This is a genomic window from Pseudomonas sp. HMSC066A08 (assembly GCF_001813025.1).
Lineage (GTDB): Bacteria > Pseudomonadota > Gammaproteobacteria > Pseudomonadales > Pseudomonadaceae > Pseudomonas > Pseudomonas aeruginosa.
Map to the genome: position 1 here is coordinate 69,682 of NZ_KV811270.1, position 53,586 is coordinate 123,267.

Genomic DNA, 53,586 nt, shown 5'->3' on the forward strand with positions numbered 1-53,586 from the left:
GCGACCGGAGTCCTCGTCGTCATCGTTTTCCGGCTTCTCGTCGTCGGCGCTGTGATCCTGGTTTTCCGGCTTCAGTTCGGCGGGGATCTCCCGCTCGGCATCCTCGTACTGCTTGATCACGTCCTTGGCGGCCTGGGTTTCCATGTGCGGCGGCGGCTCGCCGCCCTCGATCAGGCCCAGGGTGGCCTTGGCCAGCCAGGAGCGGGTGTCGGCCTCGCTTTCGCGGGCGACGAACTCGCCATCCTTGAGGCTGGCGTTATCCGGATAGTTCAGCTTGAGGGTTTCCAGGCTGGTGCTGGCCAGGTCGTCGAGGCCCAGGCGACGGTAGGCTTCGACCATGATCGCCAGGCCATCGCCGACGGCCGGGGTTTCCTGGAAGTTCTCCACCACGTAGCGACCGCGGTTGGCGGCGGCGACATAGGCCTGGCGCTTCAGGTAGTAGTGGCCGACGTGCACTTCGTAGGCCGCCAGCAGGTTGCGCAGGTACACCATGCGCGCCTTGGCGTCCGGGGCGTAGCGGCTGTTGGGGAAGCGGCTGGTGAGCTGGGCGAACTCGTTGAAGGAGTCGCGGGCGGCGCCCGGGTCGCGCTTGGTCATGTCCAGCGGCAGGAAGCGCGCCAGCAGGCCACGGTCCTGGTCGAAGGAGGACAGGCCCTTGAGGTAGTAGGCGTAGTCGACGTTGGGGTGCTGCGGATGCAGGCGGATGAAGCGTTCGGCGGCGGCGCGGGCGGCTTCGGGCTCCATGTTCTTGTAGTTGGCGTAGATCAGCTCGAGCTGGGCCTGCTCGGCGTAGCGGCCGAAGGGATAGCGCGATTCGAGGGCTTTCAGCTTGGTGACGGCGCTGTTGTAGCTCTTGTTGTTGAGGTCGTCCTGCGCCTGCTGGTACAGCTGGCTCTCGCTCAGGTTCTCGTCGACAGTCTCCTTGTTCGAGGAGCAGGCTGCGGTGAGGGCGAGGATGGCGATCAGCAGCAGGTGTTTCACTTGCATGGCGGCTTGCGTCCCTGGGACGGTCGGCTTGGCCTCGACCGTCTGTTATGATTGGCGCCCCAGGCACCCCCTGGGACAAAGACCCCGTATTTAACCACAGCGCGTAGCCGATTCCAAAAGCCGCGCTGAGCATCGTCTCCTACTCATGTCCGATATGATTCAACGCGCGGCCGAGGTGCCGTTCGAGCTGGGTGGCCAGCGTCTCGACCAGATCGCCGCCCAGCTTTTTCCCGAACACTCCCGCTCCCGTCTGGCCGGCTGGATCAAGGACGGTCGCCTGACCGTCGACGGCGCCGTGCTGCGCCCGCGCGACATCGTCCACAGCGGCGCGCAACTGGTCCTGGAGGCCGAGCAGGAAGCCCAGGGCGAGTGGCTCGCACAGGACATCGAGCTGGAAATCGTCTACGAGGACGAGCACATCCTGGTGATCGACAAGCCCGCCGGCCTGGTGGTCCATCCGGCTGCCGGCCATCAGGACGGCACCCTGCTGAATGCCTTGCTCTACCATGTCCCGGACATCGCCAATGTGCCGCGCGCCGGGATCGTCCACCGGCTGGATAAGGACACGACCGGCCTGATGGTGGTGGCCAAGACGCTGGAGGCTCATACCAAGCTGGTGGCGCAACTGCAGGCGCGGTCGGTCAGCCGCATCTACGAGGCGATCGTGATCGGCGTGATCACCTCCGGCGGCACCATCGATGCGCCGATCGGACGGCATGGCGTGCAGCGGCAGAAGATGGCGGTGGTCGACGCCGGCAAGGTGGCGGTCAGCCATTACCGCGTGCTGGAACGCTTCCGTGCGCACACCCATACCCGGGTCAAGCTGGAGACCGGGCGTACCCACCAGATCCGCGTGCACATGAGCCATATTGGCTATCCCCTGGTCGGCGATCCGGTCTACGGTGGGCGCTTCAGGATTCCCCCGGTGGCCAGCCAGACCCTGGTCCAGACTCTTCGCGAATTCCCCCGGCAGGCGCTGCACGCGCGCTTCCTCGAACTGGATCACCCGGCCACCGGCGTGCGCATGAAGTGGGAGTCGCCGCTGCCGGAAGACTTCCTCTGGCTGCTCAGCCTGTTGCGCCAGGATCGCGAGGCGTTCGTCGGATGAACGCCTGGCTGACCCCCGACTGGCCGGCGCCGGCCCGTGTGCGGGCCTGCGTGACCACGCGCAGTGGCGGGGTCAGCCAGGCACCCTTCGACAGTCTGAACCTTGGCGCCCACGTCGACGACGATCCGCGCGCCGTGGAAGAAAACCGCCGACGCCTGACCGAGCGCCTGGAATGCCGGCCGAGCTGGTTGGAACAGGTGCACGGAGTGACGGTGGTGGAGGCCGACCCGAACCGGGTGCCCAGGGCCGACGCCAGTTGGAGCGCGATGCCGGGCGTCGCCTGTACGATCATGACCGCCGACTGCCTGCCGGCATTGTTCTGCGATCGCTCGGGCACCCGCGTGGCCGCGGCCCATGCCGGCTGGCGCGGGCTGGCGGCGGGCGTGCTGGAGGCGACGGTGGACAGCCTGGGCGTGCCCGGCGACGAACTGCTGGTCTGGCTGGGGCCGGCGATCGGCCCGCAGGCCTTCGAGGTCGGCGGCGAGGTCCGCGATGCATTCATCGCTGCGCACGCCGAGGCGCGGTCGGCTTTCGTACCTAGCGCCAATCCGGGCCGCTTCATGGCCGACATCTACCGACTCGCGCGGATCCGCCTGGGCGCCCATGGTGTCACCGCCGTGCATGGCGGCGGCTGCTGTACCTTCAGCGATACCGAGCGCTTCTATTCCTACCGCCGCTCGTCGCGTACCGGCCGTTTTGCCAGCCTGGTCTGGCTCCAGGACTAGGCACGCGCAGGTTATCCGGCGCCAACTGACCGATGTCACGGCCCGGTCGCTTGAACCGCGGAAAATCGCCCTTATCTATTGAGTCATCTCGGCGGGCTTTTCTTCATCAGGGACACCCATCGTTCCGGCCCGCTCTATAGAAGGAAGGACGACCCATGCGAATAGACCGTTTGACCAGCAAGCTGCAACTGGCGCTCTCCGACGCCCAGTCCCTGGCCGTTGGCCATGACCATCCGGCCATCGAGCCGATGCACCTGCTTTCCGCCCTGCTCGAGCAGCAAGGCGGTTCGATCAAGCCCCTGCTGATGCAGGTCGGCTTCGATATCGCCGCCCTGCGCAGCGGCCTCAACAAAGAACTCGACGCGCTGCCGAAGATCCAGAGCCCGACCGGCGACGTGAACCTGTCCCAGGATCTCGCGCGCCTGCTCAACCAGGCTGACCGCCTGGCTCAGCAGAAGGGCGACCAGTTCATCTCCAGCGAGCTGGTATTGCTGGCCGCGATGGACGAGAACACCAGGCTCGGCAAGCTGCTGCTCGGCCAGGGCGTGTCGCGCAAGGCGCTGGAGAATGCCGTGGCCAACCTGCGTGGCGGCGAGGCGGTGAACGACCCGAACGTCGAGGAGTCGCGCCAGGCGCTGGACAAGTACACCGTCGACATGACCAAGCGCGCCGAGGAAGGCAAGCTCGACCCGGTGATCGGTCGCGACGACGAAATCCGCCGGACCATCCAGGTCCTGCAGCGGCGGACCAAGAACAACCCGGTGCTGATCGGCGAACCCGGCGTCGGCAAGACCGCCATCGTCGAGGGCCTGGCCCAGCGCATCATCAACGGCGAAGTACCGGACGGCCTCAAGGACAAGCGCCTGCTGGCCCTGGACATGGGAGCGCTGATCGCCGGCGCCAAGTTCCGCGGCGAGTTCGAGGAACGCCTGAAGGCGGTCCTCAACGAACTGGGCAAGCAGGAAGGTCGGGTCATCCTGTTCATCGACGAACTGCACACCATGGTCGGCGCCGGCAAGGCGGAAGGCGCCATGGACGCCGGCAACATGCTCAAGCCGGCTCTGGCGCGCGGCGAGCTGCACTGCGTCGGTGCTACTACCCTCGACGAGTATCGCCAGTACATCGAGAAGGATGCCGCGCTGGAGCGCCGCTTCCAGAAGGTGCTGGTGGACGAGCCGAGCGAGGAAGACACCATCGCCATCCTCCGTGGCCTCAAGGAACGCTATGAAGTGCACCACGGGGTGAGCATCACCGACGGCGCGATCATCGCCGCGGCCAAGCTGTCGCACCGCTACATCACCGATCGGCAACTGCCGGACAAGGCCATCGACCTGATCGACGAGGCCGCCAGCCGCATTCGCATGGAAATCGACTCCAAGCCGGAGGAGCTGGATCGTCTCGACCGTCGCCTGATCCAGCTGAAGATCGAGCGCGAGGCGCTGAAGAAGGAAGACGACGAAGCCACCAGGAAGCGCCTGGCCAAGCTGGAGGAGGATATCGTCAAGCTCGAGCGCGAATACGCCGATCTCGAGGAAATCTGGAAGTCCGAGAAGGCCGAGGTGCAGGGCTCGGCGCAGATCCAGCAGAAGATCGAGCAGGCCAAGCAGGAAATGGAGGCGGCGCGGCGCAAGGGCGACCTCGAGAGCATGGCGCGCATCCAGTACCAGACCATCCCGGACCTGGAACGCAGCCTGCAGATGGTCGACCAGCACGGCAAGACCGAGAACCAGTTGCTGCGCAACAAGGTGACCGACGAGGAAATCGCCGAGGTGGTTTCCAAGTGGACCGGTATCCCGGTGTCGAAGATGCTCGAGGGCGAGCGCGAGAAGCTGCTGCGCATGGAGCAGGAGCTGCATCGGCGAGTGATCGGCCAGGACGAGGCGGTAGTCGCCGTGTCCAACGCCGTGCGCCGTTCGCGTGCCGGCCTCGCCGATCCGAACCGGCCGAGCGGCTCGTTCCTCTTCCTCGGCCCGACCGGGGTGGGCAAGACCGAGTTGTGCAAGGCGCTGGCCGAGTTCCTCTTCGATACCGAGGAGGCGCTGGTGCGGATCGATATGTCCGAGTTCATGGAGAAACACTCGGTGGCTCGCCTGATCGGCGCGCCTCCGGGCTACGTCGGCTTCGAGGAAGGCGGCTACCTGACCGAGGCGATCCGCCGCAAGCCTTACTCGGTGGTGCTGCTGGACGAGGTGGAGAAGGCCCATCCGGACGTATTCAACATTCTCCTCCAGGTGCTCGAGGACGGACGCCTGACCGACAGTCATGGGCGTACGGTGGACTTCCGCAACACCGTGGTGGTGATGACCTCCAACCTCGGTTCGGCGCAGATCCAGGAGCTGGCTGGCGACCGCGAGGCGCAACGTGCCGCAGTGATGGACGCGGTCAACGCGCACTTCCGTCCGGAATTCATCAACCGGATCGACGAAGTGGTGGTATTCGAGCCGCTGGCTCGCGAGCAGATCGCCGGCATCGCCGAGATCCAGCTCGGGCGCCTGCGCAAGCGCCTGGCCGAGCGCGAGCTGAGCCTGGAGCTGAGCCAGGAGGCGCTGGACAAGCTGATCGCCGTCGGCTTCGACCCGGTCTATGGCGCACGCCCGCTGAAGCGGGCCATCCAGCGCTGGATCGAGAACCCGCTGGCGCAACTGATCCTGGCCGGCAAATTCGCGCCGGGTGCCAGTATCTCGGCAAAGGTGGAAGGCGACGAGATCGTCTTCGCCTGACCTCTTCCGGGATGGACAGGGAAAGCCCCGCTTCGGCGGGGCTTTTTCATGGGCGGCTGGTGACGGCGAAGGGAGGAGGCGGGTTGTTTTCCCGCTCATGGAAAAAGAAGAAAAACTTTTTGGATCAGAGGGTTGACATACCGTCGCGCATCCGTAAAATGGCGCGCCTCTGAGACGCGAATCCAGCAACAGCGGAAGCGTCCAGGGTTGGAAGACAGACGTTCCGCGATAGCTCAGTCGGTAGAGCAAATGACTGTTAATCATTGGGTCCCTGGTTCGAGTCCAGGTCGCGGAGCCAACTTCCAATCGGGGTATAGCGCAGTCCGGTAGCGCGCCTGCTTTGGGAGCAGGATGTCGGGAGTTCGAATCTCTCTACCCCGACCACCTCACACATGGGTCGTTAGCTCAGTCGGTAGAGCAGTTGGCTTTTAACCAATTGGTCGTAGGTTCGAATCCTACACGACCCACCATTTTCAGAGGGGCGAGTTGCACAGGCCTAGGAAGGGGTGTTGCACCTTTTACTTGTCCAGCAGCCGTCTGGGCCGAACATTAGGCCCGCATTGACGTGATGTCAATATGGAATAGCCCGCCTATTTAGGTGGGCTTTTCTGTTTCTAAGGCCCTGAAACCATTCTGCAGGCGTAGCAATGTGCCCTCGACGTAATCAGCGATTACAGAGGGTACTGCGGTTTCGGCCTTGAAATTGCGGGGCTTTGCCAGCATGCCGGCACTGGAATCCAGGCGCTCTCGGTAATTCCAGATTTTTCCTACAGGCCTAGCGAACTGCTGGGAGGCGCGGCTACCTTTCGTCCGGTAGCCGGCCCCTCAGTACCGGTATCGCTAGGCGAGACTGCTTCGGGCAGTAGATCCCCATCCACCAGGTCCGCTTGTTGCAGCGGGAGGCGCGGATGCCGAGGCGGCACGGTTCGATAAGTGTTGAGCCATCAGAGTGAACAGCATGCTTTGGTCGAAGGTGTCAGGTGGCTGTGGTAGCGCTTCTTCCCGCACGCTTGGACCTCCCTGAATGCCTGTCCCCGGTGTGTGCTCCCTTGGTTCTGAAGGTTCTGTCCTGGCCTCCGGCGGCGGTACTTCACCCATTCGAGCGAGAGGTTGCCCGCATGGCTTCGGTTTGGCAGAGGCTTGCGGGGAGCCGCTGTAATCCACCTTCCTGACGTTCTCCAGCGCTCCTTGGGCCAGGCTCCTAGCATGCAGCACGGCACGCATGTGGTCGTAGTCGGCCTCGATGTAGCTCATCGTGGTCTGGATATTCGAGTGGTTGAGCAGGCACTTCGTGAGATGGATGTTCCGCTCGGGTGCCTTCATCAAGTCGGTGGCCAGGGTGTGCCGGAAACGGTGCGGGGTCATCCGCACCCCAACCTTCTCGGTCAACTTCCGGTACATGGCTTCGACCTGGTCGGAGTTCATCACCTTGCTCTTGTAGTGCGGTGAGAACCGGTTGACGTTGAACAACTGGTCGTCATCGGCGAATCCGGCTCTATCGGCCTCCTGCAGGAGCCGCGATAGGTGAGGCACAAGCCCCTCCGTTATTGGCACTACGAATTCTTTATGAGTTTTCTCTGTCTCGCCGCGGATGAGGATCAGTTGATTATCCCAGTCGATGTCGCGCTTGCGGATGCACAGCAACGCGTTCAACCGGATGCCGGTGTAGTAGAAGACCTCAAACGTGCAAAGCCAGAACCAGGCGGGAGTGATGCGTGCGCGATCGCCGGTGCAGCGCTCGGCGCCGACCTGCATGTTGAGCCAATTGCGGGCGCGCAGGATGGCTTCGGCTGCGACGGTTTTGCTTGCTCGCCTGGGGGGGATGACGGTGGTCTTTCTGAACGGGTTGACTTGGGAGTGCGTCACCAGCTCGTGCTCGATGGCATAGCCCCAGATCGTTCGCAGATGATTCGAATACGTGTTCCAGCTCCGCTTCGACAGGCCTTGTTCCAAGACCTTGCGCCGCCATCCCAGCACAGACCTGTGGTCCACCTCCTGTACGGTTGCCCTAGGGCCGAAGTGCTTGAGCAGCGCCTTGGTCGCGGCGCGGTAGATCTTCGTGCTGGCTTCCCGGAGATCGTGCGCGAAGATGTACTCCTCGGTGAGCTGCTGCGGCGTCATTCCATACCTCCTTCGGCATCGGTGATGACCGTGAGGCTTGGGTTGTCCAGAGGCTGCTCAGGGAACAGCAATTTGGGATCCTGGAGCAGGTAGGCCTTGAGCTCTTTCGTCTTGCGAGGACCAGAAACCTTGATGGTCCAGATATTCAGGTTCTTACTGGTCTTTCGGTGAAGACCCTGTTTCTCGAACGCGCGCTGCACCAGCTTCCAGCCGGTCGTATCCTTGGCCAGGGCCACCTTTTCGAGCTCTGGATGCTCCTGGACATAACGCTTGAAGATTCCTGGCGTGACCAGCATGGCGGTCCCGTCGACGGTATGCACCAAGGCTTTGGTGTCGTTGATGAACAGGCGACGGGTCGCGATACCAGATTTCATCCAGCCAACGAATCCCTGTCCCAGATCAGTGCTTCTGCTAGGCATAAATACATCTTCAACTGCTTCAGGAGCGCAATCTGTTAGCTCCTTGTTCCCTAGTGGCTGCTGTAGGTTCTCCTCCCCGCGAGTGTTCGTAGGAGAAGCAGCCGGTGAGTCGTGGCTAGTGTCTAGCTCTTCTGGTGGCGAATTGATATTACCAAGAAGCGCGTACAAATCGTCTGTTTCTTCCTGATCCTCAGTTGAGGGCTTCGCAATCGCCCGCGTCTCGTTTGCCGGTTTCGCAACGCTCGGCTCAGGTTGATGGAGCGTCATCTTCGTTTCTGGTGCTTGCTGCTGTTCAGCCGGCTCGTTGGGAATTTCACAGGTCGTTTCCGGCTTTTCCGTTGAGGCGGTTCCATCTTCAACGACCAGTGATCCGCTGTAGGGTGAGGGGCGCTCGGCAGCATCTGTCCAGATCAAGGCTGGAGCAATCTTGAGCAGCGTGAACTTGTTTCTCCATCCAGCACCGTTGTCTACCGTGGCCGTCCAGATGGCTTTGTCCTCGGCGTTGGTCTGGATGACGGCCTGATCCTGGAGCATGTTGAAGAACGGCGAGTTGGAGGAGGGCACCCCTTCGATACCCTGGGCCAGCAAGTAGGCTCTCAGTTGATCGGCTGCAGGCTTGCTCACCAGCCAGAGTGCGTCCTGGGTCAGCCATCCATCGGACGGACCGCCAGGTTGATTCAGCTTGAACTTGTCCTTCACCAGGAAGCGAAGGCCGTCTGCCAACTGCCGCTGCAGCGACTGCTTCGGTGCAGCCAGCGCTCGATCCGGATTGCCTCCCAGCTCCTGTGCAACTGAGGCCTGGTCTGCCTTCACGATGATCTCGCCGAGGATCCCGGCGTGCTCGTACTGCCCAGCGAACAGGTAGATCAATTGAGCCCACAGCTCTGGAAAGCGACTGAGCCAATCGAGTGCCGTGCGCGGTAGCAGTTGGTGGATGAGGAGTGCTGAGGCAGCGCCGTGGAGCTGGTATTCGCGGGACTTCACGTACTTGAAGCGGTATGGCTGGTTGATCGGTCCGTTCCAAGGGTGCCAGGTGCTGCCGTCCTGCAGCTCCACCTGCAGGTCTACGACGATCTTGCCTAGGTCGTGAGCCAGGGCACCATAAGCCGCGGCGGCTGACCAGGCTTCAGCCTGGGCTGACTGTGACTCCGGCGCTGCGCCGATCGGGAGCAGGTAGGTCTGCCGTACCTTGAGTGCGTAGGCCACGATCTCCAGGCCGTGATCGATCATCCCGCCTGGATGGGCATGGTGATGGTTTTCCGAAGCAGGGAGCTGCTGGACCAGCTCTGCATAGTTGGCCAGTGGCCGCCGGTAGATCTCCTCGAATTGCTGCTTGGATAGCGAGGCACGTTGCCAGATGTTCTCCAGTAGCTGCCGGCGCCGAGGCGTGCCGAGCAGTTCCATGCTGCTCAGAGGAGGGATGAATCCCCCTGGGGCAGCTTTGGTTGGTGGGGTGGGGGACGGCTTCCTGGATATCCAGGAAAGGAGTTGAAACATGGGAAGCTCCATGACGATTCATGGAGCGGGCTTTTCCGCCAGATCAGGGCTGGCAACAACGATAAAACAACGGTAGCGGGGAAGGGTATTTTGTTGGCAATGTGCCATCCTCATGCAGGGTCTCGCTATCTTTTCGGCATTCATCATTGAGCTACATGGCGATTTCGAGTGCATCTCAATCCGAGACCCTATGTTGACTGGCAGCAAGCGGCCAGAAGCAGCCGCTCAAGCGAATCTAAGAAAGCAGGGAAAACTCACGCCCCATCCATTGTGTTGCAATCCGGCTCAGTGACTCCTACGCGGAGGATGCCCCATTGTCTACCCTCCAGCCTGCAAGCTAATTTGCAATCACGCCAGCATGCTGGCAGATACAGTCATCGGGAACGCTGAGAGCCTCAGCCTAGATACGGATAGCGAGAGGAGCAAGGAATGTTATCTCCACCCTCGTTCGAGGAGCTATGCATCTGTTGGTGTCTATTTATAGGAGATTCCGCATGATTGAGCCGCAATCGCCATACTTGTCTCACCAGCACCGGCTGGCTGACGTGGTCGCTGCCATTCAGGTCATGGGAATTTACAGCTACTCCGCAAGAACGATTGATTCATGGGCAGAAATTCTTGGACAAAAACCAAGGAGCGCGAGTAGCTGGGGCTCCATCTTCAATGAGCACCCCGAGTTTTTTCGGGCGGGACTGGAAGAAGATGGGCTTCACACCCTCGCCTTGCGAAGGGCCCAGCCACGCGTTTACAACACGCAAACCGGCGAAGAGATTACTGTTGCTCAGCTCAAGGCTATTCCACGGGCCGAACGCTCTCATTTCTCCAGGCCGCCACTGTCACCTGAGCAGATGCTCTCGCTCATTGACGTGGCGGTCAAGCTGCACACGCAAGCCGCGGTTCGTCGGCAAGAACTTCGCTGGTGGGTATCCGTTGTTGTCAGCGCTCTCGCTGGCCTCGTCGGCGCTATGATTGGCGCCACGTGGGGCTCTTAGGTGGCTCTAACAATTCATTCAAGCCGACGCCGCTTTGCGACGTGGATTAATTCAGACGTTAGACATTAGGAGAGGTATTCGTGGGCCTTCACGTAAACTCCATTGCAGATCTCCCGCTTTCAGAGTCACGCTCGTATTATTTGTACATATTGGACTACTGCAATTGGGATGAGCCGATCTCAAATATTCTAAGAAAGAATAGTGAAAATATCGCATCTTTTTGCGCAGAGAATGACGCAGTAATGATCAAAGGCTTGCCAGATAGCCATTTTTACTCAGAAGTTCTCTCTTGGGTGAAAATCAATGGGGAAGGCCCCAACACTGTTCTGCCCGCCATATTGATAACAACCATACACCCAAAGTATTTCATTGAGTCGGACAATTCAAAACCGCCGCGCGAAATTTCTGAATCCTTAATTTTCCTAAAGATAAGAGACATATGTAATACCCCGGGAGATGTCATCACTCTCTTGGAGAGAGTATTTAAGGATGTCAAAGAAAAAAAGAAAATCAAGGACTTTACCATTGCTCGCGAGCAGCGCAAGGGAGAGCATGGCGCCTTGGTAGATGCTCTTATTCTTGAGCCAAACATAGCCGGTTTTGGAGTTGATATTAAAAAGGTAATTAACTGGATCAAAGGCAAGGTGCAATCTAATGTCTAGCAATGCACTCGCCTCGTTCACTGGAGCGGGTTAACACCTGCTCCTTAACCAAATGTTAGGCGCTGGAAGCACCTCTTCAGTAATTTTATGTAGATCGGAAGTCAACAGAAAAGGGGAAGATTTATTTCCCTGCTCTAAACATCCCCTATGGGTCGGTAGCTACCTCTCGCCAGCGACAGCTACCGGCCAGAAGCGGACATGGCCCAGTGCAATTTCTGGTCGGTGTATTATTTTTAGAAAGTAATCCTAGGGAACACTCCCGTCTGCCGCCCTTCTTCCATGATGCTATCGAAAGGCTCAAAGAACTCCTCTGGCGTGTTTAGCTCGGCTGTCCAGGTGACAAGCTCAGCGTATCCCATCACATAACATGGACTATCCATCTCATCACTAAGTTTTAATGCGCGGCTTGAATAGCTTTCCCAATCGTATTCGAATGCTTCCTGAACGACAATTAGATTTCTAATACCCTTATCATGTGTTTCAATTTCAATTATCTCATCACCAAAATGAAAATGTAGGTCTTCTTGTCGTCTCAGGTATTTTATGGCTCCACGCGTTTGATCTATTGCTTTGTCTAGCGCCTTAGAGACAGTAGCCCTCTTTCGCTCCATCGTTCTGCTTAACGATCTTTCAGTATTCGGGCTATCTTTTGCCTGAATCAAAAGCAAATACCCTTCATCTGCCACCAAGATATCTACAAACTCTTCATTATTATCTATTCTCAATGGATTCAAGAAGATAGAAGCTGTAGTGGTCTACTGATCCCGGACACCGATTTAGGCGAGAATCCTCGCCGTGAGAGAGGTGTCTGATGAGCAAGCAACGACGTACGTTTTCCGCCGAGTTCAAACGAGAGGCTGCCGCCTTGGTGCTGGACCAAGGCTACAGCCATATCGACGCCTGCCGTTCGCTGGGGGTGGTGGACTCGGCCTTGCGCCGTTGGGTGAAGCAGCTCGAGGCGGAGCGCCAGGGTGTGACCCCGAAGAGCAAGGCGTTGACGCCTGAGCAGCAAAAGATCCAGGAGCTGGAAGCCCGGATCAACCGGCTGGAGCGGGAGAAAGCGATATTAAAAAAGGCTACCGCTCTCTTGATGTCGGACGAACTCGATCGTACGCGCTGATAGACCAGTTGAGTGAGCAGGAGTCGGTGGAAGTGGTCTGTTCAGCTTTCGATGTGGCGCGGTCTTGCTACTACGTCCACCGTCTTCGACGGCGGCGTGTCGATGCTCGCCGTGTGGCGCTACGCAGCCAGGTCAACCAGTTGTTCAGCCAGAGTCGGGGCTCGGCCGGCAGCCGCAGCATTCTGGGCATGCTGCGCGAAGAGGGCGTGACCATCGGCCGTTTCCGAGTGCGTCGGTTGATGCGTGAGCTGGGCCTGGTCAGCAAGCAACCGGGCTCGCACGCCTACAAACAGGCCACGGTTGAGCGGCCGGATATCCCGATCGGCTGAACCGCGAATTCGCGACCAAGCATCCCAATCAGGTGTGGTGTGGCGACATCACCTACGTCTGGGCGCAAGGCCGTTGGCACTACCTGGCCGCGGTGCTGGATCTGCATACCCGGCGGGTGATCGGCTGGGCGTTCTCGGCCAAGCCGGATGCCGAACTGGTGATCAAGGCCCTGGACATGGCCTACGAACAGCGCGGCAAGCCACAGCAGGTGCTGTTCCATTCAGACCAGGGCAGCCAGTACGCCAGCCGCCTGTTTCGGCAACGGCTCTGGCGCTATCGGATGCAGCAGAGCATGAGTCGCCGAGGGAATTGCTGGGATAACTCGCCGATGGAGCGCCTGTTCCGCAGTCTGAAGTCGGAGTGGGTCCCGTCAACGGGTTACCGGACGGCGCAGGAGGCCCAACGGGACATCAGTAATTACTTGATGCACCGCTACAACTGGATCAGGCCGCATCAATTTAACGACGGGTTACCACCTGCGGTGGCCGAAGAAAAACTCAACCCACTGTCCGGGATGGGTTGACCACTACACACCAGCCTTCTGCAAGTAACCGACCTATTATCCAGTTCTGACGAAAGATCGTGAACAGTTTATTAGAGTGACGGCTCCGGAGAGAGATGTTTTAGCAGAAGCTCAAGCTTCTGCTGGAGTTCGTCGAAGGTGATTATTTCAACATCCTTTTGAGCGCACCTAAAAGTTTCGAAAGAACGCAGCAGACTTGACTCAGTGGGCAGTTTACCAGCGATAACCACACAGCGGGTGTTGTCTGGCCTAGTGCCCGCGAGCACCTCGTCTTCGCGATGTATTCCCCATGTCGTCTGCAGCGAGTGGCGCTGGTACAACACCTGACTTACTGCACCGCTTAACTCTGAGTCCGGGGCATGAACACCGCCGCCGCGGCGGTACTCAGTCTTCTGCACCAGAGAAGTGCTTGGCTTCTTGATCTCGACTATTACCAGAACCTGCCCGGCACCCCGAAACAAGTAATCACCTATTTGGGCCCCCGCACCTTTGATTCCACTGGGCTGAGCATGAAACTGGCTGCACACTAGGTGTACTGGCCCACAGAACAGCATGGTTAGGATAAAGATATTCTGGTCGAAGAATTGCTGCCAAGCCCTCTCAGTAAGGTTCTTGCCAAGCATCTCGCTGAACTTATCGATCATTTGCTGAAGGGAGACCCGCTCGATCTCGGCATGCAGCTCCATCAAGGCATGAGGCTGCTCGGTGGCCAAAGCCGGAAGATCCTGGCGAACTTGCACAACTGTGCGTCGCCTGGCTTCAACTGCGGCAGCTACAGCGCGCCGTGGGTTCATGAGATTGCGAGGCGTAAGGTTCACCTGCTCATCCGACCTGGCGCTGGCCGAATACATTTCTGGATCGTGTGTTTCGAGGGTTTCATCAGTAACGATGTGCTGCTTGGTGTGTAAGAGGTGGTCGCGAGCGTGCGTCGTAGCGCGTGCACGATACAGGCGCGCACCTTGTAGTAAAGGCGCCAACTGGGCTGCGAGGGCTCGGTCGCGCACCTGCCACGTCAACGGCGTCGACTGCGTGAACAGCCCTTTCATTTGCCCAGCAATCAACGAACGTTCGACGTCGGCTGCTCGCGCCTGCGGCAGACCGGCACGAGTGCAGATGGTGCGCAGATCTAAAGGAACATCAAGGGAGCCTTGCCCGGCTGCTTCACACAGCGAGGCGCTTACTTCGCAGTGAGGAGCGAGCACATCAAAGGTGCTCAGCAGTTCACTTTTCATTGGCTTCATTGACCACCTCAAGGAAACCGCGGATACGCTGCCCCTTGTGAGTTGAGTCTTCGCGGGGCGGCGGACCGCCTTTCAATACGGCACGAGACAGTAGCTGGTTCTGAGCGAGACAGGAGGTCTCGGGAATCATGATGCAGTCTGGACAGGCTCCGCCAGCCGTGTCGCAAAGTCGACCCGAGTTGCAGCGGTGTGTTGAGGCCTCTAGCAAACGCGAAAGGAATCGATTGTTCTCGTTGCGCCAGAGCGAAGATAGGTTACCCAGATCCATGGTCGTGCCGTTTCGATACACCACGAATGCCAGATCCAGTGGAAAGATGTACTCACCCATAGAGCCTAGATCCAGGCCCGACAGCTCAGCCACGTTTTTCATGAGTGTATGTGCGTAGGTGTGCAGCAACGTGTACACGTAGCGGTAGGTAGACGCATCACCCTCTTTCAAGAGGGAGAAGTAGCGCCCGAACGGCTGCGCGACCTCCAGTAACCTACCGCCCAACTTGACGGAACTGCTATCGTCCCATTTCGGCAGGTCGAGTACTCCGACTGCCTGAAGCCACTTGTAGACAGCGCTCGGGTCGAGTCGAACATAAAGCGCCTCGTTAGCCTGCGTCATGACGTAGATAGGCCGCTTGCCGCTGCTCAACGGCTCGAACAGCCTCAAACGAACAGGCATGTCCTGGTTACGCTTGTTCAGAGTCGGGGTCGCGGAGACACGCGTATATCCGTGGGTGAAACGACACAGGTCAAATTCGCGAACGAGCCCTAAATCGGCAATACCGAGTTTAGCCATCAGACGCTGGGTTTCGGCCTCCTGGGCAGCCTTGGCGCTCGCATCCTTCGGCGCAAGATCGTTATCCAGATGGTTGAAACGCACGAACTTGGCGCGGCCACCATCAGGCGGGGCCGAAAGCTTGCCCCTGTGAAATGCCTCGTGCTCAGTTGCAAGAACGAAGGGGTCGAAACGGCTAGTGTACTCACTGCGTTGCGCAAGTTGCGCACTGACTTTCGGCGGGAGGTCGACACACGATCGCACGAGAGGTGGCTCGCTGGTGGTCCATCTCGTCACGAGCTTCTTTAGCTCGTTTTCCATCATCATTTGACTTGCAGTATCTTCCATCCCGACGGCTAGGTCGCGCATCCGCGAGAAGCTCTCGTAAGATTCCCACTCGCTAACCTTTCCTGCTGCAAGTAAAGCCGACTTCATTTCGTCGGGTGTAAGCTCTAGGCCACCGAACCGAAACTGCCTTCCGATAAATGCTGCGAGCTCTGCCTCTCGTTGCGGCTCAAGCATCGTGATGAGCTGATGCTCAGATTCTGGGAACAGCACAAACTGCTCTGACTGCGCATAATACGCGGATGACGCACGATACGAGATAGGCTCCATGCGGCGTTCACCCACGCGGGCACTGGACTGGCCCCTGAAGATCTCCGTCGTGAACTTGTCATTTTGGCGCCACTCGTTCGATCCCCTGTGCCCGCATGTAGAGTTGGCGCAGTAGAAGTGCCACTGACCGATGCGCGGCGAGTCGGTGTTGAGCTTGAAATCACGCCCGCCGCATACCTTGCACTCTTCGCCATAGAGCCTTCGGGTGTTGTTGCGGTCATCCCACTCCCACCTGCCGGGAGTAACAGGCATCCACTCACCGGACCAGTGCACGAAAATAACGTCGACCTGCCGCCACTGGCACGATCCTTTTGCACCAGCCGCCGTGCAGGGGGTTTTACGCAGCTTGTCCATGTTCTTAGCCAGATCATGGGCTGACTCGAATCGCCTGAAAAGACTGCACTTGTTGCAAACGAAGGTCAGCGGCGAAGGCGCATACCCCATTCGCAACGGACTCAAAAACGCCAAGCGGTCTATGCCCAACGGAACCACAGAGGCCTCCTGAAGAAGGGACTCGTCCAGGCACTGATGAGGGGCTATTGGACGCTCGCTAGTGCCCACCGCATACGCTCGTGCGAACCAACTCTGCCAGATTTCCTGCAGCCTCAGGATGACTTGTGACTTGGTTGCCGGTTGAATGGGGGCGTCGTCCACCACTGCTGAGAGATCTGGGATAGAGATGCACGCCCCCAGACCGCCTTCGAAGGTGAAGAAGGCTCCAGGGGCATAGGCAGCCCCCAATTGGCCTCTTGAGCGCGCCATCGTCGGCGCATTGAGCGTCTTGCCTTCATCATCGTTCGCCAGGAAGCTTCTGCGTGCTGCCATCTCAGTCACCTGTCTGCGCGTTGTCCACGCTATCGTTGTTAGCCACACCGTGGCGAACGAGATCCATCACCAGTTGAACTTCGCCATGCGACTGGTTATTGCCGGCCATGTCACGAGTCGATGCCTGTATTACTCCGCCTTGATCGACGTCGCGCAGCGATGTCATCGGCTTGAGCATCAAGTCCGTCTGGGCTTTGAAGTACCCGTCCATGGTGCCACTGCCCCAGACCGGGCTGCTCCAGGTGTTCACAATAAGGTTGCGGGTCTTCTGATCGATGCGTGCGCGGTAGTGCTCTTCTCCTTCAGGCGAGAATGCCCCACGCAACCCCACGGCGAGCTCGACGAATTTGTCAATTTCATCGATGAAGGCGTCGCCTCGAGACTTGAGTTCCTTGCGGACATTGGGAATAACACTGAAGTCTGGCATCTTGCTTTTCTCGTCCTCTGGCAGCCGAATCAGCTCGCAGCTGGGAACCACACCTAGCAGGTATGCCTGGAGCAGGCTGGGGAACACCCGCTCTACGGCGCGCTCCGCCCAGCGGTCTATAGCTGCCGGCTGAACCATACGCTCCAGAAAACGATGAAAAATGTCGAACACATGAACGATATGCCGGTCACGACGACGTTGAGGCGTTGGCACTAGCACGACGAAACCGATATGTGTACGCCCGACGCGCGAAGAAGCTTGGATGTACTCGGCAATATCTGAAGGCATACCGGCGAAGAACATTGAATTGAACTCGTCGACGTCAACGCCGTGCGAGATCGCCGAAGTTGCGATTACCGAACGCAACTGCTCTCGCAACGGAGGTATAGGCTGTCCAGGAGCAACACGGCTTTGCGCAGTATCCACAACGCCTTGGATTTCGCCTTGCTCCACCGAGCCGGTTATAAGCCGGGTGTCCAATCCCCCCAGGTCAATGCCTTCATTGAGATGCCGCTTGCGGGTTTCCTCCGCCTCTGCTGCCATGATCTGGTCGCCGCCCTTCTTGTTGGTGACGTAGGTCAGCGCAATGCGGTGAAGATCGATAAGTGTGATCAGCGACGAAGCACTTGCCGAGGATAGAGCCTGCCTGTGTAGCGCCTCAAGCGCCCCCGGAGAAACATGATCCATCAGCATTTGGCGCGCCGATTGAAACGACTTGTCTGCGTCGCTTACCAGCTTGTCAAACAGACGTGTGATGACCAGGTGAAAGCCTGATAGCACCGCTACGCTGGTCGACGTGTGCGGCTTACCATTGGTCATGAAGGCGGTGTACACACGGGCCTGCCGGCTTGCCACTTCGATGTCAGGATGGGCCTGGCGCTGTTCTTCTTGGGCCAGCGCAGGCGTCGCATAAAAGGACTCATAAAGGGACGGGCCGGGCTCCGGAAATTGGGTTGCTGGAATCGAGCGCTGATACAGGTGTTCCAACTGCCTCTCGGGCTCGGATACCGTAGCAGAGGCGGCGATAACCTTGGCTCTACGCCTGTGGCCTTGTTTGTCTACTGCTACCAACTTACTGAGCGGCTTGGCCAGGTACTCAAAGACCGCATCCAGCGTGGACTCGAACAGGCCGGCAAAAGTACCCAGAGACTCGTCGAGGAGATGTGCCTCATCCTGGATAATGAGGCTCGGGAAAGGATCGTGAAAGATGCGTCTGCCGGAAGCATAGGCCGGGTAGACTCCAACCATGCCCTTCGCTGCAGGCCCCGCGGCCAACTCCCGGCTCTCAGTCGGTACATGCAACCGCCCATTGGCCGGATTGACCCACGGCGCAGCACCGAACATTGCATATATGCGTCGGATAGTCCGACTCGAGTGGCCGATAAGGGCCAGTTTGTCGACTGTGCCCAAGAGGACGGACGGTGCCAAATCGTAGATGTCGTCGTCAACTATGTAGAACGGCAATGGCCTCCACAGCCCCTCATTGGAATCGCAGTGAATGTCGGTGCATACGTGACCCAGCGTCTGGTCTCCGTGGTCGACGAATAGCCGCAAAGCAGTTTCGCTGTTGCAGAACGGGCACTTGGGAAGTTTGCGCCATGCACGCATGGCCGCAGAGTACTTGGCGTCGTTCTCGCGAAGGGCTTTCTCATCAGCCAAGACGGGCGGCGCTGCCGACACAGTCGGGATGCTCCTAACACCCTTGTCACTGTGGCGGTTCGGGGAACCGCCGCTGCCGACCCAAAAGCCGATGGACAGCGAGTCGCCGCCATATCCTTTATCACGGCGGACTCGCTCTCCGTGCGCCAACACGCGCGCGCACCGCTGGGCTTGCTGAATCGTCAGCAACCGCAGTGGGTAGCGAATCAGGGCGGTCACACCACGGTGTTTTCCCCTCAGCCGGTCGAGCATGAGATTAAACACCAGGAGGCCGAAGAACGCCTCAGACTTGCCACCGCCGGTGGCAAAATACAATAGCGTGACAGCGTCATCTCTACACTCGTCGTAGAAGTGTGAGAACTCTGGGATGCGCGAAGCTAGTGCGGGGATTTTGGCGATGATGAAGGCCAGCTGAAATAGGCGCCACTCGTTGTCATCGCCTCCAAAACGGGCCTTCATGAAGTTAGCCATCGTCTCGTTCATGGCGAGCCATGCCTCATAGACAATGGCCTTTGGATTGGCCTGTGGGCCACGTTCACGCCAGGCTGAGCGTGACTCATCCAAGCATTCCAAGCCCGCAGCTACTGCCTTCATCTCGGAGGCCCATTTCTGCAGGTCTAGCCGGAAACACTCCTCTTCGCGAGCAATGCCAGCCGAGTCGGAGGGTGCTAGCCCTTCAGCGGGGTTCACTTGTGCCGGAAGGCCGTCGAGCCACTCCTGCATAGCTGACACCAGAGGTGCTAAATGGTCCAGTCCATCGGGCTGCGCGAGCGAGCGTACTCGACGTTGAACCCCATTAGCGCTCGTAGGAACGATACGAGGCTGTGTGTAACGGGGCGTCCACGTTGTCTCGAGTACCCGAACTGCCGGGTCGGAGTGCACTTGCACGACGCCACAGTTGTGGCCCATAGCCGGATAGGCCAGGTACTTGTTGTAGCGGTAGGACGGGTCGATGCGCTCCAACTTCAGTGGGTGATGAAGCGAAGTTGGAAGCTGTACCCGGAGAGACACGAGGAAGACAGACTCTTCAGTCTCGTCGGCATGCTGGCCAGGCATGTCGCTGATATTCTCAAGCGCAAGGAACAAGCTACGCTTAGATGGGTCGACCCAGTCATTGTGAAGCTCTAGATCCCAGCCCAGTTGAATCTGCGGCAAAGCGACGCGCAGCTGAGACTTGCGCACCATATCGAGAAAATCGGCCCACCTGGTGTATTGGCTGGCGGGAATGGTCAGTTGGTGTCGATATCCCCAAGCCTTGCCACCCGTGTTTGGTTCATCGCTTTGAGCCCAGTCCTGCAGTCGCTTAGCCACCGTCTCATTCATCCGGACGACGTGATCTGCGATGTCGAGCTGAAGAGCTTCGTTTGACTTCGAGGTGTCAAGCTCCAGCGGAGGGAGCTCGACATCCAGCCGCATCCACTTGTGCGGTACAGTTAACGGCTCGAAATGCTCGTCCTTGATAGGCGGCGCTTCCCCTGCGTTGACGGGAACTCCTTCTCTCGTACTTTCGCCAGAAGCGTCAGCGTCGCCTAGCGGTGCATCTTCGGTTTCGGCCGCATCTTGCGGGAAATCCGAGGTCAGTAGTTGCCTTGGGATACTTTTGGCTGCATAGACCTCATCCACGACCTTGGAGCGAATCGCGGCCCAACCAGGATGCTTCCACTTCGAGGGATACTCTCCTTTGACTTTCTCCCATGCTTCATCTAATCGACGGTTGCGTTCGACTTTAATCTCGTCGACCACCGACTGGCGCAGCATGAAGACGGGGCGGCAGTTCGCTCTCCTCAGGTCTTCCTCGCGGGGCAATACTCGGACGTACATGCACAGCCTTGGAAATACCGTCATCACCGAGCCCAAGCCGGCGTTAAGCTGCATCTGCAAACCGTGCGACGAGACCCAGATGGGAGACGTCACCTCGTCGTCTCCGGACGCGCTGTGCTGAGGCAACAAGAAACCGGAACTCAAAAGTGCCCTGGGTCGGGCACCGAAAAGGTACTGACCCGTGGGCCCTTGCCCACTGATTTGTGAGTAAGTCAGGTTCAGGAGGCTATCGACAACCGCCTCTTTAAGGGTGGAGGGAATCTCAACAGGGTCGATACGATTCGTGGGCTGACTCATTGTTGCGATTCCTTGAGGGGGCCGACATACTCGACTATGGCGACGTTCTCGCGCGCCTTCTCGAACAGCTGAGACAATGTTTGCCGCTTGATGCTTGAATTGGCCATGGCGGACTCAGGCTGCAAGAGCATGTATGCATAAATATCAGAGACATGGCGACCGTCCATTCGACGCGAGTTACGCACCGCCATGATCACGCGCTGCCACTGGTAGGCGGCCTCCAGCGCAGAGAATCCAAGTACCTGTGCAAACGACTTGAAAACCTCCTCACGCAATGGTGCTTGCGGGCGAAGCTGCTCGAACGGTGTATCTGGCGAGTGTCCGAGGTCAATCCAGTGACGCATCGCCTGAAGACTTGGCAGCCTACTTTCCAGGTGCGGGTCTAGCGCAAGCATCTCTTCGCGAATCGCTCGTACCTTGTCAGAAAGTGTTGCCTGCATGAACCGCTGCGCAAGGCGCTTTTGCACCTGTTCGTGATAGCTACGTAGGGCCGACTCGAACGTTTTGTCTGATTGAATCGGTACGCCTGCGTCACGCAGCACCTGCTCTACCATCTCGCGTAGCTCGGTCGACATGATAAAAACCCTGTCTCCGACCTCCAGTGAGCAAACCTGACACGTCCTGAATCCAGCATCTGACGCATGCTGGGAAGCAGGGTCGTAAACATACATCTCCGATGTGTCATGGCGGAACTGGGGAACTCCGGTGTCGAACTTAATAAACCAACAGCCTTGCTCTACCTCATGGCTGGACGGCGTGCCATCCGATGACAACTCAACACGGAAAGTGGGGAGCACGTAATCGCCGGTGGAAAGGACTGAGGCGTCCTCCGGCAAGTTCTTCAGCTGTCGCAGGATGGACTCCATCCTGGGCTTGTAGGTCTTGAATTCCGGCATGTGCTCGACAATGGGCTTGAGCGTGGCACGTAGGAACTGACCAGCTCGTTGGGTCAGCAGAAGCACCGAGTGCGCGGGGACACGATTGTCCGTTAACAATAGCCGTAGGCAGTCCTCGTTGAGCCCGGCAAACACAAGTGTGGAACCTAACAGGCCATCAAGGTGCTCTTCGAGATTGGTAGCGGACAGCAGGTGCACGCGCCCTTGGAAGGAGCCGTAAGTCGCACCTTCCGGATACTGGTCATACATAACAAGGAAGCGCTCAGCTAGGCGCAGGTACAGACTGCTGGTAAACACGATGGCCACGCTACGCTTCTTGCTCGTTGCAATGTTCGCGACGAGCCCGGCTAGCTTGTGGGCAAAAGGCGTAGCCTCGTAATAGTTGCCGAATAGCTGCGAGCCGCGCTCGAGACAATCCATAAGAGCGGGTCGCTCTCCTCCCACGCCGACGCTTTGCTCGAACTCATGAACGGCCCCCATATGCCCGGGCCAGTCGAATGCAGCCCGTGTTCGGCCCGATACATCGAGTCCAGCCAGATACTCCGACATGTGCCGAACGCCGCAGGGGAGCGCTGCCAAGCGAGAGAGAAACGAGGCTGCTTCAACGAGCGGTCGAGCGGCTTCCTTACCCCCTGGGGCAGCGCTGGCGATCCGCACGAGCTTATTAGCAGCTTTGGCCGCATCCGCATCTACGATGTGGACGTTGAACTCGCGCGGGACCGGGTGTTGAGCCTCCTGAACGCCCGCTGCAAATAGCCCCGCACCACCTACAGTGCTCGGTATACCAAAAATTTTGAACTCGTGAGGCGTGTGCCATCGGCTAGCTGAGTCACGCTTCTGATTCTGTTCCCAAAGTTCTTCCTTGAGCCTGTAAGCGGTGTGTGGCTCGTCTGTGACAATGATGACCCCTGGGGGGGCGTCGCAAAAAACGTCCTCCAACATTAAACAGAAACGCGCCAGTCGCTTCTTCCAGCCTGGAGCTTCAAGGCGCACAGCTCGGGTGGCTTGTACGAGCACCACCTCTGGGGAACCGAGCTTAGCTAATGCCTTGAGAGCCTGGCGAAGTTCGTTCTCTTGCATCCTCCCATCCAGCGCGAAGAGAGCATCCGGCGCAGTACGGGGATCGCCAATAATGGCGCTGTTCATCTGCAAAGCCTCCTTGGCTTTCCCTCGCCTTGAGAGCTTCGCCCGAATGAGCGCAAGAAGCTGAGAGTCGCAGGGCTTCCACCCAGTGAAATCAGGTGTAGCAAGGTAGTGAGGCAGTAGCTCTCCAATCGTTGGATTGAACCGTTCTCCCTGGATTTGTGGAAGGCCGTGAGCATTCAGCCAGAAGTAAAACGGATCCTTGTCAGGCATCGACCGGATGACGCGTGCGTTGACGTCAACCTCCACCAGATCCTTAACAATGCGAAGGATGCTGGCCCGGTCAAAATGGATGTGGTTGAGACTATGGAAGGCATTGGTTTTGACGGGAAAAAGCAGGCCGCGAACACCTTGTTTGTCACCTTGGTGCCAACGGCTCAACGTGGCAAGCGCATGTACGAGGGGCAACGTTTTGAGCGATGCTGGCCAGACCATTGCAATATGGCGCGAGCGATGCTGGGCCGCGTGCAGATACAGGTCGGCCAACGCCACCAACGCTCTTGAGGGTTCGCTAGGCTGCGTATTGTCGTCCTGGAACAGCGCAATAAGTGCCTCATCGGTACGAGATACGATAGGAGGGGGAGGCACCGTTTCACATGGTGCAGGCGGAGGATGACGCACATGGGATGGCGGCGCAGGCTTGTCCTGTGAGGTAGGCTTACGGGAAGTGAGCAGCTTCACCCGCTCTTCGCGCCTTCGTTTCTCGGCTTCCAACAGCTCGTTGAGCTTCTTCCTTGATGCCATATGTCTTCTTGGGTAGACAGTTTCCAGAGTATTGGGAGGATAAACGAAGTATCTACTCCCCGACCAACACCTTATGTGCTGCACTGGCCATATCGTAGCCCTGCTCGAGGTAGCTCCTTAGCTGATCCGGATCAGGAAGCCGCAGCTGACTGAGTTCGAAAACCGATACATTTGTTGCCCCCGAGATACATCGGAAGTAACGGTCCACCGTAGGTGTCCCGAGTAACTGCGCCAGCTTCTCAGGTGCGAGCGCAGGATTAGGTATCACCTGCTCAAGGATGACCGTATGGTTCTCGCCAACGAATCCGCCATAGGTATCGATAAGTTGAGTCGGAACTGCTGCGGCAACCAGGCGTCGCGGTTGGTCATTGGAGGTCACGCGCTGCAGCAAGACGCTGGGGCCGCGTATGATCGAGCGATGATCCTTCGCTCCCATGTTCACGAAGCACCGCTCCTTGTTAGCCTTGGGCGCACCGGAGAATCGCAGGGTGCCGTCCGGCGCAATGTCGCTGGACCAGAGCAGCGGGACTGCCGCGCCGTCACGAGCACGCGCGGCGCTTTTCGCCGACGCGTACGTCGTGCGCGTATCGCGGTTCCAGACGAAGGCACCGATACGCGTCGTATATCCGTAGTCTGCGAGACTCGCTTGCGACCTGGCAGCGCCCCTTAGCAAAGCGACGTCACTTTCGGTGCGAGGGATGGGCCACGCGGCCCCCGAGCTGGGGAGGACACACCGCCCTACGTCGACGTAATTACCATCTCGTGAGACAACCGAAACTTCTGCCTCGATCGTCGGTGCGTGCCCGGCTTCTTCACGGCGTGCGAGGGTCAGCGCCGTCTCCTGCTCGACATCAATGAACACACCTAGACGGTCGCTCACCATGCCAATGCTAAGCACCGTGGTCTGTGTCATCAAGAACGTCCGCAGCTTCGAGAAGTTTTGACCAGATAGGAAGCTCGTCGGGGTCACCACTGCACAGACGCCTCCGGGGGCCAAGAGCTTGACGCACAAGGCAATAAAGAGTGCGTACAGGTTCGGCTGCGCCTCAATGACATGAGTGAACTCGTCGAAGTACTCCTTTACTTCCGCCGCAGGCATCTTCCTATACGGGGGGTTACAGAGCACCACATCAAGGGTTCCCAACAGGTGCTTTGCCTGCAGGAGAGAGTCACCATTGTGTATCTGGAAATTCGGACGTTTACACGTCGCGATAACCTCATCATGCAACGCCATTAGCAGGAAGTGCTTCGACAGTTCGCATAGCGCAGCATCCTTGTCAAACCCCAGCAAGTGCTTTTGCACGTGTTCGAGTATCTGCGCCGCGCTTGCTCCCTGGTGAAGAAGCCTATCGCGCATACGCATCGCAATAGGCGCTAAGAACGCAGCACCGCCGCATGCGGGATCGCAGAAGTTTCGAGTGGCAAAGTCCACGCCGCTTGTTGACAAGTCGTCGAGCAGACGTCTTGTCAGAGAGGGTGGCGTAAAGAACATCGCCAGCCGCTTGCGGTGCTCTTCTCCTAGAAGTTGGGCGTATGCCGAGGAGAACCAGTAGGTAGACTCGAGCAGATCTTGGCCCTTCACGAAGTCTACAAACGCGCACACCGCTGGCTCGTCCTTCAACGCAGCTAACACGGGCAGGCCGGATCCCGGCAGACCGGGGAAGGAATATTCGCACCACTTCGCCAGTGCACTGCCGATGATCAAATCAGGCCCGTGCTGCGCCTCCTGCATGACTATTCGCAGGCTACGGACAAGGCGATTGAAGCGGGTCTTATATGGTAGAGCCATTGGTGGGTACGAATTAGGTCAGCGAGTAAATTTCCGGAATGTTCGGTATTGGTCCCCATGCAGGGCTGCTTTATATCTCAGAAAGCTAGGTTCGCTCTGTGAGCCGTAGCCAGTAGACTCCCCATCGTCAAACATTCGATTTGCCAAATCAATGGTACCTGAAATGTAAGCTCGAAGGAGCACCGCTCTAGGTAAATTGAAATATCACCGCTAGCGGCCGCTCCTGATCGAAAGCGTACCAGCCTTGGTTATTTACTATGAGGCCAGCGGTATGGACGCATGAGGATGAGTGTTATGAAGTGCTAGCAGCAGAGCGTTCGTACTTTTTCGGTTCAAGGTGTCAACTAAAATCAGCAGATCGTATTAAATTTTCCGGCCCCTGTAGTGAAGCCGTAGCCTTTTCGTGTTCGCTGGTGCGAACGTAGCCATTTCCGCCTTCCGGCAGGCCCTTTCGGGTAGGGCTTTTACCCTTGTGAACCATTCCCTTCACCTTTCAGGCCATTTCCCCTTTGGGCCATTTGCTCCTGCAGAGTCTGCTCATTGGGGGGCAGGTGTCGATCCAGATCCATGGAGTCGTGAAGCACGCGAACCACCTCGAGGACCTGGTCTGCCGCAACCCGGTAGAAGACGAAGTGCCTGGGGCGGATGACCTTGCCGACCTTGGGCATCGAGCGGCAATAGACGAGATGGATGCTGCGCAGGCCGGGCCCCTCTTCTTCGCGGCTGAGGCTGCCGAGCCGCAGTGGGTCTGTCGCAACTGCTTCCAGCGCTGCGCCAATGAGTGCCTGGTAACGTCGGCGCGCGGCATCGCCGAAGCGGTTGTGGGTGAAGCGCAGGATATCGACGATGTCCGCTTGGGCATCATGGGAGATGCGGTACTTGGCCATGCTTCAGTGGCTCGCCTGGTTGCCGAGCTCGTCGAGGTATTGGGCTAGGTCGTCGCTAGTGATCTCGTCGTATTCGCCGCGCTCCAGTTGCATCAGCCCACTGGATGTTGCGTTGCGGAGGGCTTCGAGCTTGGCGCTATTCTGGGCTTCCTGCTGCAGCAGCAGGCGCAAGCCTGCCCGGATGACTTCGCTGCGGTTCTGATAGCGGCCGGTCTCCACCAGCTCGTTGATATCCTGCTCCAGCGGATCGGGAAGGACGACGTTTCGAGTTGCCATGAGGGGCTCCAGTCGGCAGTTAGCTAGTGGCATAATATGCCATAAGGCTTGCCAAATCATCTTTTTCGGCGTATAGGTGCTAGCAGGGTGCCTCCCTCTGGGAGCCAGGAGATTGATAATGGAAGCACACGCTTACAAAGGTTTCGCCTCTCGGATCGGATTTGGTCTGGGTACGTTTGTGTGCTTCTGCCTGCATGATCGTCGGCCTGTCGTGCGCTGGATCAAACGAGCCTGCCTGGTCGTGGTGCTGTTCGTTATCCTTGTTCAGAACTTTACCTGGCTTGCCAGCGCCTTCATGACCTTATTGTCGTTTGGGTTGATTGGGTGGGTGTTGGTTAAAGGTGACTTTTCGATCTTCCAACAGTTGGAAAAAGATGAAGCCCAAGCAGCTCCATATGGCCGAGATGTTTTCGGTAATGAGTTGGATTGGATGGGGCGACGAGATGATGGAGTTCTTTCTCGTGAAGACTAGTAAAAAAGGGGCCTTTTAGCCCCTTTCTGTCAATCCCCTTTGGGGGAGAACGACGATATTGCCTGCTTAGCTACGCTACCACCCTGTACTCCTGCCTGTTGGACCCCTTTGACCCCGTTACTGAGATCGCTGAGGAGAGCTCCAACTTGGACGCCTGCCCAGCCTATAGCAGTTATCCACAGCATGGGTAAAATAACGAACATCGCCCCCATCACAAAGTTCAATATTGCATCTTGAGTCGCCGTATTCAGTCCCATGACCGGGTCGAACGAAAGATGCGGTGATCCCGAACCATAGAAGGCATCAAGTATCGTGCTGTCTATATATCTAGCTAACTGAAACCAGAAGTCGACGAACATCATCGCAAAGAAGACGACCGTCATCGTCATGGCAACCTTCAGTTGATAGGTGCCGATGACCAGGACCATCGGAATGCAGATGACCATGGCCATCTTCAGGAACGACATCACCATCGGCAGTGCCTGGCGGACCATGTCCATCGCCGGGAAGTAGGCCAGACTGCCCAGGGCCACACCGAAGGCTCCAGCGGTTCTCGCGATGCCGTTCCAGACCGTACCGCCCACCTGCCCACCATAGTCGGTATAGACGTTGCCTTTGACCTGGCTGGACGGTGAAATCACCTGGCGGATGACTGCCTCGGTCACCTCGTCCTGGTCCAGCCATTTCGCCCATTTGAGGAAGCTGGTCATCAGGTCCGGATCCACCTGGCCCTTGATCCGATCACGCAAGCCGATCCCTGAGTCAGCCCACCACTGCTTGCAGGTTGGGTAGCCACCACCACCGCCCACCTGGGGCAGCCCGGCGTCGCGGGTGGCGTTGTAGGGCCACGACTGACGGGGACTCTTCGAGTAGTCGGTGTCGTAGTACCCCGGGGTGTTCAACAGGAATCGGGAGCCGATCCAGTTCAGGTCCTGCAGCGCCTTGTTGTCCTCGCCGACGGAGCCCAGATCGGGTTGCCGCATGAACAGCCGCGCACGGGAAGGTCCGTAGCAGTCCCTGGAAAAGTCAGCGATTTCTTGTGCCAGCAGCGGGTTGTTCACGCGCGTATTGTCCACTTCCATTCGCATCTGCCGCAGATCCGTGCCGCACGGAATGGCCGCGACCGCGCCGGCGGTGAAGCCCTTGGACAGGGCGTGCATCATCGCCCACCAGAGCGGCATCTGCGCACTCTTGTCGGCCAGGCTGCTGAAGGAGGTCGACCAGCCGGTGTCTGCCGGCGCTGGCAGGTTGTACTGGCACTGCTGGGCGCGGGCCTGGTCGAACTCGATGGTGTCGAAGCTCACGTTGACGACCGGGATTCCCGCCAGGGCGACCACGATGTAGCCGACGTAGATATGCGTCTCGATGCGGGCCAGAGACAGCACGCCTTTGTTGCCCTCGTCGGCGCCTTCCCCGCGAACTTTCAGCCACTCACGCATCACAATGGCCACGAAGGGCACCGCGAACAGCCCTGTATCCGAGATCATGTTCCAGATCCCGTTGTTGATGATCCAACCGAGGAGGGTGAGGTAATACTCCAGGTAGTCATTGGTCATGAAGGTCATGCTGCGCCTCCCGTGCGGAAGTAGGCTTTGCTGAATTCGATGAGCAGGATCAGCAACAGCACCAGGATCTCGATCCGCCGAATGCGCTGCCGCTCATGCGCGCTCAGCTCCTTGCGCTGCTTGAGCCGGAACCAGGCGATGGCCAGGGCGCAGTACAGCAGCGCCCGCCAGGCGAACAAACTCCAGTAGTTGCTTTGCCGCCAGGCCTCCAGGCCCTGGATGCCGCCGAAGTGGTTCAGGGCGAAGAGGCTGAGCAGCGTACCGACCACTGCCAGACCGACGACGATCATCACTCCGACCAGTAGCTGGCCGAGGAGCTTTCGGCTGGTGAGCGTATCTGCCATCACGGTCTCCCTCCCGACCCCGACTTGCCGCCGGCGGCAGAGGGGGCCTGCAGGCGATCAAGGCGATCAGCATCGGGCGCCGACTCGAACACGCCGCTGGACCCTGAGGCGCGCTGTTGCCCGCGCTCGATGACCCGCATGGGCGAATTGCTGGCCAACTCGCGACGGAGTTCCAGTTCGGTCTTGAGGTTCGAGATCTCCTGCTGCAGGAGGCTGGTCTGCTGATCGACGGCTTGGGTGGCCAGGCCGTTGGCGGCGACGTTGGGCTCCTTGGCGCCGGCGAACATCAGGCGCTGTAACAACAGGGCCTTGCTGAGCACGTCCATCAGGGAGACATCGGACGCCAGGCGGCGCGCCAGGACGTCCTGGTCACGCTCGTCGCGCAGCGCCTCGATGACGCCGCGGGTGATTGGCAGCGCATCGGTGCCGGCCGCAGCCAGGTTCTCGGCGGTCAGTGGCTTACTTTTCGATAGCAGCTCCTGCAGCGACTGGAGCTTCTTGTCGTAGGTCTCTTGGATCAGCGGGGTCAGGCCGACGCCTGCAGCCGTCACCGTCTTCTGGCAGCCTTCACAGGTCTGCTGCTGTTGCTCCCCCAGTACCCGGGTGGCGAATGCAGCGGCTTCTTGGGGGGAGGACCAGGTGTTGCAGACCAGGCCGTTGTTACAACTGGCGGAAGGCACGCTCGATGAGTCTTTCACCGAGCGGCTGGTCAACAGGTTGTAGCCCGCCCGGGTCACGTCGTTGACGATGCGAATGGGCTTCTGGCCGGAGCCGCCGGCCTTGTCTCCACCGACCCAGGTTACGCCATCGTTGCCGCCCTTCTTCTCCACTACTTCGAGGGCGGATACGGCGTCTTTCCCGCCAGAGGCCAGCGTGGCGCCCAGGGCCTGGCCTTCGGCGATTTTCCCCCAGCCGGTCTGCTCCCCAGCGATGTCAGCCATCTTCTCGGCGATCGCTCTGCAAGTCCCTTTCGAGCGGTCGTAGTCGATCCGCGCCTGCAGGATGCCATTGGTGATCAGGTTGTAGAGCTGAGGGTTCGCGCGCTGGATGATCAACGCCGGTAGCGACATGACCGCGCCGGTCGCGTTCTGGATGACTGAGCCCATGATGTTCTGGAAGCCCTGTGTGGCACCGTTGAGCTGGTTCTCCAGGGTGGTGCTCAGGTTCATGTTTCCGCACATCAGGTCGTTGTTCCAGCCGAAACCGACGCCGATCGAGTCCATCTGGCCGGCGCTGCCCATGCTCACCGCACTGCCGCCGCCAATGCTGTATAGGACCTCGTCGCTGAGCACCGTGCCGGTCTTGGACACGTTGATTGGGTCGTCGGCCTGGGCAAGTTGCGCTGCGAGCAGCCACGTCAGCGCGACCGAGGTGATGTTCATTCGCATGATTCGTCTCCGTGTCCTTATTGGAAGTCGGTACTGCCGAGGAAGATCTGCCCCTTGCGCTGGCAGCAGAAGTAGGGACGCCAGAGCGCCCAGGCGTAATCGCCGTCGACGGCTTGCGTCTTCGGCCCTGAGTTGGGAAACACCGCGCAGTTGAGGCTCAGGGACGGGGTCAGCTCCTGCCATTTCCCGGTCGAGGCATCGCCCTCTTTCAGCTCGCCCGCCGGCCAGTAGCCGTCCTTGGGTGCTGCGCGCATGGGGAGGTAGACGTGGAGCTGGCCGATTCGCGTGGTGATGTCGCCGGCGCGCTGGGCGATGACGGCCGCCGTCTTGTAGTCGTCGGTCTGGTGCAGGAATCCGCTGCGCGGATAGAGGTTCCCCCACATGTCGCCGGAGAAGATTCCACCCACCTCGCGCAGCCCTGGGACCAACGCTTCGGGGTACACCTGCTCGGGAATGCCATGCCGCCAGCCAATGGCGTCCAGTGTGCTGAGGAAGTACGGCACCAGCGGGAAGGTGGCGCCAGGGCAAACGTACCCAGAGGCGCTGGCGAACCGGCTGAACGTGGCCCCGCCAGGATGGCCGATCACATCCGCTTCCTTGAAGCGGCCGATGCTGTTCTCGGCCTTGTAGTTGGTGGTCGCGTCATTGCCGGCCTGGGCGAGGGGATTCGGTGTGCCCAGCGCCGACACCTCGGTCCAGGGGTTGCTCCCGGTATTCGCATAGCTGGAGACGACTGCGTCAGGCACGTAGTGGCGGACCTTGACCGACGTCTTCACCTTGCAGCCATGCGGGCCGCAGAGCAGCCAGTAGCAGATCCCGACGACCTTGTATTCGAGGCACTGAGGGGAAAGGGTGGAGGAGACGATGGCGGCGCTGTTGATCGCGGCCGCGGCCGTGAACGAGAGGCTGAAGGTGGCGGCCGCCGCTGCCAGGCGGCGGAGGTTGAGGCTGGTCATCAGCGCGTCCTCCTGGCCTTGGCGATCAGCTCAAGAGCGCGCGGTACGTCCGGTTCGCCGTAGACCACGTACTGCCTGTCGACTACCACGGCAGGGATCTTCTCGACACCGAGACTCCACGCATCGGTGACGTCTTGTTGTGCCTTCACCAGCTCTGCCTGCAGGCGTCGCCCCTCGGGGCTCTGTAGCAACTGCTGAAACGCTACCTGAGCTTGTTGAGGATCCTTGGGCAGAGCGTCAGTCAGTTGCTCCTCAAGGTGTTGCTGGGCATCCAGGAGCAGGACTCGCGATGATCCGGTGGCGGTGACCGGATGGGCCTGGTCAGTGATGACCCAGGTTTCGGCCTGGCTTGCGCCGGTCAGCAGTACAAGTAGTAAGCCAACGGCCAGGGGGCGTGGCCACCAGGCTGGGGGGGAACGATGAAGAGGCATGGGTCTGTACCGGTTCGAATAGGTACAGGTAGGAGACAGGATCGCTTCCGATAGGGCAGCAGGAAATCATCACTACGTCGCCGGGGTATTTTTTACCGCTGTAATGGCGAATTGTTGGCGCATGGTGCAGAGGAGGGAGCCTGGTAACTCATAAGGTAGAAGTGAGCTTCCAAGCCATCTTTTTTTCAGGTGTTTGCGCGGACTGAGCAGTCGCTGTCGAAACAGTCATTTTTGTTGCTAAGAGGCAGGAAGGCTGCGCTGAGATTCATACTAGTAAATTAGATAGTTGTTGTCTTCTGAAACAGAATTGAAGCGAAATTGGGGGTAGGTTTTTCTAGGTGAAGGGTAACTCTTGAGAATTACAAAGGTGTGACGCAAATGTTGTATTTTTCTTGCGGTATGAAGATGGGTGGTTGGGGCGGATATAGGTGCTTTTCTCTATTTTCTTTAATTGCTCTCATCTATGGGTGTGTCGGTGGTGGAGGTGGGGCGGATGAGATTGGGCAGCACTGCTTTGAGAGAGAGCAGAAGATTTCCGGAGTTAATGATAATGAAGAGGGGAGTGTGAGGTTGAATCGGCTGAACTGCGATCCAATTGAGGGGCGTGTTCTTGAATCAGAGAAGCTGATACGAAAGCCGCCCAATGAACTGGGTATTCACTGAATAAATAATTTTTAGCATGGAGAGGTCTTTTGAAATGAAAAAATTACTTTTTATGTCGACTGTGCTTTTGGTGGCTAGCAATTTCGCATGTGCTGATGAGGGCTCAAATGATGGAAGTGAGATATGTCGGGCGCAGGGTGGGGTTGAAATAACAAGTCTAGGGGAAGTCTCAAAGGGTGTGAATGTTGAAGATGTTGTAGTTTGTTCGATTCTTCCAACTAATATGAAGTCGAGTCAAAGGGCGCCTACACTCCCTCCTCTGCAAAGGATGATCATTTCGGCAATGCCTTCACCAGGAACGGTCACTGTTTCTGCCAGCGGAGATAGGAAGTTTACAACATCTTGCCGGGCAAATCTTTATGCTCCACGTTATGCCAATTTATATCCAGACGGTGTTAGCAGGGGAACATCAGATCTACGATGTGTTGGTTACAATACACCCGGGAATTCATCTCAAGGGTGTAATGTGTCATGGGTCGGCCCGACCGACATTCAATTGGGTGTTGAGCCATATGGCGGATCTGTTGTTGTAAACTACAGTTGCACTGCCTTTAAAACAACGATTCCAGTGATAATGAGCTACAGTTATCGTGATGGACGGGCAGTGTATGGTGAGGTCCAGAATGTGTCAGGAATAATAAATGTGGTTTTGAACTAAGGATGCGCTTATAGGCTTTTATTTCAAGGTAATCAGCTTGTGAATGTGCTGCAGGGCACTCTATTGAGCGCCCTGCATAGGCTGGAAGTCGTTTGGCTGAGGGCTAGTCTTTCGAGTTCGATATGGCACGTTGATGAAGGCTGGTAAAAAGTCCTGTCTGTGTGGGTGGCAGGCGAGTGGCGCGTTCAGACGCTAATGTGGAGTTTAAGGTAGGGTTCCGACGCCGAGGATCCTCTTTGGGGGGAGTCATTTGCTGAGCCATGCAGTTGTAAGACAGGCTACGCGCTCCATTGACTTGGACATCGATACACGAAGATTTAGATTGTTCATTCGAGTGTGACTCTGCGGGCGGGGAGGCAGCAGCCTGCTGTGTCAAACCAACTATAGGCAATAAGAATATAACTCGAAGAATTTTAATAAACATTCCAATCTCCTTAATCCTGAGGGTTGGATGAGATTCAATAGTAACCTCAAGTTATGAGGAAAGATGAACCGTCTATCGTTTTGTAGTCTTGGTTAGGTCAGGCACGCGCTAGTGAGTAGTACCAAGAGTAAGCCGATAGCCAGGGGGTGTGGCGGCCCATTTGGGGAAGCGATGAAGAGGTGCGGGTTTGTACCGGTTCGAGGAAGGTATAGACAGCAGACAGGATCGCTTGCGATGGGGCAGCAGGAAACCATCAGCCCGTCGGCAGTGTATTTTTCGAGCCGTATCCAGAGCTGCTGCCAACAGCGGCAGGGGTGACTCCATCGTCATCTGGAGGGCATACTTAGCGGTTGATAGATGGCTAGTTGATATTAACGTGGGAGTCGACATCATGGAGCGCTTGCTCGAGAGCATCTATATCAATGCCCGGCCGGCGATGGAGTTCAAGCTCAGCCTCACCAGCTCCGGCCGCAAGAAGATTGTAAAGATCGTGGACGGGGATGAGGTTGAGATGCTGCCAGGTGACGTGCAGAGCATTCTGGAGTCCCAAAAAATGGATGTTGGCATCCTCTCCGATTTCTTCGTCCAGACGCTCCTAGAGCGACGCTAGTGGTCCCTGGCCAACCAGTCGATCGCCGACAGCAACGTGGTCTCGTCGGCCATGCCCTCCAGCTTCACGCTTCTTCCCGTCTGGTTGTCCCGGATGACCAGGGTCGGGGTCGCTGTAATGCCGTTCGACCGTGCAGTGTCGATGTCCGTCTTAATCAACCGGTCCACCAGGTCCATGTCTTTCGCACATTTTTCCAGTCGAGCCTGGTCCAGTTCAGGAAAGTGCAATGTGCCGCCAGGCAGCCCGCCCCCGTTGCCGGCCGACTGAGCGAAGATCGCATCGATAGCGCTCCAGAAGGCTTTGGCGCCGCCTTGGATCCCCGCGCACTCCACCAGGCGAGCCTGATGGCGGGCCGCCTCGCCATGCATCTGCAGGGGAAGATGCCGCCAAACCAGGTTCACGTCCGGATGGCTGTCTACCCAGCGCTTCAGCCGCGGTGTGTAGACCTTGCAGAAGGGGCACTCCAGGTCGGCGTATTCATTGATCGTCCAGCGCGCCTTCGCATCGCCGTAGAGGCTGTGGTTGGCTGGTAGACCCTTCACCAGAAGCTCGACCCCTAGGGCGGAGACAGCCAGCAAGACCAGCAGCAGCCCCGCCCAGGGCAGGGCGGGACCTTGAAATCGTTTCGCTGCCCAGCCGCCCTTCAACAGTCTCACGCTTGCCTCCGCTGTAGGATTTCCGCACGGTCCACGGCCTCGATGAGCGCCTGTTGGGCCGTATCAGGCTGTGGATGCTGTTGCAGCCATTCATCCAGGAGCTGCTTTATCTGCGGGACTATGTCCCGGCGATCGACCGCCCTCAGTTGAATCTGCTGCAGCTCCTCGATCAGTATAGGAGCGCATATCCTGAGCGTCTGCAGGGCATCTTCTTCGGGGTTCTGCAGGATCTGGGTCAGGTTATCGATCAGGTTCTGGGTCAGCGAATTCAGAGCTCTCATTCGTCCTGGCACTCCACTGCCGGTTGGTCTGGGAAATTAATTGGGAAGGGCGGCAGGCCGCGCGCCTTGTCGAGATCCGCTGCGACCTGCAATGCCGCCTCGAGCTCGTCGCAGCCGGTGGCTTGCATGATGTTGTAGCGCTGGTTCTTTTCTTCGTTTTCGGTCATGGCCAGGGCCAGGTAGAGACTCGGGGGAACCACACGGAAGAGGTACTCCTTGCCCTTGGCCAGGAGCACGCCCTCGGTGAATTTGCCGCTTTCCTTGCGGGCCGAGAGCATCATCGACTTCTGCGCCGGCGACAGCTCGCGGAACCTGGAGATCTTCTCTACCTCGTCGGGGGGCATGTTCAGGCACAACCACCACTCGATCATGTTCAGCATCGGAGCCCCGGAGGCCGGGATGTCGTCGATGTTCTGGGTGGCGAGCCAGAACCAGGCGCCCAGTTTCCGCCACATCTTGGTGATCTTCATGGCGTAGGGCAGCAGCAGCGGGTGCTTGGTGATGATGTGCCCCTCATCGGTGATCTTGACGATTGGCCGGCCCTTGAACTGGTCGCGTTCGGCAATGTTGTTCACGGTATTCAGCAGCGAGATGTAGGCGATCCCGAGCTGGGCGGCGTAGCCTTCGCGCGCGTAAGTCGCGAAATCCACCACGGTGAGGTCGGCCTCAGGCCAGGGCGTGCCTTCGCGATTGAACATCTCGCCGTCGGCGCCCATGCAGAACATCTGCATGGCTTCCGCCATTTCGGCCAGCCGCGCGCGCCGTTCTGGCGCGGAGCCATCGCTCCTGGAGGCCTCGTAGAGCGCATTGCGCACGTCCTGGGTGAGCACCGTGCGGTTCGCGGCGGCGCAGGTCCTGGCCGCCGCCAGAATCGCCTGGCGGATGGCGCTGCGATCGGCACGGGTCAGGCGCGCGTCTTCCTTTTCCTCGCCGCCGGTGATCATCAGTCGGGCGACGATCTCCATCTCGCCCAGAATGTCACGCTGGTCGTCCTCGAGGTCGGCCTTGCTGCCCTGGACCGAGTCCGAGGCCTCGATGTCTTCGGCATCCAGGACCTTCACCTGGTCGGGACTCTCGACCAGCTTGATGGCGTCCGCGAACGGCGCCAGGCTGACGCCGGAGCCCGGGGCGAGGCGGACACGGTGGACCGAGAGGCCAAACCGCTTGGCGAAGTCGGCCAGCAGGCCGAAGCTGTTGCCCGCTTCCGCGACGAACATCCGTGGCAGGTACATGGCGAGCATCTGGCTGATGAGGTTGGTCAGGGACGCTGACTTGCCGGACCCGGTTGGGCCGAAGATGAAGCCGTGGGCATTCATCTGCCGGTCCAGCTTGTTGAACGGGTCGAAGGTCAACGGCGCGCCGCCACGGTTGAACAGCGTGAAGCCGGGGTGTCCGGTACCGGTGGTGCGCCCCCAGATGGGCGACAGGTTGGCGATGTGCTGCGCGAACATCATCTGGGTGTACCACTCCAGGGCTCGCTTTTCGTTCGGATCGAAATTGCAGGGCAGCCAGCGCAGGTAGCTGTTCAGCGGTCCCACTTCGTTCTGCGGTTCGACCGGCACCAGGCCGGCGCCGAGCAGCACGTTGCTCAGGGTGATGCAGCGCTCCTCCAACTGGGTATGGTCGCGGCCGCGCACGAACAGAGCGATCGAACCGCGATAGAGCTTGTGCTCCCGGCCGATCAGGCGGCGAACGGTGGCCACGTCCTCGCGGGTGTGGATCGAGGCCTGGTTGTCACCAACGGCCTTTTTCGAGAGCTGCTGCAGATGCCCTTCCAGCATGTCCTGCGGCGTCACCACCATGGTGATACACAGCAGCGTATCCTCGGGCATGCGATCGAACAGGGCGTTCAGGCCATCACCCTTGAGCGTCTCGCCGGTGAAATGCCCTGTCAGCGGCGCCTTGTTCAACTGGTCGACCACGATCACTCGGTGTGGCATGGCATCGAACAGCCATACGCCCTGGGTGGCATCGGAAACAGGCTGCCGATAGAACAGGTTCTGGGAGAAGTCGGTGCCGTCGGCCAGCGGCAAGTCATCCTGCAGGATCGGTTCGTCCGGCCGGCATACCAGTTCGTAGAAGCGACGTAGATCCGCATCGGTCTTGCCGAGGTGATCCGGGTGCGGGTTGAACCAGCGGATCAACCAGTTCCTGATCTCCTGTCCGCCCATGCGCGAAGCGACGATGCCGGCGTTCGCCAGGCCGCCTTGGATACGCTCGCAGATGGACTTCAGGTACGCCGCCGGGTCCTGTCCGCGAATCTGCGCATCCGCCTTGCGGATCCGGCGGTAGACGACCATCCGCACGCGCCGCTGTTGTCCTCGCCAGGGCAGCTTGCTGACGGCGGTGTCGACGAACAGTCCGCCCGGCTTCGAAATGCCCTCCAGGTGATGCTTCATGAGCGCCAGGTACATCTCGCTGAAGGCTGATCCTCGCGCTCGAGGATGGACGTACTGCCTCAACTGCTCCTGGAAATTGTCCCAGCTGATCTCGTCCTGGGCGTAGAACTGGACGATCCAGGGCGAGGTTTCGTGCTCGTCGAAGGAGTTCTGCAGGGCTTCTTTCAATGCGTCCCGGGCGTTCTGCATCCAATTGGGATCGCGACCCTCGGTGCCCAAGGGCACCAGCTCGAAGAAGACGGCACGCGAACGTCCATCTTCCAGGAGCATCACCTGTTCGTCGGGCAGGTACTCGGCCCAGGGCAGCAGGTCGACGAACGATGGGTCGTGATCGTAGAGGCGTGACGCTTCAGCCTGCGTGGCGCCATTCTTGCTCCCGGTGTTGGGTAAAGGGATACCCATGGCGGCCAGTCGCGCCAGATAGCGCTCAGTCGCTTCTTCCACGGCCGCTACGTCCAGCGCTCCTGAATCTTCGGGAGCGTCTGCCGGTACCGACTGAGGCTGTGTGCGACCGCGCAGAAGGGTTTGAAAAAGGCCCATCAGTAGTCCTCCGTGCGCTCGCCCGGCATGGCGTACTGGACTCGCTGGTAGAAGGGGAACACGGTGGTATAGCCCGGTACCGGGGCGGGATCGCTGCCGGCTAGGTGCGGGAACACATACATGACCAGGTCGGGATTGGGCAGTCGTTTGAACTGGCTGTGGATCTCGTTGCTGGCCGTGCGGGTGTAGTCGGCCTGGTCGTTCGCGGAGGCAACCTGCTGCGGATTGAACGGGCGCCGCAGCGTTTGCCTGGCATCGAGGAGTAGCCGGCCACGGCTGTTGCCTATCGAGCTGGTTGCACCTTGTTCCCAGACGTCGAGCATGTTGGCCTCGCCGTGGGGCAGCATCTCCTCCTTGCTGGTGGAGCACGCTGCCAGGGTTAGCGCGCAGGCCAGGCCGGCGCAGAGACGAAGAAGGGGGTTAGTCCAGGTCTGCTGTTGCATGAGCGGCTCCAGAGCTGTAGTCGACCTTGCGGCCCTTGAGTTCGTAGTCGATCGCCAGTTGCTGATCGAGATGCACGGCGACCCGTGCGCCAGGTTGCACGTAGACGGCGGCGAAGGCCTCGCCGTACAGCTTGTTCATCCACTGCCGGATGTCGCTGACGCCGCCGGAGAGGATGCTGTTGAGGGCCGAGTTGCTGTTGGTTCCGGTCGTCCCGAAGCTGGTGCCGTTGCCGCTGAAGACGGTACTGGTGTTGTTCTCGTCGGCGTCCAGGAGCTTGGCGATGCCGGCCCCGGCAGCCGTGAGTAGGCTCTGATTGCCCAGGTACTCCTTGGCATTGGATCGGCGATCACCGGCGATGCATGGGATGCCGTAGGGGTCGCTGATCCAGCCGAGGCCGCCCTGGATGGTTTTCTGGTCGGCGCTGGCGGTCTGGTTGTTGTTGCTCTGGTTGTCATTCACCTCCTCGGCCGGCGCCGGGAAGGTGCGCACGGTCCCGTCGTTGAACGCGAACGTGAGGCTGCGGATCTGCCCACGCACGCAGGAGAGTGTCCAGTCGCCCGAGGCGGTCCCGCTGGCTACCGCGCCGGCGACGTCCGGCAGCTCGATGCCGTTGGCGGTGAGGTTGTCCGGGCCGATGAGGATTTTGAACGGGTAAGGATCATTGACCGTCCCGTCGACCGGCACACGACCGATCAGCGCAGACATGGCCACCGAGCCCATGAGCGTCGAGTTCTGCGGCAGCGTGTAGGTCTTGCGGACGAGCTTGCGGTTTTCCAGGTCGGATCGCTGTTGGCCGACGGGGTGCAGCCCGTCATCGATCCGCTCCAGCGCGTTCTGGCCGCGATCGACCGCGTTGCCGAAGGAGGTCGGGAAGCTGAATCCGCTCGGTTGGGTGGTGGAGCCGGCGGCCAGCGGCTGGCCATTGGCATCGACCGCGCGGGCGTCCTGGGGCTCGATCCAGACGATGTCCGACGAAGACGAGCCCGCACCCTGGAAGTGCTGGCCATCTTCTGGTCGCACGCCGAACCCGACGGGCAGGTCGGTATCGCCGGCCTCGGGAACGTGGGTTAGGTTCTCAAGCCGTTTCTGTACCTGGTCCAGGATCGTCTGGCTACGGTTCTCCTGCTGTTGCTGCAGCTCCTGGGCGGTGTTGTTGAGCTTCTGCTCGATGTTCTGATCGATGTTGCGCAGGCGGCCCTGCAGGTTCTCATTGGCGGCTTTGAGCGAGTCATTCTCCTTGATGACCTTGCTGATCTGGTCCTTGAGCTGCCGGCTTTCCGCCACGATGGTACGTAGTGTGTCGGCGGGCGTGTCGCCGTCGATGCCCAGGGTTGCCGCTTCTTCCGACGTTACCGTCGGGGTTGCGGCGCCTTGTGATTGCGCGCTTTCCTTCTTGCCCATCATGCTCACGCCGATCAGGATGGCGCCGATCACGACTGGGATGACCAGTAGCTTCAGGAGGGGATTACCGGTCAGCGCCACGACGGCCTCCTTTGGGATCGATCTGGCTGATGGAGGAGGGCAGGAGCGCGTCGGCAAGGCCGCGGCCGCGAGTCACCAGATACACAGTAGTAGTGTCGGAAGCGTCGCCCCGGGCCCCCAAGTACGGGTGCTGGAAGGTCGCGGCGACGAAATTGCCCATCAGGTCCCTGGGATCCAGGGCCAGGTGCTGGGCGCTGGCGTTCTGCAGCTTCACCGCCGTGACGTAGTAGTCGTCCAGCCGCCAGGCGCCCAAGGCGGTAGCCGTGATGGGTAGGCTGGGGAGCAGGGTGGTCAGGTCGAGCTGTCGCTTGACGCGCACCTGACCGACGCCATCCACCGGTTCCACCGTGCGAAGCGGGGCATAGAGCATCTGCGCCGCATAGCGCGTCAGAACCACGGGGATGGGCGTTTCGCGCGGCACGGCCTTCGGTGCTTCTGCCTGCTCGGTCTGTTTCGCTGCTGCCGATGGCTGGGCTTCCCGGGGCTGGCCATAGTGCGGAGCCACGGGCTCGCCGGCGACGATCCTGACCGGCTCGCGCGGCTGTTGATCGGCCGCTGCCTCGGTGGCGGCGATATCGATGAGCATCTGCTCGCCATTGGTCGCGTCCTGCAGGCGCAGGCGCGCTGGAGGAATCGGCTCGTTGGCGAGCAGGTAGAGTGCGCCGCCGGTACTCTGGACGCGCAGCTTGCCCTGCAGATCCCGAGGAACGCCAACTCGCACGTTTCTGTCGACAAAGACAATGCGTTCCTGGCCGACCGTCAATGGAATGGCCAACGGAATGCGCTCCCAGCGCAGAATCTCCACCGCGTGGGCCAGTGTGGGTAGGGCAAGCATTAGCAAGAGCGAGCCTGTCGACTTCCGGATCATAGACCTCCCTCCCGCTTGGTGGGGGCGGCCGGCTCCTCAAGCTCGATACGTTGAGGCGTATCGGAGTAGCAGTCCCACTGCAGGCCGAAGGGATTGGTCTCCGGGTCGACGTCGGCGCGGATGACGTGCAACGGGTAGCGGGCCAGCGCGCGCTTGATCTTTTCGCCGGCGTAATACTCCGTGCTGTCCATGTCCAGGTTGACGGTCCAGTCATTGATCGAGTGTTGGATCACGCGGCCATCGCTCTCGCCAATGCCCCGACCGGGGATTTCCGAGGTGGTGCGCTCTCGCCCCCTGAGCTCGCCGGCGTTACGACGAAACTCGAAGTCCTTCTCCAGGAAGACTTTGCAGGAAGGCGTCAGGTAGGCGGCGTAGCGGAACAGGTTGCTCTTGTAGTCCACCTCGCCGTCCTTGGGCCAACGCTGTACCTGCTGGAAGATGTAGAGGCCGAACGCATAGACACTCTCCGGCGGAATGTCCCACCACAACCGGGTGCTCCCTGAACGCAAGTCGGGCGGAATGTGGATCCAGAGGTCCTTGCGGGCTTCCCAGACGCAGTAGGCCAGCACCACGATGACCATGCACAAGAAGCCGGTGATGAACCGGAAGGTGTTGATGTGAGCCTGCTGTTGCGCGGTGTGTTTTCTGAAACTCATGGGGACTCCGTGCGTCGACTGGTCCAGGCGCCGGAGCGCGTCACCAGGCGACGGTTGCCGAAGACGGGAAAGCGCAGCGAGAGGGCCAGCTCCACCTGGCGGTAGAACCAGGTATCGGGCCGCCCCCGCTTCATCCGCCGCAGGATGCGGCTGCCGATACCCAGGCCGAGGGCGCCTACCAGCAGCGCGCCCAGTGGAATGCAGGCCGCGTTACCTGCGACCAAGGCAGCCGGGATGCCAAGAACGAACCCGGCTGCTCCGCTGGTGAGGACCGTGATCCACATTTCGTCCGCAGTCAGACCGCCGATGACCACCGGTTGCCGGTTCAAACGGGTCGGCAGGAAGCTGAGGGTCCCATCCTGAAACAGATGTTCTTCGGGCATGGGAAGGCCCTTACATGATGGTGGTGGCTTTGGTGACGAGATAAATGATCAAGATCAGCAGGCCGATGCCTACGGCCACGCCCGCTCCGAGATCCGACCACTTCTTTTTCCCATCATGGATGGCGTGATAGGTGCCGTAGGTATGCCAGGAGACTCCCAGAAAGACAGCCACGCAGATGAGTAGCGCGAGGAGCATCGCTCCGTCATAGCCGAAGTTCTGGATGGTTTGCATGATCCCCGATCCTTCCCCGCGGCTAGGCGCCTCGGGCTTGGGGAGTGCAGCCAAGGCGACGCCTGGGAGTACCAAAGAGATGGCAGCCAGGCGCAGGCAGAGGGTGGACAGTTTCTGGAGGGTGAATTTCAGCATGAGTGTCTCCGTATGGGTCAGCTGAGGAGGAAGAAAGAGGTGATGCCGAGGAGGACCAAGATCCGTATCGCGGAAGCGCCGGCAGTGGCGCTGTCGAGGTTGTTGGTGGCCCAGCCGCGCCAGGTGCTGTACATCGCCCAGGCGGACCACAGCAGAAGGAAGGTCATCGCTGCTCCAACGAACAACCCCTCGCCGGCCGATGGGGGAAAGCCAGCGGCGGCTTGGAACGCTGATGTTTGGGCTCCACTCATGCTCACGGCATCGGCCCTCCGCGCAGGGTGTAATTCCCGGACAGGTCGGAAGGGTCACGCGGCTGGGCGCGGCTGGGTGTCATGTAGTCCTGCAGGCCTTGGCGGATGCGCTGCAGGTCAGCGGCCAGGCGCGAGTAGTCGAAGTAGAAGCGCTGTCCGGGCTCATCGGCGCCCTGGGCACTGCGGCGGGCGGTGTCCTCGAGGGCGTTGAGCTGCCGGATCATCACCTCCAGGTTCGCCTGCTCGGAGGCGCTCGCTGCGAAGGCTCCCTGTGCGACCAGCGCACTGCAGGCCAAGGCGGCCAGGCAGCTTCGGCGAAGGGATGGATGTGGAGTGTTCACGGCGAATCTCTTGCAGATCAGGGTGCGATCAGCTTGCCGATCGCCCTGATTCCATTCCGCAAGAAATACTCGGCGCGGGTCCGGGGTATTTTTTTATGAGGTTGCGCGCTTGAAAAACAGCAGGTAGCTGACGGGCAGAGCGATGCCCCAGGCCCAGCCCTGGGCGTTCTGATTGCCGATCTCGGTTACGCCCCGCATGAGTGGCTGAACGCTCACCAGCTCCCAGCCTTCCTGGCCCAGACGCACGACCTCGGCCCAGCGCAGAGGGTTGAGCAAGGCGTGGTCGTCGGGTTCCAAGGTATCTTCTTTGTGTTTGAACATCGCGACGCCCTTGGTGAGGGTTTTGTAGGGAATAACGATGTTTTCGACATGGTATTCGAAGGTCTGCTTCATTACGTGCTCCTGGAGTGGTTCGAGTAGAACCGCACGGTTTCAAGAGCAGGAGGAGGGCCTCAACCGAAAATACTAGGCCTAGCACCAGTGAATTTCTGGTGGTTGGCGGGTTTGGAGACACGTATGGACGTCTGGGTGTATATTTCATATATATTTCTAAGGGAGACGGCTGATGCTTAGAAACATCTCTATTGGAGTTTTGCTAGCCATGGCTGCTATGTTGGACAGTTATGGGGTGGCTGCCGCTACATTACGATGCGGGTCGGCAATTGTTAGTGAGGGTGACTTGATTGATGATGTGCTTAGGAAGTGCGGCAACCCTGATAGCCGTAAAGTTGAAGGGCCCGCAGTGGATGGTAGTGGCTATATAGTGCGGGGGGCTGCTACTGTCGAAAACTGGGTATACGGACCAAGGAATGGTTGGTACCAGAAGCTTAGGTTTGTCGATGGAAGGCTAGTTCAGATAAAAGGCAGTATGGACTAGGGTATAGCCGTGGATGGTGTGTTTTTCATCCACGGCTATAAGTCTCATCCGGCAGATGATATAAGGGTAAGGATATTTGCGATTGGTAGGCCTTGTGCGTCGGAAATAAACACGGTTGCACTAGCGCCTGCACGAGAAACTATCTGTTGTAGGTTGCTCGGATTAGACATGCCGCCGTTGTAATTGGCTTGGAATTGCTTGCTGGAACTTGCTATGTCTAGAAGTTCAAGTAGAGTGCTTTGGTTGGCGGATTGTGCGGAGTTCATACTGATTGATGTGTTTGATCCTGCCGCTCGCAGCGCCTGCTGGATGTTGTTTGAAGTGAGTTGGGCACCATTAAAGTTGGCGCTGAATTTTTTAGTGTTGCCCGCGATGTTGATGGCCTGTAAAAGGATGGATATATTCGCCGCCTGAGCGGTGTTGACGCTGATACTGGTTCCCGAGGCCGCAGCGCTGATCGCTTGCTGAAGGTTGTCTGCTGTTAGTTGTGCACCATTGAAGTCGGCGCTAAATTTTTTCGTGTCTTTGGCAGAGTTGATGAGGGCTAGCAGGGTGCTTATATTAACCGCCTGAGCGGTGTTGACGCTAATGGATGTTCGGGTTCCTGCGGCGTCTAAAGCTTGTTGAATGTTGTTTGAAGTAAGTTGAGCGCCATTGAACTCTGCGCTGAATGTTTTTGTGTTACCTGCTGCATGAATAGTCTGAAGAAGGGCGGTTATATTTGCCGCTTGTGCGGTGTTGACGCTTATGCTAGTGTTTGTGCCTGCCGCATTTACTGCTCTAAGTAGGTTGTCGCTGCTGAGTTGGGCTCCATTGAATTCTGCGCTAAAACTCTTTGAGTTGCCTGCTGTAGATATTGCGGAAAGAAGTGTGTTTATATTAATGGCTTGTGCGGCTATTGTGGATACTCTGGTTAATGATCCTGCTAAGTTTATGACTTCCTGAAGGTTGTTAGCAGTCAGCTCTGCGCCGTTGAAAGTTGTTGAGAGGTTTTTTGTGTTTTCTGCAGTGGTTGTTGCCTTGAGAAGAGTGTCTATATTTAATGCTTGCGCGTTGCTTATGCTGATGGTTGTATTCTTTCCTGCTTTTGATAGGGCCTCTAGCATGTTGCTTGGATTTAGAAGGCGTCCGTCGAAATCAAGGATAAGCTTCATCTCAATGCTCCGCTGTGACCTAACGTTAAAGTCTTGGTGTGAGTACTTCCTAGGCTGAATGAGTTGGCTACAAATCTCTTTGCCTTATGTCAATGTCAGGCATTCGCTGTGACCAATATCATTTTTTTGAGTCATTTTTCACAGCTAGCTATCTGCTCCTTCAGCTTTCTGTCGTCCACGTACCGCTGCATGATCGATAGCACCAGGCTATTGATGGCGAGGATCTTCATCGCGCGGGTCACTGCGACGTAGATCAGGTTCAGCTCATCGTCGCGCTTGCCTGGGTCGGTGTCGGGGGCCAGCGGGTCCGCGTTGAAGTCGTCGTACAGGCAAACGAAATCCCATTCCAGCCCCTTGGCCTTGTGTGCGGTGGTCAGGGTGATCGTTGCGTCCAGCTCATCGTCAAGGGTCAGTGAGCGAAGCTCGAGGATCCGCGCCGGTAGATCAGGGTAGGTCGAGATGATCTTGATCGAGCGCGCCATTTCACTGTCCTGGCTGATCTCGGCGATCTCCACGTACTGGGTGTAGTCGCGGTAGTCCCGGAGCAGCTTTTTGTTCTGGACGTTTTGGCGCAGGCCTCGGCTGAATGCGTACAGATCCTCCAGGTCGCGCAGCGAGTAACTGTCGATACCGCCTACCCAGTAGAACTTGGGCGCCGGATTATTGCGCACACGCTGCAGGGCATTTTCGATGACGCCGATAACGGTGCGGTGAATGAAAGTGCGGTGAGGAAGGTCCGCCGGGAGGGACTTTTTCACCAGCGTCTGCGGGCCCAGTCCTTGAAGTTTCCGTGTCTCGCCCTTGTAGGAGAGGATGATGTTGGCCACGTGCGCAATCGCGGGGCCGAACCGCCAGCTCTGGGTCAGGTAGTGCTCCTCGGCGCCGACCATCCAGTCGCTGTTCAGGGCATCTTCCGCGCCTCTGAACCGGTAGAGCTGCTGGTGGGGATCGCCGACGATAGCCATTTTGATGCGCTGCCAGTGGGCAATGTCCGCGATCACTGGGTTGATGTCCTGTCCCTCGTCCAGGAACATGCAGTCGAAGCGCTGGCTCAAATCGGGCTTGCTCAGTTGATACAGCTTCAGGTAGCCGTCATGGGGCATCAGCATGCCGGTGTCCTGGAGATCTACCATGCGCCTCCAGACTACCCGCGCCATGTCCAGGCCCTGCTTGAGGAAGCGTTCCTGGGCACTGGTGAGGAACGCCTTGTCGCGGAAGCGCGGGAAGTGCGGTCGGCCGAGTTCCGCGTCGGCGCTGGCCATGTAGTTGTTCAGCGTGGCCAGCACGTCACGTACCAACTCCCAGTCTTGGGTATCGAGTCCGCGGGCGATATCGGTCAGACGCAGGTTCTTCGTCTTCTTGTGGGCGTACTGGATGCCGTACACCGCATGAGCCAGGCTGTGGGCGGTCTTGCACACTACGTTGCGGGGGAACTTGCCCTTCGCGGCCTTTTCCACCGAGCTGTTGTAGCAGAGGTAGAGGATTCTCAGGGTAGGGTTCGCCTTGGCAAAGCCCACCAGGGTGGTGGTCTTGCCAGTGCCGGCGAAGGCTCGCACCAGGATCTTCGATGCCTTCGACTGGATGATCGGTGACTGTTCGTGAGTCCACTGCACGGCGGGTCTCCTACAGGTACTTTTTGAAGGTGGATGCTGTGATGCATACCGCTACGCCGAGCAGCGCGGCGCAGGGCAGCAGGATGAGCAAGGGGTTGATGCTGATGGGGATTGCCAGGTAGAGCGTCCAAGGGACGACCGCTAGCGGAATGATGCTGCCGCGCGCCTTGTGGTAGAGGTAGCTGGACTCCCGGCCGGCGCCGAACTTGCGCAGGTCCCGGCGCACCAGGCCGTCCACCAGGCCGGTGAACGCGGCCATCAGGAACAACGGGATCGTCATGACCAGAATCACCAGGCGCACGACGAATATCAGCACCGTGTACAGCGCGGCCAGGCCGTAGTTCTGCAGCGTGGAGACACCCTGGGCGGTTAGATAGCGAACGTCCAGAAGGCTCCGTGGCCCGGCTTGCGCGATGCTGGTCATGTTGGTCATCCAATCGACCACGCCGGTCTTCACGAACAACCAGTCATAGGCCAACTGGGCCAGCCAGGTAGCGGTTCGACCTGGCTCCTGCACGACGATGCTGTGTAGCAGCCCCTGCGACAGCCAACTGAGTTCGTACTCGAACATGGCCTGGGCATGCTTCCAGCCCGCGTCAGGCCAGAAGAAATACAGGCAAACCCACTCCACGATGATTGCGCCGACCAGCGAACCGAACATCACGCCGAGAAATTGGAAGGGCGTACTGATGATGGTGCCGACAAGGGTCTTCTGGCTCTCTTGTTGCTGCTCTGCACGTTGAGTGACTTCAGCCATCAGGCGGCATCCTCACCGGCGCCGAGGTGACGGAAATCGTCGACCAGGTCCTGGGGCAGACCATCCTGCAGGGCGGAGTATCCCGGCGCCTCCCACCACTCGCTGTTGGCGGCCTGGCCCTTGCGCATACCGGCAGCCAGCTCCTGCAGGCTTTTCGGCATCACCTCGTCGGGATCGACCGCCGGCAGCGGCATTCGGATCTTCCAGAGATTGCCGCCCTCGAGCAGCGCGAACGCCTGTCCTTTGGGCAGGCCAACGATGTGGGCCGGCTCGAGCATCGGCACGCTGGTCATCTGCACCTGGTCGTGCGAGCTGGAGGTGAAGGCTGCCTTCTTGTTGTTGATCGCGTCGTTGGCGCCGCTCGCTGGCGTGCTGGTGTAGATCTGGACCTTGGGGAGCTGGTTGGTCAGGAGTTCGGCCGTGGCGGTCTCGCGCACCCGCAGCATGAACAGGTTGTTGAAGTTGCCGATGATCTGACCGGCCTTCGCGCGGGAGCCGATCTTGGCCTCGATGTCGCTCATGGTCTGGGTGTAGGCCGTCACCTGCACGCCGGCGCCGCCCGCTTTGTTGACCATGGGGATGAACTCGTCGCCAATCAGCTCGTTGAACTCGTCGGCATGCAGGTTGATGCGGACCTTGCCGCCAGCGAGCGAGCCGGGCAGGCCGTCATCGACACCATGCTTGTAGATGTGACCCGCCACCGAGACCAGGTCGCTGAACATGGAGTTGCCCACCGCGGCGGCGACCTCGGTATCTGATAGTGCGTCGAGGCCGACGTAGACCACGGCGCGCTTGCGGATAACCTGCATCCAGTCGAAGATCGGTCGCGGATCGTTGAGGTCCGCGTAGTTGGGCGAAAGCAGCTCCGAGATCCGCCCAGTGGTGAGTTTCTCCAGCAGCGGCAGCAGCGAGGCCACGATCTTGTCGAAGTAGGTCTTGTCGTAGCGCACTGCGCTCTTCAGGCCTTCCATGACCGGGTCGGCGATGCGTTTCTGTGTCAGGTACTGGTCGATGGCCACGACCCGCAGGGGCCGTCCTTTCATGTTGAACGGGATGTTCTTGTCGTTGAGCTTGCCCTCGATCTGGATGATCGTGTCCCAGGCCCTGGGATCGTGCTCGCTGATGTATTTCTGGGCATATTCTACGAACAACGCATCGATGTTCACGACGTGGCGGAGGATCTGCTGGTAGTCCGGGCGGATACCCAGCGCGTGCAGCGCGCGGGCGATGATGTTGACGAACCGCCAGGCGAACTCACGGAACGCCGCGCTGTTGCCTTCGCCGGAGAGCTGGCCGGCGACGCGGGTGGCGACCTCGGAGATCCGGCCGAACCGGCCGACAGCGTTGTAGCGTGCCGACAGGTCAGGGTGGCCGAGGTGGAACACGTAGAACTCATCGAGGCGGCCGGCACGTTCGCATTCCACGTACATACGCTTCAGCAGGTCAGCGTCGCCTTTCGGGTCGAAGACGATCACCACCTCGTAGTCCGGCTGCTCCTCTGCGCGCCGGCGCCGGTGGCCGTGGTGAACCGTCTGGGTCCGCCGACCCATCTTCGCCCGCCGGCGTCGGCCCCGGCAGTGGGTGCGGCGAATATCCTGGGTGATGAACAGCTCCGCGAGTCGCGTCTTACCCACCCGCGTAGTGCCGAGTACCAGTGTGTGGCCGACGCGCTCGCCCAGTTGCAGGCCTACATCCTGTTCGCGCGGCTCGATGCCATGGAGCCGAGGCAAACCGCCCACGGGCGGCAGCGGCCGTGCGGGGTTCCAGGCCACGTCCCAGGCAGTGGCTTTGGCGACCAGCTTCAGGGGGAAGGGGGCGAACTCAAGCTGCTTCTCCAGCCGGCGCGCGCGCTCGTAGAGCGGCGAGGGCTCGACGTAGGAGGCGAACTGGGGCAGGTAGGTATCTGCCAAGCGCTGCGTATGCTTCTGCGTCCAGCGAAAGCCCTTGCCGATGAACAAGTGTTCGTTGCTGACCGGCATTTCGGCACTGGTCATCGTGTACTTCGGCAGTCGGCGGATGTTCCGCCGGTAGCGGAGCACCACGCCGGCCTGCTTCAGCCGCACGATACCCAGCCAGGCGAAGCCCAGTGCGGCCACGATGCCGAACAGCGGAGTGAGGGCGAACGTCCACGGCGCGACGATGCAGAGCGCGGCCGCGGTGAAGCACACGGTGGTGGTGTAGAGCTCCACGGCCGGCCGCAAGAGCGCTTCCAGCGGGTACTGGCCTGCCATGGGTTACACCTTCAGGCTCGCTGGCGAGTGCAGGCGGCCCGGTCGGCGGCGCTTGGCATGAAGTTCCAGCACCTGTTTCCTGGCTTGCTCTACCTCATCATCAGGCAGCATCTGCTCCAGCAGCTCGCAGAGGGACGACTCGTCCTCCAAGGCCTTGGACGTCACCTCACCGCCGTAGCGTGAGATCAGGCCGAGCAACTCCTGGTACATGAGTTGGCGTGCCTGAGCGTCGCTCGGCTGCTTGATGACCAGGGTGATCAGGTGAGTAGTCATGAGGACTCCTACTGCTGGATGGCGGTGGATGTGATGAGGGCGGGGTAGTGCCGCAGTCCGAGCCGGTCGACCAGGTCGTCCGCCGGCGCCGGCAATATCTGAAGTCCTTTCCCCCAGGCACGGATTTCCGTCAGGCGCGCTTCGCTGGCCACGTTCACTGCCAGGCCCACAGCGTGGAGGCCTCGGAGCTCGTCGCCTCGCTCTTTCAGCCAGGTTCGAGACAGCGTGTCGTCGCCGACCAGGAACAGAGGTTGCAGGCCTGGGGCGTTGATGGCGCGCCCCTGAACCTGGCCTGGCGAAAGGCGTGCCGAGCGAACTGGAAACGCACCTGAGCCACGGACACCCAGGTCGCCAGGTCCTGGTGTGGCAGCGGATGGCTGCGGATCCAGGCCCTGGTAGTAGGGGAGCGCTGAGGCTCCGCCGAGGTCTTCGACAACGACCAGCCCGGCGGCCCAGGCTTGAGTCGCGAACGCCGTGCAGAATGCCAGCGTGGCTAGGATCTTCTTCATGGATTGGTCACCAGCAGGTTGACGCCGAGGACTTGGCTAAGGTGGCGGGATACCGTCCTACGGTATTTGGCGGCAGGCGCGCCGCCGGCGGGGCGGTGGTAGCGGCCGGCAACTTGGATCCAGTCCACCGGTCTTCCCGGGGCGGATGCATACAGGGCGTCCCGCTGCTCGATCAGGATGTCGGAGGTGGCGTCCAGGTTCTTGTACGGATCCAGGGACTCGCAGGGGCTGGAGAAACGATGTCCGTTCCAGCCGATGTTGACCTGGCCGAGGCCGGAATCGACGCTCTTGGCCCCGTAGAGGTTGATTGCCGCGAGTAGCGCTGTGCAGGCGGCGGTGCGGGTCGCGTAGTAGTAGGATTTCCCGGCGACGTTCAATGTCCAGGGCCAGGGAACGTATTCGCCGCGCAGCAGGACCTTGCTCTCGGTCAGCGCGACCGAGTAGAGCACCTCGGCCGGAACCCCTTTGGGCAGGGCGATCTGCTTATACGCCGGCGGTGGATCCACGGCGGCCTGAGCGATGTTGACCAGGGCCAGCAGGGTGGCCAGCTGGAGGGCTCGAACTACAGACGTTGCCATCGGCCGTTCACCTCCTGTACCAGGGCGGGAAGGGCCCCACCCAGTCCCAGGGCCATCCAGCGGCCCTCGTCATGATTGAGCGTGATCTGCTTGCTGCGAACCTTCTTCGGGTCGACGCCGGCGAGGATTGCCCAGTGCCGCACTCGCTCTGCGTCGTTCTGGCTACCGACGAAGTAGAGGTCGAACTCCTTTTCTGCTTGTTGCAGGTCGCGGACCCGCTGGATGCAGGCGGTGCAGTTGTCCTGGACGAACAGGGCCAGGCGCCCGCTGCTCTGCAACGCTGGGCTCATGTTCGGCGTGCCCGACGGGTTGGCTGTGCTGCTTTCGGTGAGGCGGATCACCCCCTCGCCTGGATAGGCGCGGGCGAAGGCTTCGTCGTATGCGCGCTGGTAGGCGAGTTCCTTCTCGACCCGGCGCCGTTCGGCCTGGACCTGTAGATCGGCATACCGCCGCCGTTCCTCTGCCGATCGCGCCTCGATGCCCAGCGCGGTCAGCGGGTCAATGCCAGGCGAGTACACGCCCCGGGGGCCTTGCATGAGCGTCTGGTAGCGGGTCCATTCCTGTTGGTTCAGTCCCCACTCCTGGGCCAGGTCGCTCTGAGATGTCTTTTGTTTCAGCGTGCCGAGTTGGCTACCGGACAGCTGGCTGCTGGTCTCTCGGCTTGCCGCAGCCTCCTGGCCGACTGCGGGATAGCTCAGCAGCAGCACCAGGCCGGACAGGAGCGATACGGTTCTGATCATGGGCGGGGTCCTATGGTTGGATGCGAACGCTGCGCGAGGCGCCGGCGACGTCGAAGTGCGCGGTACGATCGTCAAGGTCGGTCAGTCGCCAGGTCGTGCCGGCGACGGCATCGCCTTGGCGAATGAGGTAGATCTGGCTGAGCTGGGTGGATCCCGGAGGTGCAACCGACAGAAACCGTTCGCCCCCGCGATACTCCACGCCAAGGATCGAGAAGGGCGGAGGCTCCATCGGTTTGGGTTTCGGCTTGGGCTTGGCGGGTATGGGGCGTTTGGGCGCTGGCACGATCAGCGGCGGCGCCTTGGTCTGCTTTTCTTGAAGCGTGCGGACAGAACCGTCCAGTGTCTCCACGGTTGCCTTGAGCACCAAGAGGTCGCCGGCCGAGGCGGTGGTCTGAGCCAGGTTCTCGACGGCATCGGAGGCCTGCTTGGCGAACGCCTGCGCGGCGTCAATGCGGTTGGACAGCGCCTGCTGGCCTGAGCGGAAGTCCTCGTTGCTGACCAGGTGCTGTCCATCCACGGCGTCGAGGCGCTCGTCGACTCGATTCAAGCGAGCCAGGATCGCCTCTAGCGAGGTCTTTTCCGCGGCACTGTCCACGCTTGATCGGAGCTGAATGAGTTGGTACTGCTGGTAGCCCAGCAGGCCGGCCATTGCTGTCAAGCAGAGGCCAAGAATCATGGATGCAGGGGATGGGCGTTTCATGGGTGTCCTCGCGCGAAGCCAGAGACACCCTCTCAGACAGCCTCCATTGAGGCAGTAGGAAATACTCGGTGAGTGGGGGTGGGATTTTTTTGGATAGAATTCTGGCGAATCGCCGGGCCTGATGCGCTATGCGAAGATCAGTCGATTCTGGGTGCCCTTCACACGCACCTAGGCTGTGTCATTTCTGCTTAACACTGCTTTGAGGAAGCCTCAGGCCATGAGTACAAACCTTCCCCAGCTCGAACAAACCATCATCGAGATAGCGCGCCAGGAACTGGCTGCTGTGGCGGCCTTCTATCGCAAGAAGGAAAAGGGGCCCGTGAATGGAAACTTTGACGAGGCATGGAGCGAATACCTAGGTCGCTACCATGCATTGAGTGACCTGCCCCCAGTTTTAGTACCGCTGCCTAGTTAGTAGGCCCTGGGGTTGATATTAACTTTTCCTGCTTCAGCTGCTGCTGGCGAGTTCGCCAACTTGCAGCAAATTCTGCCGGGGTGAGATTGCCAATCGCGCTGTGCGGTCGGTGTTCGTTGTAATCCCGCCGCCAGGCCGCGATGCGGATTCTCGCTTCGGCCAGCGAACAGAACCAGTGCTCATTGAGGCATTCGTCCCGGAACTTACCGTTGAACGACTCGATGAAGGCATTCTGCGTGGGCTTACCAGGCTGAATCAGCTTCAGCTTGATGTCGCGCTGATAGGCCCATTGATCGAGTGCCTTGCCGGTGAACTCGGGCCCCTGGTCGGTGCGGATCGCTTTCGGGTAGCCGCGAAACCGCGCCATCTCGTCCAGCGCCCGTGTGACACGAAAGCCGCTGATACCGTGCTCCACCAGGATGCCGACCGACTCCTTGGTGAAGTCATCGACCACCGTCAGGCATTTGATCCGCCGCCCGGTGCTCAGTGCATCGAAGACGAAGTCCATCGACCAGACCTGGTTTGGTGCGCTCGGCAAACTCAGACGTTCGCGCTCCACCGCGACGCCATGGCGGCGGCGCCGCCGTTTCACCATCAAGCCGGCAGCGCGGTACAGGCGATAGATCCGCTTGTGGTTGACCTGCACGCCAGCACGCCGCAGCAGGATGTGCAGGCGGCGATAGCCAAAGCGCCGGCGCTCTTGGGCCAGTTCCACCAGTTGGGCTTGCAGCTCGGTGTTTTGCACACTGGCTCGCGGCTGGTAGCGCAACACCGAGCGGGACAGCCCGATCAACTGACAGGCACGACGCTCGGAGATGCCGGTTCGCGCCTGCATCTCCTGCACCGCCTCCCGCCGTGCTGTCGGGCTTACCCTTTTCCCCGGGCGACCACTTTCAGCGACTCGATGTCGAGGTGGGCCTCGGCGAGCAACTTCTTCAATCGGCTGTTTTCCAGTTCAAGATCCTTCAAC

General features: G+C 59.6%; 46 protein-coding genes, 3 tRNA genes and 2 pseudogenes (1 of these 51 only partly in view). 13 read left to right on the plus strand and 38 right to left on the minus strand.

The window, feature by feature from the left end:
- Positions 1 to 987, minus strand: partial view of an outer membrane protein assembly factor BamD gene (locus HMPREF2886_RS05185; protein ID WP_033972916.1) — the 5' portion only. It extends 39 nt beyond the left edge of the window; only the first 987 of its 1,026 coding nucleotides appear in the window; it begins with the start codon at positions 985 to 987; the stop codon falls past the left edge of the window.
- A gap of 145 nt (positions 988 to 1,132) precedes the next feature.
- Here HMPREF2886_RS05185 and rluD point away from each other — a divergent pair, with 145 nt between their 5' ends.
- The 6 genes from rluD (at position 1,133) to HMPREF2886_RS05215 (ending at position 6,010) form a co-directional block, all read left to right on the plus strand.
- A complete protein-coding gene (gene rluD, locus HMPREF2886_RS05190; RefSeq protein WP_003094686.1) occupies positions 1,133 to 2,095 on the plus strand; it encodes a 23S rRNA pseudouridine(1911/1915/1917) synthase RluD in 963 nt (320 codons plus the stop codon).
- Complete coding sequence (gene pgeF, locus HMPREF2886_RS05195; protein ID WP_033972914.1) at positions 2,092 to 2,820, plus strand: peptidoglycan editing factor PgeF; 729 nt, start codon at positions 2,092 to 2,094, stop codon at positions 2,818 to 2,820. Before rluD ends, pgeF begins: the two co-directional genes overlap by 4 nt.
- 155 nt (positions 2,821 to 2,975) lie before the next feature.
- Positions 2,976 to 5,540 carry an ATP-dependent chaperone ClpB gene (gene clpB, locus HMPREF2886_RS05200; protein ID WP_070746916.1) on the plus strand — a complete coding sequence of 855 codons (2,565 nt, stop codon included), beginning with the start codon at positions 2,976 to 2,978 and terminating at the stop codon, positions 5,538 to 5,540.
- A 222-nt stretch (positions 5,541 to 5,762) separates the two neighbouring features.
- Positions 5,763 to 5,838 (plus strand) — tRNA-Asn (locus HMPREF2886_RS05205).
- A gap of 9 nt (positions 5,839 to 5,847) precedes the next feature.
- A tRNA-Pro gene (locus HMPREF2886_RS05210) sits at positions 5,848 to 5,924 on the plus strand.
- A gap of 10 nt (positions 5,925 to 5,934) precedes the next feature.
- Positions 5,935 to 6,010 (plus strand) — tRNA-Lys (locus HMPREF2886_RS05215).
- A 370-nt stretch (positions 6,011 to 6,380) separates the two neighbouring features.
- On the opposite strand, the gene xerC is transcribed toward HMPREF2886_RS05215, so the two are convergent.
- Together xerC and mobH are read right to left on the minus strand one after the other, a co-directional pair.
- A complete protein-coding gene (xerC, locus tag HMPREF2886_RS05220) occupies positions 6,381 to 7,661 on the minus strand; it encodes a site-specific integrase (RefSeq protein WP_070746917.1) in 1,281 nt (426 codons plus the stop codon).
- On the minus strand, positions 7,658 to 9,577 hold the full coding sequence (gene mobH, locus HMPREF2886_RS05225) for a MobH family relaxase (protein WP_070746919.1): 1,920 nt from the start codon (positions 9,575 to 9,577) through the stop codon (positions 7,658 to 7,660). The genes xerC and mobH overlap by 4 nt, the downstream gene beginning before the upstream one ends.
- A gap of 494 nt (positions 9,578 to 10,071) precedes the next feature.
- Between mobH and HMPREF2886_RS05230 the strand changes: the two genes are divergently transcribed.
- Positions 10,072 to 10,569: a hypothetical protein gene (locus HMPREF2886_RS05230; protein ID WP_070746939.1), complete on the plus strand. Its 498-nt coding sequence runs from the start codon at positions 10,072 to 10,074 to the stop codon at positions 10,567 to 10,569.
- An 80-nt stretch (positions 10,570 to 10,649) separates the two neighbouring features.
- Positions 10,650 to 11,231 (plus strand): hypothetical protein, encoded by a 582-nt coding sequence (locus HMPREF2886_RS34190; protein ID WP_105753125.1) that lies wholly within the window; start codon positions 10,650 to 10,652, stop codon positions 11,229 to 11,231.
- 233 nt (positions 11,232 to 11,464) lie between these two features.
- Here the strand turns inward: HMPREF2886_RS34190 and HMPREF2886_RS34195 are convergent, their stop codons facing one another.
- Entirely contained in the window at positions 11,465 to 11,965 is a 501-nt protein-coding gene (locus tag HMPREF2886_RS34195) for a hypothetical protein (RefSeq protein WP_128688754.1), read from the minus strand.
- 77 nt (positions 11,966 to 12,042) lie between these two features.
- On the opposite strand from HMPREF2886_RS34195, the pseudogene HMPREF2886_RS34200 reads away from it, so the two are divergent.
- A pseudogene (locus tag HMPREF2886_RS34200) lies at positions 12,043 to 13,204 on the plus strand (IS3 family transposase).
- Between the two features lie 71 nt (positions 13,205 to 13,275).
- Here HMPREF2886_RS34200 and HMPREF2886_RS32950 read toward each other — a convergent pair.
- The 7 genes from HMPREF2886_RS32950 to HMPREF2886_RS05280 all read right to left on the minus strand — a co-directional run bounded on the left by HMPREF2886_RS32950 (position 13,276) and on the right by HMPREF2886_RS05280 (position 26,590).
- Positions 13,276 to 14,436, minus strand: coding sequence for a Shedu immune nuclease family protein (locus HMPREF2886_RS32950; RefSeq protein ID WP_158699610.1), 1,161 nt, complete (start codon positions 14,434 to 14,436; stop codon positions 13,276 to 13,278).
- A complete protein-coding gene (locus tag HMPREF2886_RS05255; protein ID WP_070746923.1) occupies positions 14,426 to 16,651 on the minus strand; it encodes a hypothetical protein in 2,226 nt (741 codons plus the stop codon). The genes HMPREF2886_RS32950 and HMPREF2886_RS05255 overlap by 11 nt, the downstream gene beginning before the upstream one ends.
- 1 nt (position 16,652) lies before the next feature.
- Complete coding sequence (locus HMPREF2886_RS05260; protein ID WP_070746925.1) at positions 16,653 to 20,855, minus strand: DEAD/DEAH box helicase family protein; 4,203 nt, start codon at positions 20,853 to 20,855, stop codon at positions 16,653 to 16,655.
- Complete coding sequence (locus tag HMPREF2886_RS05265) at positions 20,852 to 23,638, minus strand: hypothetical protein (protein WP_124086756.1); 2,787 nt, start codon at positions 23,636 to 23,638, stop codon at positions 20,852 to 20,854. The genes HMPREF2886_RS05260 and HMPREF2886_RS05265 overlap by 4 nt, the downstream gene beginning before the upstream one ends.
- A gap of 52 nt (positions 23,639 to 23,690) precedes the next feature.
- The gene (locus HMPREF2886_RS05270; protein WP_196637467.1) at positions 23,691 to 25,370 is read right to left on the minus strand and encodes an HsdM family class I SAM-dependent methyltransferase; all 1,680 of its coding nucleotides are present in this window, start codon (positions 25,368 to 25,370) and stop codon (positions 23,691 to 23,693) included.
- Positions 25,371 to 25,891: 521 nt separating this feature from the next.
- On the minus strand, positions 25,892 to 26,314 hold the full coding sequence (locus HMPREF2886_RS05275; protein ID WP_223724485.1) for a type II toxin-antitoxin system RelE/ParE family toxin: 423 nt from the start codon (positions 26,312 to 26,314) through the stop codon (positions 25,892 to 25,894).
- 3 nt (positions 26,315 to 26,317) lie between these two features.
- Positions 26,318 to 26,590, minus strand: coding sequence for a type II toxin-antitoxin system ParD family antitoxin (locus HMPREF2886_RS05280; protein ID WP_003086148.1), 273 nt, complete (start codon positions 26,588 to 26,590; stop codon positions 26,318 to 26,320).
- Positions 26,591 to 26,708: 118 nt separating this feature from the next.
- Between HMPREF2886_RS05280 and HMPREF2886_RS32955 the strand changes: the two genes are divergently transcribed.
- The gene (locus tag HMPREF2886_RS32955; protein WP_071534128.1) at positions 26,709 to 27,062 is read left to right on the plus strand and encodes a hypothetical protein; all 354 of its coding nucleotides are present in this window, start codon (positions 26,709 to 26,711) and stop codon (positions 27,060 to 27,062) included.
- 29 nt (positions 27,063 to 27,091) lie between these two features.
- Here the strand turns inward: HMPREF2886_RS32955 and HMPREF2886_RS05285 are convergent, their stop codons facing one another.
- From HMPREF2886_RS05285 to HMPREF2886_RS05305, 5 genes are read right to left on the minus strand one after another with little or no spacing between them, the layout of a single operon-like run.
- The gene (locus HMPREF2886_RS05285) at positions 27,092 to 28,627 is read right to left on the minus strand and encodes a conjugal transfer protein TraG N-terminal domain-containing protein (RefSeq protein WP_070746927.1); all 1,536 of its coding nucleotides are present in this window, start codon (positions 28,625 to 28,627) and stop codon (positions 27,092 to 27,094) included.
- Complete coding sequence (locus HMPREF2886_RS05290) at positions 28,624 to 28,971, minus strand: hypothetical protein (protein WP_003117086.1); 348 nt, start codon at positions 28,969 to 28,971, stop codon at positions 28,624 to 28,626. The genes HMPREF2886_RS05285 and HMPREF2886_RS05290 overlap by 4 nt, the downstream gene beginning before the upstream one ends.
- Positions 28,971 to 30,359: an integrating conjugative element protein gene (locus HMPREF2886_RS05295; RefSeq protein ID WP_004352770.1), complete on the minus strand. Its 1,389-nt coding sequence runs from the start codon at positions 30,357 to 30,359 to the stop codon at positions 28,971 to 28,973. Before HMPREF2886_RS05295 ends, HMPREF2886_RS05290 begins: the two co-directional genes overlap by 1 nt.
- Positions 30,360 to 30,376: 17 nt before the next feature.
- A complete protein-coding gene (locus HMPREF2886_RS05300; RefSeq protein ID WP_070746929.1) occupies positions 30,377 to 31,315 on the minus strand; it encodes a TIGR03756 family integrating conjugative element protein in 939 nt (312 codons plus the stop codon).
- A complete protein-coding gene (locus HMPREF2886_RS05305; RefSeq protein ID WP_003111736.1) occupies positions 31,315 to 31,746 on the minus strand; it encodes a TIGR03757 family integrating conjugative element protein in 432 nt (143 codons plus the stop codon). The genes HMPREF2886_RS05300 and HMPREF2886_RS05305 overlap by 1 nt, the downstream gene beginning before the upstream one ends.
- Positions 31,747 to 33,882: 2,136 nt before the next feature.
- Between HMPREF2886_RS05305 and HMPREF2886_RS05320 the strand changes: the two genes are divergently transcribed.
- Entirely contained in the window at positions 33,883 to 34,101 is a 219-nt protein-coding gene (locus HMPREF2886_RS05320) for a hypothetical protein (RefSeq protein WP_003109406.1), read from the plus strand.
- Here HMPREF2886_RS05320 and HMPREF2886_RS05325 read toward each other — a convergent pair.
- From HMPREF2886_RS05325 to HMPREF2886_RS05380, 12 genes are all read right to left on the minus strand, one after another.
- Positions 34,098 to 34,757, minus strand: coding sequence for a DsbA family protein (locus HMPREF2886_RS05325; RefSeq protein WP_003109405.1), 660 nt, complete (start codon positions 34,755 to 34,757; stop codon positions 34,098 to 34,100). The two genes, HMPREF2886_RS05320 and HMPREF2886_RS05325, sit on opposite strands and share 4 nt — an antisense overlap.
- A complete protein-coding gene (locus HMPREF2886_RS05330; protein WP_019726875.1) occupies positions 34,754 to 35,038 on the minus strand; it encodes a hypothetical protein in 285 nt (94 codons plus the stop codon). The genes HMPREF2886_RS05325 and HMPREF2886_RS05330 overlap by 4 nt, the downstream gene beginning before the upstream one ends.
- A complete protein-coding gene (locus HMPREF2886_RS05335; protein WP_025981583.1) occupies positions 35,035 to 37,977 on the minus strand; it encodes a conjugative transfer ATPase in 2,943 nt (980 codons plus the stop codon). Before HMPREF2886_RS05335 ends, HMPREF2886_RS05330 begins: the two co-directional genes overlap by 4 nt.
- A complete protein-coding gene (locus tag HMPREF2886_RS05340) occupies positions 37,977 to 38,420 on the minus strand; it encodes a TIGR03751 family conjugal transfer lipoprotein (protein WP_070746931.1) in 444 nt (147 codons plus the stop codon). Before HMPREF2886_RS05340 ends, HMPREF2886_RS05335 begins: the two co-directional genes overlap by 1 nt.
- Positions 38,398 to 39,903, minus strand: a complete 1,506-nt coding sequence (locus HMPREF2886_RS05345; RefSeq protein ID WP_019416328.1) for a TIGR03752 family integrating conjugative element protein — start codon at positions 39,901 to 39,903, stop codon at positions 38,398 to 38,400. Before HMPREF2886_RS05345 ends, HMPREF2886_RS05340 begins: the two co-directional genes overlap by 23 nt.
- Positions 39,887 to 40,771, minus strand: coding sequence for a TIGR03749 family integrating conjugative element protein (locus HMPREF2886_RS05350; RefSeq protein ID WP_003117080.1), 885 nt, complete (start codon positions 40,769 to 40,771; stop codon positions 39,887 to 39,889). The genes HMPREF2886_RS05345 and HMPREF2886_RS05350 overlap by 17 nt, the downstream gene beginning before the upstream one ends.
- Positions 40,768 to 41,427 carry a PFL_4703 family integrating conjugative element protein gene (locus tag HMPREF2886_RS05355; protein WP_003117079.1) on the minus strand — a complete coding sequence of 220 codons (660 nt, stop codon included), beginning with the start codon at positions 41,425 to 41,427 and terminating at the stop codon, positions 40,768 to 40,770. The genes HMPREF2886_RS05350 and HMPREF2886_RS05355 overlap by 4 nt, the downstream gene beginning before the upstream one ends.
- Positions 41,424 to 41,810, minus strand: a complete 387-nt coding sequence (locus HMPREF2886_RS05360) for a TIGR03750 family conjugal transfer protein (RefSeq protein WP_003117078.1) — start codon at positions 41,808 to 41,810, stop codon at positions 41,424 to 41,426. The genes HMPREF2886_RS05355 and HMPREF2886_RS05360 overlap by 4 nt, the downstream gene beginning before the upstream one ends.
- Before the next feature lie 10 nt (positions 41,811 to 41,820).
- Positions 41,821 to 42,177 (minus strand): TIGR03745 family integrating conjugative element membrane protein, encoded by a 357-nt coding sequence (locus tag HMPREF2886_RS05365; RefSeq protein ID WP_003117077.1) that lies wholly within the window; start codon positions 42,175 to 42,177, stop codon positions 41,821 to 41,823.
- 17 nt (positions 42,178 to 42,194) lie between these two features.
- The gene (locus HMPREF2886_RS05370; RefSeq protein ID WP_003121019.1) at positions 42,195 to 42,434 is read right to left on the minus strand and encodes a TIGR03758 family integrating conjugative element protein; all 240 of its coding nucleotides are present in this window, start codon (positions 42,432 to 42,434) and stop codon (positions 42,195 to 42,197) included.
- The gene (locus HMPREF2886_RS05375) at positions 42,431 to 42,769 is read right to left on the minus strand and encodes an integrative conjugative element protein, RAQPRD family (RefSeq protein ID WP_003158157.1); all 339 of its coding nucleotides are present in this window, start codon (positions 42,767 to 42,769) and stop codon (positions 42,431 to 42,433) included. The genes HMPREF2886_RS05370 and HMPREF2886_RS05375 overlap by 4 nt, the downstream gene beginning before the upstream one ends.
- Before the next feature lie 93 nt (positions 42,770 to 42,862).
- On the minus strand, positions 42,863 to 43,162 hold the full coding sequence (locus HMPREF2886_RS05380; RefSeq protein ID WP_003117075.1) for a hypothetical protein: 300 nt from the start codon (positions 43,160 to 43,162) through the stop codon (positions 42,863 to 42,865).
- A gap of 217 nt (positions 43,163 to 43,379) precedes the next feature.
- On the opposite strand from HMPREF2886_RS05380, the gene HMPREF2886_RS32960 reads away from it, so the two are divergent.
- The gene (locus HMPREF2886_RS32960; RefSeq protein WP_223195009.1) at positions 43,380 to 43,646 is read left to right on the plus strand and encodes a DUF2845 domain-containing protein; all 267 of its coding nucleotides are present in this window, start codon (positions 43,380 to 43,382) and stop codon (positions 43,644 to 43,646) included.
- 44 nt (positions 43,647 to 43,690) lie between these two features.
- Here HMPREF2886_RS32960 and HMPREF2886_RS34565 read toward each other — a convergent pair whose 3' ends face one another.
- From HMPREF2886_RS34565 to HMPREF2886_RS05425, 9 genes are all read right to left on the minus strand, one after another.
- Entirely contained in the window at positions 43,691 to 44,800 is a 1,110-nt protein-coding gene (locus HMPREF2886_RS34565) for a hypothetical protein (RefSeq protein ID WP_023093054.1), read from the minus strand.
- Positions 44,801 to 44,931: 131 nt separating this feature from the next.
- Positions 44,932 to 46,413 carry a UvrD-helicase domain-containing protein gene (locus HMPREF2886_RS05390; protein ID WP_023104071.1) on the minus strand — a complete coding sequence of 494 codons (1,482 nt, stop codon included), beginning with the start codon at positions 46,411 to 46,413 and terminating at the stop codon, positions 44,932 to 44,934.
- 10 nt (positions 46,414 to 46,423) lie between these two features.
- Complete coding sequence (locus HMPREF2886_RS05395; protein WP_070746932.1) at positions 46,424 to 47,170, minus strand: TIGR03747 family integrating conjugative element membrane protein; 747 nt, start codon at positions 47,168 to 47,170, stop codon at positions 46,424 to 46,426.
- A complete protein-coding gene (gene traD / locus HMPREF2886_RS05400) occupies positions 47,170 to 49,401 on the minus strand; it encodes a type IV conjugative transfer system coupling protein TraD (RefSeq protein ID WP_023102615.1) in 2,232 nt (743 codons plus the stop codon). The genes HMPREF2886_RS05395 and traD overlap by 1 nt, the downstream gene beginning before the upstream one ends.
- 3 nt (positions 49,402 to 49,404) lie before the next feature.
- Positions 49,405 to 49,674, minus strand: a complete 270-nt coding sequence (locus tag HMPREF2886_RS05405; protein ID WP_070746934.1) for a hypothetical protein — start codon at positions 49,672 to 49,674, stop codon at positions 49,405 to 49,407.
- An 8-nt stretch (positions 49,675 to 49,682) separates the two neighbouring features.
- On the minus strand, positions 49,683 to 50,183 hold the full coding sequence (locus HMPREF2886_RS05410; protein WP_031692128.1) for an integrating conjugative element protein: 501 nt from the start codon (positions 50,181 to 50,183) through the stop codon (positions 49,683 to 49,685).
- A complete protein-coding gene (locus tag HMPREF2886_RS05415; protein ID WP_015648301.1) occupies positions 50,180 to 50,761 on the minus strand; it encodes a hypothetical protein in 582 nt (193 codons plus the stop codon). The genes HMPREF2886_RS05410 and HMPREF2886_RS05415 overlap by 4 nt, the downstream gene beginning before the upstream one ends.
- The gene (locus HMPREF2886_RS05420) at positions 50,746 to 51,501 is read right to left on the minus strand and encodes a TIGR03759 family integrating conjugative element protein (RefSeq protein WP_003109383.1); all 756 of its coding nucleotides are present in this window, start codon (positions 51,499 to 51,501) and stop codon (positions 50,746 to 50,748) included. The genes HMPREF2886_RS05415 and HMPREF2886_RS05420 overlap by 16 nt, the downstream gene beginning before the upstream one ends.
- 10 nt (positions 51,502 to 51,511) lie before the next feature.
- Positions 51,512 to 52,201, minus strand: coding sequence for a hypothetical protein (locus tag HMPREF2886_RS05425; protein WP_049950399.1), 690 nt, complete (start codon positions 52,199 to 52,201; stop codon positions 51,512 to 51,514).
- A gap of 217 nt (positions 52,202 to 52,418) precedes the next feature.
- Between HMPREF2886_RS05425 and HMPREF2886_RS32965 the strand changes: the two genes are divergently transcribed.
- Positions 52,419 to 52,616, plus strand: coding sequence for a hypothetical protein (locus tag HMPREF2886_RS32965; protein WP_023129322.1), 198 nt, complete (start codon positions 52,419 to 52,421; stop codon positions 52,614 to 52,616).
- Here HMPREF2886_RS32965 and HMPREF2886_RS05430 read toward each other — a convergent pair.
- Positions 52,609 to 53,585: pseudogene (locus HMPREF2886_RS05430) on the minus strand (IS3 family transposase). The gene HMPREF2886_RS32965 and the pseudogene HMPREF2886_RS05430 sit on opposite strands and share 8 nt — an antisense overlap.
- Position 53,586 lies beyond the last annotated feature (1 nt).

Coding starts and splice junctions, on each gene's coding strand:
- HMPREF2886_RS05335 (WP_025981583.1), bottom strand. CDS start 37,977: ATGGGCCTTTTTCAAACCCTTCTGCGCGGTCGCACACAGCCTCAGTCG.
- HMPREF2886_RS32950 (WP_158699610.1), bottom strand. CDS start 14,436: ATGAAAAGTGAACTGCTGAGCACCTTTGATGTGCTCGCTCCTCACTGC.
- HMPREF2886_RS32955 (WP_071534128.1), top strand. CDS start 26,709: ATGGAAGCACACGCTTACAAAGGTTTCGCCTCTCGGATCGGATTTGGT.
- HMPREF2886_RS05380 (WP_003117075.1), bottom strand. CDS start 43,162: ATGAAGCAGACCTTCGAATACCATGTCGAAAACATCGTTATTCCCTAC.
- traD (WP_023102615.1), bottom strand. CDS start 49,401: ATGGCAGGCCAGTACCCGCTGGAAGCGCTCTTGCGGCCGGCCGTGGAG.
- clpB (WP_070746916.1), top strand. CDS start 2,976: ATGCGAATAGACCGTTTGACCAGCAAGCTGCAACTGGCGCTCTCCGAC.
- HMPREF2886_RS05360 (WP_003117078.1), bottom strand. CDS start 41,810: ATGCCCGAAGAACATCTGTTTCAGGATGGGACCCTCAGCTTCCTGCCG.
- HMPREF2886_RS32965 (WP_023129322.1), top strand. CDS start 52,419: ATGAGTACAAACCTTCCCCAGCTCGAACAAACCATCATCGAGATAGCG.
- HMPREF2886_RS05265 (WP_124086756.1), bottom strand. CDS start 23,638: ATGGCATCAAGGAAGAAGCTCAACGAGCTGTTGGAAGCCGAGAAACGA.
- HMPREF2886_RS05280 (WP_003086148.1), bottom strand. CDS start 26,590: ATGGCAACTCGAAACGTCGTCCTTCCCGATCCGCTGGAGCAGGATATC.
- HMPREF2886_RS05275 (WP_223724485.1), bottom strand. CDS start 26,314: ATGGCCAAGTACCGCATCTCCCATGATGCCCAAGCGGACATCGTCGAT.
- HMPREF2886_RS05270 (WP_196637467.1), bottom strand. CDS start 25,370: ATGCAGGAGGCGCAGCACGGGCCTGATTTGATCATCGGCAGTGCACTG.
- mobH (WP_070746919.1), bottom strand. CDS start 9,577: ATGTTTCAACTCCTTTCCTGGATATCCAGGAAGCCGTCCCCCACCCCA.
- HMPREF2886_RS05330 (WP_019726875.1), bottom strand. CDS start 35,038: ATGAGAGCTCTGAATTCGCTGACCCAGAACCTGATCGATAACCTGACC.
- HMPREF2886_RS05255 (WP_070746923.1), bottom strand. CDS start 16,651: ATGGCAGCACGCAGAAGCTTCCTGGCGAACGATGATGAAGGCAAGACG.
- HMPREF2886_RS05230 (WP_070746939.1), top strand. CDS start 10,072: ATGATTGAGCCGCAATCGCCATACTTGTCTCACCAGCACCGGCTGGCT.
- HMPREF2886_RS05260 (WP_070746925.1), bottom strand. CDS start 20,855: ATGAGTCAGCCCACGAATCGTATCGACCCTGTTGAGATTCCCTCCACC.
- HMPREF2886_RS05355 (WP_003117079.1), bottom strand. CDS start 41,427: ATGAGTTTCAGAAAACACACCGCGCAACAGCAGGCTCACATCAACACC.
- HMPREF2886_RS05305 (WP_003111736.1), bottom strand. CDS start 31,746: ATGCCTCTTCATCGTTCCCCCCCAGCCTGGTGGCCACGCCCCCTGGCC.
- HMPREF2886_RS32960 (WP_223195009.1), top strand. CDS start 43,380: ATGTTGGACAGTTATGGGGTGGCTGCCGCTACATTACGATGCGGGTCG.
- HMPREF2886_RS05410 (WP_031692128.1), bottom strand. CDS start 50,183: ATGAAGAAGATCCTAGCCACGCTGGCATTCTGCACGGCGTTCGCGACT.
- rluD (WP_003094686.1), top strand. CDS start 1,133: ATGTCCGATATGATTCAACGCGCGGCCGAGGTGCCGTTCGAGCTGGGT.
- HMPREF2886_RS05365 (WP_003117077.1), bottom strand. CDS start 42,177: ATGCTGAAATTCACCCTCCAGAAACTGTCCACCCTCTGCCTGCGCCTG.
- HMPREF2886_RS05420 (WP_003109383.1), bottom strand. CDS start 51,501: ATGATCAGAACCGTATCGCTCCTGTCCGGCCTGGTGCTGCTGCTGAGC.
- pgeF (WP_033972914.1), top strand. CDS start 2,092: ATGAACGCCTGGCTGACCCCCGACTGGCCGGCGCCGGCCCGTGTGCGG.
- HMPREF2886_RS05285 (WP_070746927.1), bottom strand. CDS start 28,627: ATGACCTTCATGACCAATGACTACCTGGAGTATTACCTCACCCTCCTC.
- HMPREF2886_RS05415 (WP_015648301.1), bottom strand. CDS start 50,761: ATGGCAACGTCTGTAGTTCGAGCCCTCCAGCTGGCCACCCTGCTGGCC.
- HMPREF2886_RS05395 (WP_070746932.1), bottom strand. CDS start 47,170: ATGGCTGAAGTCACTCAACGTGCAGAGCAGCAACAAGAGAGCCAGAAG.
- HMPREF2886_RS05320 (WP_003109406.1), top strand. CDS start 33,883: ATGGAGCGCTTGCTCGAGAGCATCTATATCAATGCCCGGCCGGCGATG.
- HMPREF2886_RS05300 (WP_070746929.1), bottom strand. CDS start 31,315: ATGACCAGCCTCAACCTCCGCCGCCTGGCAGCGGCGGCCGCCACCTTC.
- HMPREF2886_RS05290 (WP_003117086.1), bottom strand. CDS start 28,971: ATGGCAGATACGCTCACCAGCCGAAAGCTCCTCGGCCAGCTACTGGTC.
- HMPREF2886_RS05350 (WP_003117080.1), bottom strand. CDS start 40,771: ATGATCCGGAAGTCGACAGGCTCGCTCTTGCTAATGCTTGCCCTACCC.
- HMPREF2886_RS05405 (WP_070746934.1), bottom strand. CDS start 49,674: ATGACTACTCACCTGATCACCCTGGTCATCAAGCAGCCGAGCGACGCT.
- HMPREF2886_RS05425 (WP_049950399.1), bottom strand. CDS start 52,201: ATGAAACGCCCATCCCCTGCATCCATGATTCTTGGCCTCTGCTTGACA.
- HMPREF2886_RS05295 (WP_004352770.1), bottom strand. CDS start 30,359: ATGCGAATGAACATCACCTCGGTCGCGCTGACGTGGCTGCTCGCAGCG.
- xerC (WP_070746917.1), bottom strand. CDS start 7,661: ATGACGCCGCAGCAGCTCACCGAGGAGTACATCTTCGCGCACGATCTC.
- HMPREF2886_RS34565 (WP_023093054.1), bottom strand. CDS start 44,800: ATGAAGCTTATCCTTGATTTCGACGGACGCCTTCTAAATCCAAGCAAC.
- HMPREF2886_RS05340 (WP_070746931.1), bottom strand. CDS start 38,420: ATGCAACAGCAGACCTGGACTAACCCCCTTCTTCGTCTCTGCGCCGGC.